Consider the following 55,631-nt stretch of genomic DNA (forward strand, 5'->3'; position numbering starts at 1 on the left):
GATCTCGACCACGTACTCGTTGCCCGACTGGTAGGCCAGCGATTCGAATGCGCCATTGGTGTTCAGCACCAACTGCGCGCCGCCCGCGTAGGGCTTGGCATCGATGCGCTGTACCGGCGTGGCGAAATCGGTGACGTTGAGCGGGTGCTGCAACTCAGGCGGCAGCATGGCGTTACCGACGTCGACCACGACGCTGTTGCCCTGGGTACGCAGGTCAGGACTGGCGCCGTTGCCGTTGAAGGACAGGATCAGCCGCCCCGCACCGCCGTCGCCGCGTTTGAAGTCGATCTTCGACACCGTGAGCTTGGCCGGCGCCGCCGCGGGTGCGGCGGGCGTGACAGCAGGCGCGGCGGCCGGCGCCGCGCTGGCGACGACCGCATTCCCGAGCAGTGCCGCCAACCCCAACGCGCATAGCCGCATCGTCGCATGACGCCGGATGGGGCGCAGGCTCAGGGCTTTGGAAAAAGTCATCGTGCTATCCCCATAATCAATCATTGATCGTCCAGCGCGACGGAGGCGGGACGTTCCAACCAGCCGCCGGCGCCATCCGGCACCAGTTCAATCAAATCGATGCGATCCTCGTGCACCCCGGTCACGCGGCCATCGCTCTGCCCCATGTACACGCCCGGACGCACGCGGTAGGTCACCTTGTCCGGCGCCATCACCAGCGCGACCTGGCCCGCGCCGCTACCCAGCGTGCCGACCATGTTGAGGCTGTCCAGCGGGAACTGCTCCAGCGGTTCCTTGCGGCGGTTCGGATCCGGGCGCAGACCGCTGCTGCCATCGGGATTGGCCCAGGCATCGCTGAACGGATCGCGCAGGCCCTGCGCCGCATATTCGAAGGTCTCGAACTGCTGCATCACCGGCAACGGCTCCAGCGGCTGCGCCGGTCGCGCACGCACTTCCTTCACCCAGTTCTCCAGGTTCGGCGCATCGCCCGGCGTGCTGGTGATGGTGCGGCCGCACGCGCCAAGCACCAGCGCCAACGCGCCCGCAACGAGCATCCTGACCATCCGCTGCTGCCGGCTCATGCGCCACCGCCTTGCTTGCCCGCCTTCTTGGCGGCCTGCTCCTGCTCTTCCATTTCCTTGTCGTCCAGGTAGCGATAGGTCTTGACCGTACCGGACAGTTCCAGCTCGCCGCGCGCGGTGATGCCGTTGCTCTTGTCGCGCGGTTTCAGGTTGATGTCGTGCATGGTCAGGATCACCACCCGTGGCAGCGACGCCACGCCGCTGACGAAGGCGCCGAACTGGTGGTAGCTGCCGACCATGCGCAAGGCGATCGGCTTCTCCGCGTAGAACTCCTTCGGCGACTCCGGACCCGGCTGGAACAACTCGTTGGTCAGGCCGCTGGACAGCGCGGTCTGCGAGATGTCGATGATCAGGTCGGGCATCTCGGTCTTGCTCGGCAGCTGTCGCAGCATCTGCTGCAGCACCTGCTCCATCTGCACCAGTTGCTGCTTGAGCGGCTGCAGGTTGACCGCACGGCTCTGCTCCTTCTCGAAGGAGGCGCGCAACTCGGTTTCCTTCTGTTCCAACGCCTGCAGCTCGTCGCTCTTGCTGCTGATCAGCAGGAACCAGGACAGGATCAGGATGAACAGCGTCACCAGCACGCAGAACACGATCTTGGCCTGCTGCGGCCAGTTGCCGATGTTGTTGAAATCCAGCTCTTTGATGTTGAATTTCTTGCTCATGACGCCGGTCCCTGTTGCGCTGGCTTGGCGGCGGGTGCCGGCGGAGTGGCCGGGGCCGGGGCGGCAGCGCTGCCGGGGGCAGGTACGGCCGCAGGTGCTGCGCCTGGTGCCTGCGCAGGCATCGACGTGCCAGGCGTGCCGCCCGCGGGGGCTGCGCCAGGGGTTGCGGGCGTGGCGGCACCGCCCGGCGCCGTGCCGGCGGCCGCCGGATCGGTGCTCTCGCCCGGCACCGGCAGCTTGACCCGCAGCGTGAACACGTACGGCAGCGCCTTGGTGTCGAGGATCGGGCCCTTGGCTTCCTTCTCCTGGGCCTTGGCCTCGATCACCGTCAGCTCCGGATTGGTCATCCAGCCCGAGCCTTCGAGGTTGCGCATGTAGGTACTGACTCGCGCGTTGGACTGCGAGCGACCTTCCAGGGTCAGCATGTCGCCTTCCTGCTTCACCGAGGTCAGCACCACCCCGTCGGGGATGGTCCGCACCAGCGAGTCGAACAGATGCACCATCTGCGAGCGCTTGGCCTGCAGTTCCTCGATGACCTGCTTGCGCGCCAGCAGCCGCCGCTTCTTCTCGTCGAGGGTGTCGATTTCCTTGTTCTGCGCCTGGACCTTCTCGATCTCGGTCTGCAGATACGCGTTGCGCTCGTTCTGGCCGCTGATCTGCAGGTCGTAGTAGAACCAGATCAGCCCGGCCAGCAGCACCCCGGCGAATGCGGCCAGGCCCAGCATCGAGTAGAACTCGCGTTCGCGCTGCTTGCGCCGTTCCGCCCGCCAGGGCAGCAGATTGATCTTCGCCATCAGTCGAAGCTCCTCAGCGCCAGGCCGGTGGCGATCATCAGCGCCGGCGCATCCTGGGCCAGCGCGTGCGCCTGGACCTTCGGCCCCAGGGTCATCTGCGCCAACGGATTGGCGACCACCGTGGCGACGCCGAGTTGCTCCTCCACCATCTCCGGCAACCCGGCCAGGGCGGCGCAGCCGCCGGCCAGGACGATGTGATCGACCCGGTTGAATTCGCTGCCGGCGTAGAAGAACTGCAGCAGGCGGCTGATCTGCTGCACCGTGGCTTCCTTGAACGGTTCCAGCACCTCGACCTCGTAGCTCTCCGGCAGCCCGCCCTGGCGCTTGGCCATGCCGGCTTCCTCGTAGGTGAGCCCGTAGCGGCGCATCACTTCGTCGGTCAGCTGCTTGCCGCCGAACACCTGCTCGCGGCTGTACAGGCTACGCCCGCCGCGCAGGACGTTGAGGGTGGTCATGGTGGCGCCGATGTCGACCAGGGCGACGATGCCGTCGGCGGCCACCGGCAATTCGCTGGCCACCAGCGCGAAGGCGTTCTCGACCGCGAAGGCCTCCACGTCCATCACCTTGGCCACCAGGCCGCCGAGTTCAAGGGCCGACTGGCGCAGTTCCACGTTCTCCGAGCGCGAGGCGGCCAGCAGCACCTGCACCATCTCGGGGTTGTTGGGGATGACGCCCAGCACCTCGAAATCCAGGTTCACTTCGTCGATCGGGTACGGGATGTAGTTCACCGCCTCCAGCTCGACCTGGGCTTCCAGTTCGCTCTCGTCCAGCTCGGCCGGCATCGGGATCACCTTGGTGATCACCGCCGAACCGGCCACGGCGGCCGCGGCATGCTTGGCGCGGGTGCCGGAACGGGTCACGGCGCGGCGGATCGCCTCGCCCACCGCCTCGACCTCGACGATGTTCTTTTCGACCACGGCATTGGGCGGCAAGGGTTCGACGGCGTAATGCTCGACACGGAACCGGTTGCCGTTACGCGAAAGCTGCAGCAGCTTGACCGCAGTCGAGCTGATGTCGATGCCGATCAGCGGTTGCTGACTCTTTGGGATAAGCCCCACGGATTTTCCCCTGCCGGCGGGCACTTGGACGCCAATGTTGCGCCAGCGCATTAATAACAAATTTTTTGCAATTGGCAACCGCCCGGTTGCATGCCGCGATCCGTGTCACGGCACGACCTGCGGCAGCAAACCCGTCGCATCCCCGGAACCGGCCCCAGCCGTTCCCCGGCGTACTCTATACTCTGCGCCCAAGAAATCTGCAATCGGAATCTCTCGCGATGCCCCGTTTTCGTCGTTGGCTGCGCTGGGCGCTGGTCATGTTGGTCCTCCTTGGCCTGGTCGGCGCCGCCGTGGCAGGCGGGCTCTACTACGTCGTCTCCTCCAAGCTCCCGGACGTGCAGACCCTGCGCAAGGTCGAACTGCAGGAGCCCATGTACGTCTACTCCAGCGACGGCAAGCTGATGGCGCTGTTCGGCGAGACCCGGCGCTACCCCATCACCATGAAGGACGTGCCGGAGCGACTCAAGCAAGCCTTCCTGGCCACCGAGGACGCTCGCTTCTACGAGCACGGCGGGGTCGACTACAAGGGCATCGCCCGCGCGGTGTGGCTGCTGGCCACCACCAACGACAAGCGCGTGCCGGGCGGCTCCACCATCACCCAGCAGGTCGCCCGCCAGTTCTTCCTGAGCTCGGAATACAGCTACACCCGCAAGCTGGCGGAGATCCTGCTGGCGCGCAAGATCGAGGCCGAGCTGACCAAGGACCAGATCTTCGAGCTGTACCTCAACAAGAGTTTCTTCGGCAACCGCGCCTACGGCATCGCCGCCGCCGCCGAGTACTACTACGGCAAGAAGCTCAACGAGCTGAGCCTGGACGAGATGGCCTCGCTGGCCGGCATCCCCAAGTTCCCCTCCAGCGGCAACCCGATCAGCAACCCGGAGCGCGCCAAGCAGCGCCGCGACAACTATGTGCTCAGCCGCATGGCCGCCCTGAGCTTCATCACCCCGGCCGAGGCCGAGGCGGCCAAGGCGGTGCCGATGCACGCCGCGCCGCACGAGCGCCCGGTCGAGGTCGAGGCCCCGTACGTCGCCGAACTGGTGCGCCAGGAGATGATCGCGCGCTTCGGCGGCGACGTGCTGGACAAGGGCTACCACGTCTACACCAGCATCGATTCGACCCTGCAGACCGCCGCCAACCATGCGGTGCGCCAGGGCCTGGTCGTCTATGACCGCCGCCACGGCTGGCATGGCGTCGAGAAGCATTTCGACCTGCCCGCCAGCGCCGATGCGGCCGCACTGGCCAGCCACCTGAGCGGCGTCTACGCGCAGGGCGGGATGCTGCCGAGCATCGTCGCCAGCACCGGCAGCGACGGCAGCGCCACCGTGGTGCTCGCCAACAAGACCGAGCTGGTGCTGCCGGTGGCCGCCAGCCGCTGGACCGGGCGCAGCCCGGCCACCCTGCTCAAGCGCGGCGACCTGGTGCGCATCCAGGCCGGCGACAAGCCGGGCGAATGGGAGATCACCCAGATCCCGCGCGGCCAGGCCGCGCTTGTGTCGCTGGACGCCCACAACGGCGCGCTGCGCGCCATGGTCGGCGGCTTCAGCTATGCCGGCAACAAGTTCAACCGCGCCACCCAGGCGCGCCGCCAGCCCGGCTCCAGCTTCAAGCCGTTCCTGTACGCGGCCTCGTTCGATAAGGGCTTCAACCCGGCCTCGATCGTGCTCGACGCGCCGGTGGTGTTCCGCGACCGCCGCGGCAAGACCTGGTCGCCGCAGAACGACGGCGGCGGCTTCCGCGGCCCGATGCGCCTGCGCGAGGCGCTGGTGCAGTCGCGCAACCTGGTCTCGGTGCGCCTGCTGGACGCCATCGGCGTGGACTTCGCGCGCAAGTACATCAGCCAGTTCGGCTTCCAGGAAGCCGAACTGCCGCCGAACCTGTCGATGTCGCTGGGTACCGCCTCGCTGACTCCGCTGTCGGTGGCGCGCGGTTACACCGTGTTCGCCAACGGCGGTTCGCTGGTCAACACCTGGATCATCGACAAGGTCACCGACCGCGACGGCAATGTCCTGTTCCAGGAGCACCCGCTGACTGCCTGCCGCAGCTGCGGCAGCGTCGGCGGCAACGCGGCGCCGGTCAGCCAGGTGGTCGACGGCTTCAACTTCGGCGCGGCCACGCCGCCGGCGGCGGCCAAGCCGGCCGCGACCACCGCGCCAGCCGCGGACGAAAAGGCCCCGGCCACCGATCCCGAGGCCAAGGTGGCGCCGCGTGCCATCGACGAGCGCACCGCCTATCAATTGGTGTCGATGATGCGCGACGTGGTCCAGCGCGGCACCGGCGCCGCGGCCAAGGTGCTCGGCCGCGAGGACGTGGGCGGCAAGACCGGTTCCACCAACGACCATCGCGACGCCTGGTTCTCCGGCTTCGGCGGCCCCTACGTGACCACGGTGTGGGTCGGCCGCGACGACTACCGCTCGCTCGGCTACCGCGAGTACGGCGGCAAGGCCGCGCTGCCGATCTGGATCGACTACATGCGGGTCGCGCTGAAGGACCAGCCGATCGCCCGCAACGATCCGCCGGGCGGCATGGTCCAGGTCAGCCTCAACGGCGCCACGGAATGGGTCAAGACCGAGGACATGGACCGCATCCAGCAGTTCGACGAAAGCCTGCAGGACCAGAAGACCGACGACGCCGCGTTCGACATCTTCTGATCACTCCGCTTCCCCCGCCCCCGGCGCTCGCCGGGGGCACGTCCGCCGGGCGCGCCTCGCCCGGCGGACACTGGCTCACGCGACACCGCCGCTACACCTGAATTTCGCAAGGCTGCGGTACAGTCGGGGCAGGCTTTGAGGGGAGGCGCACCATGCACCACGCTCGGCAACATGCCCGGACCCGCACGCACGAACGCCGTCGCCGACTGGCGCACGAAGCCGCCCGGCTGATGGCTGAAGGCGGCATCCGCGATTTCCACCAGGCCAAGCTCAAGGCCGCCGAGCGGCTCGGCATCCATGACGACGCCTCGCTGCCGCGCAACAGCGAGATCGAGGACGCGCTGCGCGAGTACCAGCGGCTGTTCGCCGGTCCGGACCATGCCGGCGAACTGCGAAGGCGGCGCGAGGCGGCGCTGCGCGCGATGGACTTCCTGCATGCGTTCGCGCCACGCCTGGCCGGACCGGTGCACGACGGCACCGCCGATGCCAACAGCCCGGTGCAGCTGCACCTGCACAGCGACGACGCCGAGGCGGTGGCGCGCTTCCTCGAAGAACACCGGATCCCGGCCGAGCTGCGCAGCCGCCGCCTGCGCCTGGACCGCGAGCGCAGCGAGGACTTCCCGGTGTGGCTGTTCGCCGCCGAGGAACTGACCTTCGACCTGACCGTACTGCCCTACGACGCGCTGCGCCAGGCGCCGCTGTCGCAGGTGGACGAGAAGCCGATGCGGCGCGCCTCGATGCCGCAACTGCGGCAACTGCTGACCGAGCAGGACATCGCCGCCTACCAGGACGGCTGAGCGCACCACCATTCCGCGTCGTGGATGCGACGGGCGCCGCACGATCGCGCGGGCGCCCGTATTCCGGCTCGCCGCGCACGCGACGAGGCACCTGCCACTTCCCTTCCCCGCTTCACCCGCCACAAACGAAAAACGCCCCGCGAGGCGGGGCGTTCCGGACAGCCTTGCGGCGATCGATCAGCGCTTGTCGGCGTTGGTGTAGTCGCGCTTGTCGTAGCCGGTGTAGATCTGGCGCGGACGGCCGATCTTCATTTCCGGGTCGACCTGCTGCTCCAGCCAGTGCGAGACCCAGCCGGCGGTACGGGCGATGGCGAACATCACGGTGAACATCTCCACCGGAATGTTCAGCGCCTTGTAGATGATGCCCGAGTAGAAGTCGACGTTCGGGTACAGCTTGCGCTGCACGAAGTAGTCGTCCTTCAACGCGGCCTCTTCCAGCTTCAGCGCAACTTCCAGCAGCGGGTCGTTGACGCCCAGCTCGCCCAGCACCTTGTGGGTCATCTCGCGGATGATCTTCGCGCGCGGGTCGAAGTTCTTGTACACGCGGTGGCCGAAGCCCATCAGGCGGAAGCTCGAGTTCTTGTCCTTGGCCTTGGCCACGGCGCTCTCGACGTTGTCGGCGGTGCCGATCTCTTCCAGCATCTTCAGCACGGCTTCGTTGGCGCCGCCGTGCGCCGGGCCCCACAGCGCGGTGATGCCCGCGGCGACCGAGGCGTACGGGTTGGCGCCGGTGGAACCGACCAGACGCACGGTCGAGGTCGAGGCGTTCTGCTCGTGGTCGGCGTGCAGGATGAACAGCAGGTCCAGGGCCTTGGCCACGACCGGGTTCATCTCCAGCTGCTCGCTCGGCACCTCGAACATCATGTGCAGGAAGCGCTCGACGTAGCCGAGGTTGTTGCGCGGATAGCGGATCGGCCAGCCGATCGAGTAGCGATAGGCAGCGGCGGCGATCGTCGGCACCTTGGCGATCAGGCGGATGGCGGCCAGGCGGCGCTGCTCCGGATCGTTGAGGTCGAGGGTGTCGTGGTAGAACGCCGACAGCGAGGCCACGGTACCGGCCATCATCGCCATCGGGTGCGCGTCGTGGCGGAAGCCGCCGAGGAAGTTCTTCAGCGACTCGTGCATCATCGTGTGATGCGTCACTTCGTGGTCGAACTTTTTGAATTCGTCGGCGGTGGGCAGCTCGCCGTTCATCAGCAGGTAGGCCACTTCGAGGAAGTTGGACTTCTCGGCCAGTTGCTCGATCGGGTAGCCGCGGTACAGCAGCACGCCGTTGTCGCCGTCGATGTAGGTGATCGCCGACTTGCAGCTGGCGGTCGCGGTGAAGCCCGAGTCGTAGGTGAAGAGACCGGTCTCCTTGGTCAACTTGGAAATGTCGACGCAATCGTTGCCCAGGGTGGGCTTGAGTACCGGAAGAACGACCGACGTGTCGCCGGCGTTCAACGTGACCTGATCAAGATCGGACACAGTGTGCGCTCCTCGATGGAAGGCGCCTGTCCGATTACGTTGCGAACAGACGCGTGAAGGAAGTCCACGGCAATCGCCACGGATCGCGCCATTATCGCACAGCAGCATTTGCGCCGTCGCTCACCGCTCATGCCGCACGATGGCGGCAGGAAAGCGACACAGCGTTGCATCCTCGCCGCACTTTCACGGAAGGATGACACCGGCGCATCACGCCGGGAGGAGATCGCAGATAGCAAAACGGCCGCGCAAGCGGCCGTTGCTTTACATCCGTTCGACGGTTCCGATCAGCGCGCGTAGCGCTTCTGGAACTTGTCGATGCGGCCGCTGGTGTCGATGACCTTGTGCTTGCCCGTATAGAACGGATGCGAAGCCGAGGAAATTTCGACCTTGATCAGCGGATACTCTTCGCCGTCCTCCCACTTGACCGTCTCTTTCGAGGACATGGTCGAACGGGTCAGGATCTTGAAATCGGAGGTGACATCGTGGAACACGACGTCGCGGTACTGGGGATGGATGTCGGCCTTCATGGGCTCGCACCGTAGGTGGCTGCTGGACAAGAGGGAAACTATAACAGCCCTCCTGCCCTGCACGCAACGTTTACGTGATGGCACGTGAGGTGACGGCTCACGAGGCCGCCGCCCTACCAATGGGTCCCGCCCGGACTCGGGCGGGACCGGCAGGCTTAGCCGGCACCGACCGCCGTGCGGGCCAGATCCAGGAACCGTGCATGGTCGTAGCGGATAAGCATGGTCGCGTTGTCCGGCAGGCCCAACTGGCGGTTCCAGTCGACCAGGGTGGCGCCGCGGGTGTGCACCCCGGACAGCTCGATCTGCATCGGGCGCGACTGCACCTCCTGCGCACCGTCGGGCTGCAGCGCCCAGGCCATCGCCAGCGCGTCGGCGGCATACCAGTGCTCGCCACGCGCGTCTTCCGACCACAGCCGGGTCTTGCGCGAGATCAGCTCGTAGAAGCGCGCCTTCGGCGCATCCACCGCCAACCACTGCTCGACCTCGCGGTGCGGCAGGCCGTGCGCCACGGTCGCCTCCCAATCGGCGACCTCGATGTGCGGGAACGCCTTGAACACGATGTGCGCCGCCTCCGGATCGAAGGCGATGTTGAATTCCGCGGCCGGGGTGATGTTGCCGTGGCAGGTGATCGCCCCGCCCATCACCAGGAAGCGGCCGACGCGCTGCGGCAGGGTCGGATCCAGCTTCAGCGCCAGCGCGATGTTGGTCAGCGGCCCCAGCGCGACCAGCAGCAGGCGCCCGGCGTACTGGTGCGACAGGCGCAGGATCGCCAGCGCGGCATGCTCGGCCTCGGCGCCGCGTGCGGCCGGCGGCAGGTCGACGTCGCCGAAGCCGTCCTGGCCGTGCACGTGCCCAGCGTCCACCGACGGATGCAGCAGCGGATCGGCGCAGCCGGCGAACACCGGCACATCCTCGCGCCCGGCCACTTCGCACAGCTTCAGCGCATTGCGCACGGTGTGGCGCAGCCCGACGTTGCCGGCGGCGATGGTCAGCCCGACCACCTCATGGCGCGGATCGGCGAACGCCATCAGCAGCGCCAGCGCATCGTCCACGCCGGGGTCGGTATCGATCAACAGGGGAATCTTGTCGCTCATGCGTCGCTTCGCTCGTCCATTCGGTCGCCGAGTCTGGCACTGCTGGACAGGCATGGGAAGGAGCGGGGATTGGGGAGTCGGGATGACCAGCCATTCGGCTGTTGAAAGCGGGGATTCGCAAAAGCGGCATCGCCACGTCTTCGTTCGAAGGGGCGGCTTTAGCCGCGATCGGGTCTCCTGGTAACGCCCGGTGGCGGCCGAAGCCGCTTCCTACAACAGCAGGCGGACGGCCGCTTCTAACGAATCCCCAATCCCGAATGCCGAATCCCGGCCGTTCAGGCCCCAGCGAACCGCACCGCCCCACCGACCCAGCGCGCGACGATGCGGTCGGCCAGCACCGGCGCCTCCTCCAGCAGCCGGTCGGCCAGGGCATGCACGCGCGGCAGCAGGCCGGCGTCGCGGGCCAGGTCGGCCACGCGGAACGCGGCCAGGCCGGTCTGGCGGGTGCCGAGCAGTTCGCCCGGGCCGCGCAGTTCCAGATCCTTCTCGGCGATGACGAAGCCGTCGTTGGTCTGGCGCATGGTTTCCAGGCGCTGCCGCGCCATCGCCGACAGCGGCGCCTGGTACATCAGCACGCAGCTCGACGCCGCCGCGCCGCGCCCGACCCGGCCGCGCAACTGATGCAGCTGCGCCAGGCCCAGGCGTTCGGCGTTCTCGATGATCATCAGCGAGGCATTGGGCACGTCCACGCCGACCTCGATGACGGTGGTGGCGACCAGCAGGTCGATCTCGCCCTGCTTGAACGCGCGCATCGCCGCCTGCTTCTCCGCCGGCTTCATGCGCCCGTGCACCAGGCCCACGCGCAGCTCCGGCAATTGTGCCGACAGCGCCTCGAAAGTGGCCTGCGCGGCACTGGCCTCGAGCCGGTTGCCGGCGCCGGCCTGCGCGGACTTCTCGCTGTCCTCGGCCTCTTCGATCAGGGTGCAGACCCAGTAGGCCTGGCGGCCTTCGGCGCAAGCCACGCGGATGCGCTGCACCAGCTCGGGGCGGCGCTCGGCATTGAGCACGATGGTCTGCACCGGGGTGCGCCCCGGCGGCAGTTCGTCGATGGAGGAGACGTCCAGATCGGCATACGCGGCCATTGCCAGCGTGCGCGGGATCGGCGTGGCAGTCATCACCAGCTGGTGCGGCACGCCCGCGCCGGAGGCGCCCTTGTCGCGCAGCGCCAGGCGCTGGTGCACGCCGAAGCGGTGCTGCTCGTCGACGATGGCCAGGGCCAGGTCGTGGAAGCGCACCGCCTCCTGCATCAGCGCATGCGTGCCGACCACCACCTGCGCCTCGCCCGAAGCGATCTGCGCCAGGGTCGCGCTGCGCGCCTTGCCGGTGACCTTGCCGGCCAGCCAGGCCACGCGCACACCCAGCGGCTCCAGCCAACCGCGCAGGTTGGCCAGATGCTGCTCGGCGAGCAGTTCGGTCGGCGCCGCCAACGCCGCCTGCTTGCGCTTGTCCACCGCCAGCATCGCCGCCAGCGCGGCGACCACGGTCTTGCCGCTGCCGACGTCGCCCTGCACCAGCCGCAGCATCGGCGCCGGCCGCTCCAGGTCGGCGCGGATCTGCGCGAACACACGCTGCTGTGCACCGGTCAGTCGGAACGGCAGCGACTGCTGCAGGCGCTTGGCCAGCAGCCCGCGGCCGCGCAGCGACGGTGCCGGCTGGCATTGCATGGCGATGCGCTGGCGACGCAGGCTCAGGTGATGCGCGAGCAGTTCCTCCAGCGCCAGGCGCTGCTGCGCCGGATGCAGACCAGCGGCGAGCGCAGCCAGATCGGCCTGCGGCGGCGGCCGGTGCGCGACCAGCAGCGCGCTGCGCAGCGACGGCAGGCCGAGTTCGGCCAGCAGCGAGGCCGGCAGCAATTCCAGCGCGGCTTCTTCCGGCAACCGGTCCAGCGCCTGGCCGATCAACCGGCGCACGGTCGCCGGGCCGACGCCCTCCACCGCCGGGTACACCGGATCCAGGCGATCGCCCAGCGCCGCGTCGTCGTCCTCGCCGAGGATCTGATAGCTGGGATGCACGAATTCCAGCCCATGTTGGCCCGGCTTGGGCGTGCCGAAGGCGCGCAAGCGCGCGCCCACCGCGAACTGCGCCGCCTGCGCGGCACGGAACTGGAAGAAACGCAGCACCAGGGTGCCGCGCGAATCGTCGGCCACCGCCACGCGCAGCATCGGCCGGTAGCGGAAGCCGCGGTCCACCGCCTGCACCCGCCCTTCGATTTGCGCGGGCACACCCGGCTGCAGCGCCGCCACGGTGGTCAGGCGGGTGCGATCCTCATAGCGCAGCGGCAGGTGCAGCCACAGGTCCTGCAGCGTGGACAGGCCGCGCGCGGCGAATTTCTCCGCCAGCTTGGGACCGACGCCGGGCAGCGTGGTCAGCGGCACCTCGCCTGCCGCCGACAAGGCCGGCGCCGGAACCTGCACGCGCGGCACGGCTGGGAATCAGTCCAGCACCATCACCGCATCCACTTCGAAGCCCGCACCCTTGGGCAGCGCCGAGACTTCGATGGTGGAGCGCGCGGGGAACGGCGCCTGGAAGTAGTCCTGCATCACCGCGTTGACCTGCGCGAACTGCGCCAGATCGGTGAGGTACAGTCCCAGGCGCACGATGCGGTCCAGCGAGCCGCCGGCCGCCTCGGCCACCGCCTGCAGGTTGTCGAAGGCGCGGCGCGCCTGCGCGGCGATGTCGCCGGCGACGATCTCGCCGGTGGCCGGATCCAGCGGGATCTGCCCGGAGAAGTACACGGTGTTGCCGGCACGCACAGCCTGCGAATACGGGCCGATCGCGGCCGGTGCACGGTCGGTATGGATGATCTGGCGGGACATGGCGACTCCGTTGGAAGAATGTCCGCCTAGTTTAGCTGGCGCGCGCGGTTGGGGATTGGGGATTGGGGATTGGGGAATCGGGAACAGCGTGCCCGCCGGGGATGCCGGCCATGCGCTTCGCCCGCTTTTCGTAGGAGCGGCTTCAGCCGCGACGCTTTATCGACAAGGCGTCGCGGCTGAAGCCGCTCCTACGACGCCAGGACCAGGCCCGCTTCGAATCCCCAATCCCGACTCCCCAATCCCGGCACCACCTACTGCCGCCGCACGCTCTGCACCGCATGCAGACGCCGCAGCCGGCGCATCACCTCGGCCAGGTGGTTGCGGTCGCGCACTTGGATGTTGAAGCGCAGCACCGCGGCGTTGAAGTCGCGGTCCAGGTAGTCGACGCGCTCGATGTTGGACTGGCTCTGCGCGATCGCCGCGGCCAGCTGCGCCAGCACGCCGGTGCGGTTCTCGACCTCCACCACCAGCGCGGTGTCGTAGTCGCCGATGACGCTGCTGTCCCAGCCGATCGGCACCCAGCGCTCGGGCGACTTGCGCAGTTCGGCCAGGTTCGGGCAGTCCAGCCGATGCACCACGATGCCCTTGCCGGCGGTGTGGTAGCCCATGATCTCGTCGCCGGGAATCGGCTGGCAGCAGTTGGCGAAGCTGACCACACCGCGCTCGGTGCCGTTGATCAGGATCTTTTCCTGCGAATGCTTAGAGTGGCCGCCGCCACGCAGTTCGGCATAGGCCATCAGCGCCTGCGCGGCCTGGTTCGGCATCCAGTTGCCCAGCGCCACGTCGGCCAGCAACGCTTCCAGACGCGGGTAGCGGTGCTCGCTGAGGAACGAATCCAGGCGTCCCTTGGGCAGCCGCTCCAGCGAGCTGTCCATCGCTTCCAGCGCGCGGTCGAGCATACGGTGGCCGAGCTGCACCGCGTCCTCGTGCTCGAGTTGCTTGAGCTGATGGCGGATCGCGGTGCGCGCCTTGCTGCTGACCACGAATTCCAGCCATTGCGGCTTGGGCGTGGCCGAGCGCGCGGTGATCACTTCCACGGTCTGCCCGCTGACCAGCTTGGTGCGCAGCGGCACCAGCTTCTTGTCCACGCGCGAGGCCACCGCGCGGTTGCCGACGTCGGTGTGCACCGCGTAGGCGAAGTCCAGCGCGGTGGAGTTGCGCGGCAGCGCCAGGATCTTGCCCTTGGGCGTGAACAGGTAGACCTCGTCCGGGAACAGGTCGACCTTGACGTTGTCCAGGAACTCCAGCGACGAGCCGGCGGCGCGTTGCGATTCGATCAGTTCCACGATCCATGCATGCGCGCGGCTCTGCGCGCTGTTGGGCGAATCGCCGCCGAACTTGTAGGTCCAGTGCGCGGCGACGCCGCGTTCGGCGATCAGGTCCATTTCCTCGGTGCGGATCTGCACTTCGATCGGCGAGCCGTAGGGCCCAAACAGCACCGTATGCAGCGACTGGTAGCCGTTGGCCTTGGGAATGGCGATGAAGTCGCGGAAGCGCGCATCCAGCGGCTTGAAGGTGGCGTGCACCGCGCCCAGCGCGTGGTAGCAGTCAGGCACGCCGCGCACCACCAGGCGGAAGCCGAACACGTCCATCACCTGGTCGAAGGATTTGTTCTCGTCGCGCATCTTGTTGTAGATGCTCCACGGCGTCTTGATCCGGCTCACCAGGCGGTGTTCCAGCCCCTCCTTGGCCAGACGCTGCGACAACTGCACCTCCACCTGCGCCATCGACTCGCGGCGCACCACCGGCTGGCTGCGGATGTGCTTTTCGATGATCGCGTGGCGCCACGGATGCAGCGCGCGGAAGCCGAGGTTCTGCAGTTCGGACTTCATCAGGCTCATGCCCAGGCGCTGAGCGATCGGCGCGTAGATCTCCAGGGTTTCGCGGGCGATGCGGCTGCGCGCCTCGGCGCTCTGCGCGCCCAGGGTGCGCATGTTGTGCAGTCGGTCGGCGAGCTTGATCATGATCACGCGCAGGTCGCGCGACATCGCCAGCAGCATCTTGCGGAAGCTCTCGGCGGCCGCTTCCTGGCGGTCGCGGAACTTGAGCTTGTCCAGCTTAGTGACGCCATCGACCAGTTCGGCCACCGCCTCGCCGAACTCGGCGGCCAGCTCGGCGCGGGTCAGCGGGGTGTCTTCGATGGTGTCGTGCAGGATCGCCGCGATCAGCGCCTCCACGTCCAGGCCCAGCTCGGCCAGCACGCCGGCCACTGCCACCGGATGGGTGATGTAGGGCTCGCCGGACTTGCGGGTCTGCCCCGCGTGCGCGGCCGCACCGACCTCCCAGGCGCGGCGCAGCAGCGGGATCTGCTCGGCGGGCAGATAGCTGGCACTGCGTTCGAGCTGCAGGACGTAATCGGGGACCGCCTCGTCGGCCGACGAAGGCGCGGCGTGGGCGACCTGGGCAGAAGGGCCTGGGTTCATGCGGAAAGACTATGCCAGCGGCGCGTGGACGGCAAACCCGCAAAACGAAACAGCCCGCGGATGCGGGCTGTTCGTGGGACGATCGCGACGCGGAGACGCGATCAGTCGTCGTTCTTGGACATGTCCTCGTCGGCGACGACTTCGGCCGCGGCCCATTCCAGCGCCTCGCGCTCGGCGCGCTCGCGCTCGGCCTTCTCGACCTCGTCGATCAGCGCGTTGTCGATCTTGCGCGCGGCGATCTCGCGCAGCGCCAGCACGGTCGGCTTGTCGGCCGATTCGCTGTTGTCGAGGGTGGCCTGCACGCCGTTGGCGAGCTGGCGGGCGCGCTTGGACGCCATCATGACCAGTTCGAAACGGTTGTTAACGACTTCCAGGCAATCTTCTACGGTGATGCGGGCCATGCGGGCTCCCGGCGGGCCGGTGGCGGCCGCGCGTTCGAATGAGGGAAAGGGCGGGGATTGTAGGGCGACAACCGCCCGAGTTCAACCCCACCCCATCCGGTTCCCTTTGGAATCAGCCAGTTGGCTATTCCTGCAGGAGGGTATCGATCAGCCCGGCATGGCGTAGCTGCTGCTGCGGCCGGCGCAGGCGGCTGGCCACGAAGATCGCGCACATCTCGTCCACCGCGGTATCGAAGTGCTCGTTGACGATCACGTAATCGAAGTCGGCGTAGTGCGACATCTCCTCGCGCGCGGCGGCCAGCCGCTGCGCGATCACCGCCTCGCTGTCCTGGCCGCGCTTGCGCATGCGCTGCTCCAGGGCCTCGCGCGAGGGCGGCAGGATGAACACGCTGACCGCGTCCGGCACCTTGGCCCGCACCTGGCGCGCGCCCTGCCAGTCGATCTCCAGCAGCACGTCGTGGCCGGCGGCCAGTTGCGGCTCCACCGACTGCCGCGCAGTGCCCTTCCAGTCGCCGTGGACCCGGGCGTACTCGAAGAAGTCGCCGGCATCGATCATCCGCTGGAACTCGTCGGCGGAGACGAAATGGTAGTGCTCGGCATGGCGTTCGCCCGGGCGCGGCGCGCGCGAAGTGAACGAGATCGACAGCGCGATCTGCGGGTCGCGCGCCAGGGTGGCGTTGACGATGCTGCTCTTGCCGGCGCCGGACGGGGCCGCCACGATGTAGAGAGTGCCGCGCATAGGATCAGGGATTCGGGAGTGAGAGTCGGGATTCGCGAACGGAGCCGCGGGCCAACACCCACGGGGTCGATATGCTACCCGGTATTGGACGTGACCGGCCCGGCGCGCCAATCCCCAATCTCGAATCCCGCCATCCCGGCTATTCGAGGTTCTGCACCTGCTCGCGGATCTGATCGATCAGCACCTTCAGTTCCACCGCGGCGTTGGAGGTGCGGCTGTCCACCGACTTCGAGCCCAGGGTGTTGGCCTCGCGGTTGAACTCCTGCAGCAGGAAATCCAGGCGCCGGCCCGCCGGTTCCGGCTGGCGCAGCACCCGGCGCAGTTCCTTGATGTGGCTGCCGAGCCGGTCCAGTTCCTCGTCCACGTCGAGCTTCTGCAGCCACAGCACCAGCTCCTGCTCGGCGCGGCCGGGATCGACCGGATGCGGCAAGTCGGCCAGGCGTGCCGCCAGCTTGGCGCGCTGGCCGTCGCGGATGGCCGGGATCAGCGTGCGCACCTCGCCGGCGATGCGTTCCACCGCGTCGACCCGCTCGACGATGGCCGCGGCCAGCTTGCCGCCCTCGCGCTCGCGCGCGGCGACGAACTCGGCCAGCACCTCGTCCAGCAGTTCCAGCGCCTGCGCCTGCAGCGCCGCCGGATCGACCGTCTGCCCCTGCAGCACCCCGGGCAACTGCAGCAGATCGACGAACTGCACCTGCATCTGCCCAAAGCGCGCACCCAGCCGCTGCGCGAGCACGCCCAACTGTTCGACCAGGGCCTCGTTCACTGCCAGCGTCTGCGCCGCATCCGGCGCGCGCAGGCGCAACATCAGGTCGAGCTTGCCGCGACTGATGCGCGCGGCCACGCGTTCGCGCAGCTGCGGCTCCAGCGCGCGCAGTTCTTCCGGCAGGCGCACGCCCACTTCCAGGAAACGGTGGTTGACCGAGCGCAGTTCGCATCCCAGCGTGCCCCAGGGAGTGATGCGCTCGGCGCCGGCGTAGGCGGTCATGCTGCGGATCATGCGGTGTTCCGGTGCGGACAGGGGGCGAATGTTAACCTAGGGCTCTCTCACGCCTCACCGACGCGGTCACATGCCGCGCACGGCCCCGCCCTTCCCGGAACCCCTGCATGTCCTTCTCCCGTCCCAGCGGCCGCACGGCCGATCAGTTGCGCCCGGTCCGCATCGAACGCGCCTTCACCCGCCACGCCGAAGGTTCGGTCCTGGTCAGCTTCGGCGACACCCGCGTGCTGTGCAACGCCAGCGTCGAGAACCGCGTGCCGGGCTTCCTGCGCGGCAAGGGCGAAGGCTGGGTGACCGCCGAATACGGCATGCTGCCGCGCGCCACCCATTCGCGCTCCGATCGCGAAGCCGCGCGCGGCAAGCAGGGCGGACGCACGCTGGAGATCCAGCGTCTGATCGGCCGCGCGCTGCGCGCCTGCGTGGATCGCAACGCGCTGGGCGAGCGCACCATCACCCTGGACTGCGACGTGCTGCAGGCCGACGGCGGCACCCGCACCGCCGCCATCACCGGCGCCTATGTGGCGCTGGTGGATGCGGTGAACTGGCTGCAGAAGCGCGGCGACCTGAAGAAACCGGTGGTGCTGGGCGCGGTCGCGGCAGTCTCGGTCGGGGTCTACCGCGGCGTGCCGGTGCTGGACCTGGACTACGCCGAAGACAGCGACTGCGATACCGACATGAACGTGGTGATGAACGACGGCGGCGGCTTCATCGAGGTGCAGGGCACCGCCGAAGGCCATGCCTTCCGCCGCGACGAACTGGACGCGCTGCTCGGCCTGGCCGAGCGCGGCATCGGCGAGCTGCTGGCGGCGCAGCGCGCAGCCCTGGCGCAATGAACCGGCGCCTGGCCCTGGTTACCCTGGTGGTGGCCGACTACGACGAGGCCATCGCCTGGTACACCGGCAAGCTGGGATTCCAGTTGCTGGAAGACGTGGACCAGGGCCACAAGCGCTGGGTCGTGGTCGGGCCTGGCGATGCGCACGGCGCGGCGCTGCTGCTGGCGCGCGCCGGCAACGACGCCCAGCGCAGCCGCATCGGCGACCAGACCGGCGGCCGCGTCGGCTTCTTCCTACACACCGACGACTTCCAGCGCGACCATGCGGCGATGCTCGCCGCCGGCGTGGAGTTCCTGGAAGCCCCGCGTCACGAACCTTACGCCACGGTCGCGGTGTTCCGCGATCTGTACGGCAACACTTGGGATCTGCTGGAGCCCACCGCATGAAACTGGTCCTGGCCAGCAGCAACGCCGGCAAGCTCGAAGAACTGCACGCCCTGCTCGACGACGTCGGGGTCGAACTGATCGCGCAATCCACCCTCGGCGTCAGCGATGCCGACGAAACCGGCCTGACCTTCGTCGAGAACGCGCTGCTCAAGGCACGCCACGCCGCCCGCGTCACCGGCCTTCCGGCGCTGGCCGACGACTCCGGCATCTGCGTGGACGCGCTGCACGGCGCGCCGGGGTTGTACTCGGCGCGCTACGCCGGCGAACACGGCAATGCGCAGGCCAACATCGACAAGCTGCTGGACGCGCTGCGCGATGTGCCCGACGCACAGCGTGGCGCGCACTTCTACTGCGTGCTGGTGCTGTTGCGGCATGCCGAGGATCCGCAACCGCTGCTGGTGGAAGGCCGCTGGCGCGGCCGCATCGCGCATGCGCGTGCCGGCAGCGGCGGGCATGGCTACGATCCGGTGTTCCTGGATCCGGAACATGGCCAGACCGCGGCCGAGATGCCGCTGGCGCTGAAGAACCGCATCAGTCATCGCGCCCTCGCCCTGCAGCAGCTCAAGCAGCGCCTGGCCGACCTGCTGGCGGCGCAGCCCGCCGGGTGAACGCGCCGCGCGCGGGCGCCGGGCCAGTCCAGGCACCACGGCGCGCGCAGACTGCCTTGCGCCGCTGCGCCAAGCCCTGAGCCATCCAGCGCCCGCACCGCCCGCATCTCCGTTTCCCAGATCCCCGCTCGCCATGCCGCACACCCACGACCATTGCCAGCACCCGCCCGGCACCGCCTGCCCGGACCCATCCGCGCACGCCGACAGCCCGGCGCTGGTGCCGCCCCCGCTGTCGCTCTACGTGCACCTGCCCTGGTGCGTGCGCAAATGCCCGTATTGCGATTTCAACTCGCATGCGGCCAAGGGCGCGCTGCCGTTCGATGCCTACGTGGATGCGCTGATCCGCGACCTGGACCAGGACCTGCCGCTGGTCTGGGGCCGGGTGGTCAACAGCGTGTTCTTCGGCGGCGGCACGCCCAGCCTGTTCCCGCCCGAGGCGATCGACCGCTTCCTGCAGGCGGCCAGCGCCCGGCTGCGCTTCGCGCCGGGCCTGGAGATCACCCTGGAGACCAACCCCGGCACTGCCGAGCACGGCCGCTTCGACCGCTACCTGGCGGCCGGGGTGAATCGCCTCAGCTTCGGCATCCAGAGCTTCGACGATGCGGCGCTGCAGCGGCTGGGCCGCATCCACGACGGGGCCGAGGCCGAGCGCGCGGTGAAGCTGGCGCAGGACGCCGGCTACGCCAATTTCAACCTGGACCTGATGTACGCGCTGCCGCAGCAGACCCTCGCCGAGGCCGAGCGCGACATCGCACGGGCGCTGGCGCTGCAGCCGACCCACATGAGCCACTACCAACTCACCCTGGAACCGAACACCGTGTTCGCCGCGCGGCCGCCGCAGGACATTCCCGAGGACGACGACGCCTGGGACATGCAGGAGCGCTGCCAGGCACTGCTGGCCGAGGCCGGCTACGCGCAGTACGAGGTCAGCGCCTACGCCCGCGCCGGCTACCGCTGCGCGCACAACCTCAACTACTGGACCTTCGGCGACTATCTCGGCATCGGCGCCGGCGCCCACGGCAAGATCAGCTCCGGCGCCGAGCAGAGCATCCTGCGCCGCTGGAAGCACAAGCACCCGCAGGCGTTCCTGGACGCGGCCGGGACGCCGGCGGCGATCGGCGGCGACGAGTGGATCGCGCCGGAGCGGCGTCCGTTCGAGTACATGCTCAACGCGCTGCGCCTCAACGACGGTTTCGCGCTGCGCGACTTCAGCGCCCGCACTGGCCTGCCGCTGCAGGCGATCGCCCCTGCCCTGGCCACCGCGCAGGCCCGCGACTGGCTGCGGGTGGACGCCGGCCACGCCGTGCCGACCGAGCTGGGGCGGCGTTTCACCAACGACGTGGTCGCCCTGTTTCTGCCCTAGGGCGTGTCATCCATCCCCGAGCATGCCGCGCCGCGATTGCGCGCGCCTGTGGCAAGGAAGAGGGAGGAAGTGGACGTCCGTCCACGCCCGAGCGATGACGCGGCCATGGGCGCGCGCAATCACGGCCCTTCGGGTTGGGCCTGGCAGGCGCACGGGCGGCGCCGCGCGGCTTGACCTGACGGCCAGTCAGGCGCTTCGCCGTGCAACGCCGCCCACGCGCCTGCCAGGCCCAACGCGGCATACTCGGGAATGGGTGACACGCCCTACGACGCGTCCTGGCGAGGCCGCCCGCCTTGGTTGCGGCGACGGATCGTGCTACATACCCCGCAGAAAAGTACAACGGCGATCACAAGATGCCCGTGTCTGCGACCCTGTCGGCCCCGCCGGCGACGCTTGCCAGCGCCGCCCTGCCGGCGCGCGTGCGCGATCTCCTGCTGGGCCTGAACGACCTGCTGTGGCAGTCCCTGGAGGGGCCGTTACAGGCGACCCTGGACGACCTGGAGCAGACCTTGTTCGAGCAGGCCGAGCGCGCCCGCAACGGCCAGGTGCAGCAGGACATCTACCAGGAGGCACAGCGCCTGCGCGCGCAGCGCGCGCGCTTCGCGCCGTTTTATCGGGCGCACCTGGAAGCCGAGCTGGCCGGCATCCGCAGCTCGGCGGCCCTGGCCGCCGCGCCGCGCACGCCCAGGGCCGGCGCCGCCGCGCAGATGCTGACCCTGGTCGCCGACGTGGATATCGACCGCGACATCGTGCTGCACGAGATCGCCCGCCGCGAGGCCACCCGCTGCAATATCCCGCTGCAGTTGCTCGGCCAGCGCTTCGGCGTGCTGGCGGCGCGGCCGGCCTTCGAGATCGAGCAGTTGCCGCCGGGCCCGCATGCGCTGTGCCGGCTGCTGCGCGATGCCGGCCAAGCGCTGGGACTGGGCCTGGACACGCAACTGGCGCTGTACCGCGCTTTCGAACGCCAGGTGCTGTCGCGCTACGGCGAAATCGTGGAACGGGCCAACGGCATGCTCACCCACGCCGGAGTGCTGCCTGGCCTGATCTACCTGCCCTACGTGGCGCGCAGCACCAGCGTGGAGCCGGGCGCGCGCCGCGTCGCGCGCATGCCCGCAGGCGCCGATCCGGCCCCTGCCGCAAGCGGACCCAGGGGTCACGGCCCTGCCCCCGGCCAGGCCATGCCCGGCATGGGCACCGCATCGGCGGCCGCTGCCGCCGAGCTGGCCGCCAGCGGCCCGGATCTGGCCACGCTGCGCCAGTTGCTGACGGCCGCGCGCGCGCATGCCGCACCCGGCGCGCCCGCGGCGATGACCGCCGGGGCCGCCACGCTTCCGCCGTTGCCGGCGAGCGCCGCCGGCACGGCTCCGGTTCCGACCGCCAGCCTGCTGGAGGCCCTGGGCGAACTGCAGGCGCAGCCGCCGGCCCACAGCACCCTTGGCGGGCTGCGTAGCCGCCGCCACCTGCGCGACGTGCAGACCGCCCTGCTGCAGGCGCTGCGCGCCACCCACGGCGCGCAGGCGACGCTGGCCGCGCAGCAGGCCGACACCTTCGACCTGCTCGGCCTGCTGTATGGCGAGATCGAACGCGAGGTGCGTCCCGACGCCCCGGCCGCGGCGCTGCTGGAACGCCTGCAGGTACCGCTGGTGCGCGCCGCGCTGCAGGATCCGGCGTTCTTCGCACGCAGCCAGCACCCGGCGCGGGAGTTGCTCAACGCCGTCGCCGAATCGGGCGCGACCTGGCTGGGCGAAGAGGACAGCGATCCGACGCTGCTGCTCAAGCTCAACCAGGCGGTGGACCGCGTGGTCGAGGAGTACGAAGGCGACTCGGTCGTCTTCGAACAGGCCCACCAGGACATCCAGGCGCAGCAACGCAACCTGGCGCACAAGGCCGAGATCGCCGAACGCCGGCACGTCGAGGCCGCGCGCGGCAAGGAACGGCTGGAGCTGGCCAAGCAGACCGCGGCCGCCACCCTGGACGCGCTGTGCACCGCCCGGCAACCGCCCGGCTTCGTACAGACCCTGCTGCAGCAGGCCTGGTCCGACGTGCTGGTGCTGACCCTGCTGCGCCAGGGCGAGGACTCGGAGACCTGGCGCGAGCGTATCGGCCTGGCCGAGCGCATCGCCGAGGTCACCTGCCGCAGCGATGGCGCCTCCGATGCTGCCCTGGCCGAGCGCGTGGGCCAGGCGCTGCTGCAGGTGGGCTACCACCAGCAGGAAGCCGAGGCCATCGCCCGCCGCCTGTCCACGCCCGGCGGCGCCGACGCCACCACCTCGCGCACCGAACTCAGCATGCGGCTGAAGGCGCACACCCGCCTCGGCGAGCAGGGCGAGGACGGCGAGCGGCCGTCGCTGCCGCCACGCACGGAGGCCGAACAGGCCGCGTATGCGCGGCTGCGTACGCTGGCGTTCGGCACCTGGTTCGAATTCGTCATCAACCAGCAGGGCGACCTGAAGCGACAGCGGCTGTCCTGGTACAGCCCGATCACCGATCGCGCGCTGTTCGTCAACCAGCGTGGACAGAAGGCCGCCGAACACACCCTCGATGGACTGGCGCGCTTGCTGGCGCAGGGCCAGGCCCGCATCGTCAGCGAAGACCGCGCCCGTCTGATCGATCGCGCCTGGCAGGCCGCGGTCCGCGCACTGCGCACCCTGGCCGGCGCCCCCGCGGCCGACGACAACATGGAGAACGCATGAGCGTCGACGCCCGCCGCTCGCCGCGCCGCCAGGTTCCGGAGATGGTGCCGGTGCTGGACCTGATGGAAGACGCCGTGGTCGGCCGCCTCGGCAATGTGTCCGAACACGGCATGCTGTTGCTGGCCTCGGCGCCGCTGCACGAGGACGCGCTGTACCAGTTGCGCTTCGCGATGCCGCACGCCGACCGCGAGGTGCAGATCGACGTCGGCGCGCACCTGTTGTGGAGCGAACCTTCGCACGCACCCGGCCAGGCCTGGGCCGGCTTCCGCTTCCTGACCATTTCCGCTGCGCATCGCGAGCTGCTGCGGCAGTGGATCAACTCGGGCCCCGGCGGCTAACGAGGTCAACCTCGTCGCAGCGGCTCTTGTCGCCTTTTGCGGGATCAGCCGCTGCTACGTCGGCCATGCGCGCCCATTGCGCGATCTGATGCAAGGAAGATCCGACGGAATCGGCAAAGACCGCCACGTCGCCAACGCAGCTTCGCATCGCCGCATGCATGCGCATGCCACGCACGCGTGTCCGCACGTCCGCACCGTTTCCGGCACACTTGGCGCCCCCGTTTCCGCATCGCCGAACGAGCCACCGCCATGCCCCAGCACGACCCAAGCGCCCTGTATGCCGACCACCTGCGCACCCTGACCCGACGCGCCGACGAGGCGCTGGCGCGCGGCGGCTTCGACCACTTGGTCGTCCCCAGCGGCAGCCTGCACTACCAGGTGTTCGACGATCGCGACTATCCGTTCGCGGTGAACCCGCAGTTCAAGGCCTGGCTGCCGCTGACCCGGGTGCCGAACAGCTGGCTGGTGTACACGCCCGGGCGCCGGCCGCAGGTGATCTTCCACCAGCCGCGCGACTACTGGCACGTGGTGCCGGACGCGCCCAGCGGCTGGTGGGTGGAGCACTGCGACATCCACCTGATCCGCACCCCGGACGAGGCGCTGGCGCTACTGCCGGATGCCGCACGCAGCGCGATCCTGGGCGAGCCGCAGAGCGCCCTGGGCGGCTACGTGCCGAACAACCCGGAAGGCGTGTTGCACTACCTGGAGTACCACCGCGCCTACAAGACGCCCTACGAACTGGCGCTGATGCGCCAGGCGCAGCAGTCGGCGGTGCGCGGCCATCGCGCGGCCGAGGCCGCGTTCCGCGACGGCCGCAGCGAGTTCGAGATCCACATGGCCTACTGTGCAGCAGTCGGGCAGGACGCGAACGAACTGCCGTACGGCAACATCGTGGCATTGAACGAGCACGGCGCCGTGCTGCACTACACCGAACTGCAGCGGCAGGCGCCGACGCCGCTGCACAGCTTCCTGATCGACGCCGGCGCCTCCGCGCACGGCTACGCCAGCGACATCACCCGCACCTACGCCGCCGATCCCGGCAGCGAGTTCCAGGCGCTGATCGACGCGGTGGACGCCGCGCAGCAGCGCATGGGGCAGAACGTGCGTGCCGGCGTCGACTATCGGCAATTGCACCTGGATGCGCACCTGGCGCTGATGGGCGTGCTCAAGGATGCCGGCGTGCTCACCGTGTCGCCGGAAGCGGCGGTCGCCACCGGCGTCAGCGCCGCGTTCTTCCCGCATGGCCTGGGCCACCCGATCGGCCTGCAGGTGCACGACGTCGCCGGCTTCGCCGCCAGCGACCGCGGCGGCCGCATCGAACGCCCCGACGGCCACCCCTACCTGCGCATGACCCGCACCCTGGAACCGGGCATGGTGGTGACGATCGAGCCGGGCCTGTACTTCATCGACATGCTGCTGGACGAGCTCAAGCAGGCCGGCCACGGCAACAGCGTCGACTGGGCGCGGGTGGAGCAGTTCAAACCCTACGGTGGCATCCGCATCGAGGACGAGGTGGTGTGCACCGAGGACGCACCCGAGAACCTGACGCGGCCGGTGTTTGCGGCGGCGGCCTGAGCCGCCGCCGCGGGATTGGGGAATCGCGATTGGGGATTTGCCAGTGCGCGCAATGCCGTGCCGCGAGGCGAGGCTGCACCCGCTCTTCTTCAGGATGATCAGCCCGCGCGCCAGCCGCCGCGGTTACCTCATCCCTAATCCCGAATCCCCAATCCCGGCTCCCCAGCCATCAAGGCCTCGATCTCCTCGGCGCTGCGCGCCAGCGCATCGGTGAGCACGCGGTGGCCGTCGTCGGTGATCAACACGTCGTCCTCGGTGCGGATGCCGATGCCGCGCCACTTCGGGTCCACGTCCTTATCGTCCGGCGACACGTACAGGCCGGGTTCGATGGTGAACACCATGCCCGGCTCGAGCAGGCGCGATTCGCCGGCCAGCCGGTAGTCGCCGACGTCGTGCACGTCCAGGCCGAGCCAGTGTCCGGTCTTGTGCCGGTAGAAACGCCGGTAGTCGCCGCTGGCCAGGTTCTGCTCCAGGCTGCCCTTGAGCAGGCCCAGCCGCAGCAGGCCCTCGGTCAGGGTCTGCACTGCGGCCAGGTGCCCGGCCTCGTAGGCCACGCCCGGGCGCGCCTGCGCCAGCGCCGCGGCATGCGCGGCGCCGACCAAATCGTGCAGCGCGCGCTGTTCGGCGCTGAAGCGGCCGTTGGCCGGGAACGTGCGGGTGATGTCGGCGGCATAGCCGCGGTACTCGGCACCGGCGTCGACCAGCACCAGCTCGCCATCGCGCAGGCGTGCGGCATTGGCGCGGTAGTGCAGCACGCAGGCGTTGTGGCCGCTGCCGACGATGCTGCCGTAGGCCGGCCAGGCGTCGCCGGCGCGGAACTCGCGCTCGATCTCGGCCTGCAGTTGGTACTCGTGCACGCCGGGCCGCGCCAGCCGCATCGCCGCGCGATGCCCGGCCACGCTCAGGTCGGCCGCCACCTGCATCAGCGCGATCTCGTCGCGCGACTTGAACAGGCGCTGCTCGTGCAGCAGGTGGCCCAGTTCCAGGAACTCGTGCGGCGGCTGCGCGCCGTGCCGCACCTGCTCGCGCACGCGCTTGACCCAGCCGATCAGCTTCAGGTCGAAATCGACGTCGCGGCCGAAGTGGTAATAGACCCGCGAGCGGCCTTCCAGCAGCCCAGGCAGGATCTCGTCGAGGTCGTCGATCGGATAGGCATCGTCCATGCCGTAGCGCTCGACTGCGCCGTCCTGGCCCGCCCGCGGGCCGTCCCAGGCTTCACGCTCGGGATCGCGTTCGCGGCAGAACAGCAGCGCCTCGCCATGACGGCGCCCGGGCACCAGCACCAGCACCGCATCCGGTTCGGGGAAGCCGCACAGGTACCAGAAGTCCGAATCCTGCCGGTAAGGGTAGTGCGTGTCGTGGCTGCGCACCCGCTCCGGCGCGCTCGGCAACACCAGGATGGCCTGCTCGCCGGCCATGTCCATCAGCTGCCGGCGCCGGCGCGCGTACTCGCCGGAGGAAATCCCGGTGAGCCGCTTCATCAGTTCAGGCGCTGCCGGTGGCGCGGGCCGAGCACGCAGTCGCTGTGCAGCAGCAGCACCGCCACGCGCACGAACTCCTCGATCTCGGCCAACGCGTCCTCGTCCTCGTCGCCGCTGTCGAAATCGTCGGCGCTGGCCTGGGCCAGCCGCGCCACGTCCTGCAGCGCTTCCTGCCCTTCCTCGGACAGCGGCGGCGCGGCCCCTGCGGCCAGGCCGAAGCCGCCGAGGAAGCCGCGGCACCAGTCGAACAGCGCGTCGGCCCGCTCGGGCAACGGCGCGCCGGCATCGGCCAGCACCAGGTCGAAGCCGAAATCGCGGTCGTTCAGTTGCGCAGTCGTGGCCTCGCGCAGGCGATCCAGTGCGTCGCCGGGGCGCGGCGCGGCGATGCTGGCGTCGGCGAGCACGGCCGCCGGCCATGCCGGCAACTCGGCGCCGCCGCCGGCCAGCCAGCCGCACAGGCCGCCGTGCAGTTCGGCCGCCGACGCAGCCAGGCCAAGCGTCCGGCTGGCATCGGCGATCTGGTCGGCAGTGGGAAGTTCAGTCATGGAGCGAAGCCTGTCGGGCGCTGGCCGCCGGCCTGTCGAGGCCCGCAGCGGAATCGGGACTGCGCAGTGTAGCAATCGCGTGTGCGCCGCCGCTTGTGGAGGCTTCCGGCACGCGCCTACACTCCACCACCCGTTCTTTGACAGAAGTCACTTTCCGCCATGCCATTGGAGCACGTTGCTGCAGGAGCTGCGGAAGGGATCGGCCTCGCCCTGGTTGGCGAAACGCTGCTGGCCGCGTGGCCGCTGGCGGCCATCGCCGCGCTGGCGGCGGGCACCCTGCTGGCGCTGTCCGCGCTGCGTTCGCGTCGGCGCCTGCGCGAGCAGTTGCAACGGCATGCGCAGCTGCAGCAGCGCGACCAGCACCTGAAGCTGGCGCTGTGGGCCTCGGGCGAGCACTTCTGGGATTACGACCTGCAACAGCGCACGCTGCGGCTGATGCGCGCAGACGAGGCCACGCCGCACGCGCAGGACATCGGCCTGGTGATCCGCGAGAACGAGCCGCTGCGCATCCATCCCGACGACATGGAACAGGCGCGGCAGGTGCTGCAGGAACACCTGCAGGGCCTGACCGCGATCTACACCGCCGAGTACCGGGTGGACCTGGCCGGCGACGGGGTCTGGCACTGGGCGCGGGTGCGCGGCCGCGTGGTCGACTACGACGCCAGCGGCGCACCGCGCCGGCTCGCCGGCACTGCACGCGACATCACCTCGCACCGCCAGGCCGACCTGGAGCGGCGCATCGCCGCCGAAGTGCTGCGCAGCATGGGCGAGGCGGTCGCCGTGCTCGACGAGGACCGCCGCTTCATCTCGGTCAACCCGGCCTTCACCCGCATCACCGGCTACAGCGAGCGCGAGGTGCTGGGCCAACCGATGGCGCTGATCGACCACGCACCGGAAACGCCGGCGGCGCCGGTGGCCGACCACGGCCGGCACTGGCGCGGCGAGGCCTGGAAGCGGCGCAAGGACGGCCAGGAGATCCTCTGCCACCTGCGCCGCAATACCGTGGTCGACGCGGACGGCCGCCAGAGCTTCCAGGTGGTGGTGCTGGAAGACATCACCGAACAGAAGCGCGCCGAGCAGGAACTGCGCTACCTGGCCAACTACGACACGCTGACCAGCCTGCCCAACCGCGCGCTGCTGTCCGAGCGCCTGGCACGGGCGATCGTGCGGGCGCGGCGCCAGGCCGGTTCGGTCGCGGTGCTGTTCCTGGACCTGGACCGCTTCAAGGACATCAACGACTCGCTCGGCCACGCGGTCGGCGACCGCGTGCTGCGCGCCGTGGCCGAACGCCTGCAGCAGGCGGTGGGGCCGCAGCACACGGTGGCGCGCCTGGCCGGCGACGAATTCACCGTGGTGGTCGAGGACATCGTCAGCCAGGGCGAGGCCGAGGCGGTGGCCGCACGCGTGCTGGCCGCGTTCGAGGCGCCGCTGCGGCTGGACGAACGCCCCGACGTCGCGGTCTCCACCTCCATCGGCATTTCGCTGTTCCCGCAGCACGCGCTGCTGCCGAGCGAACTGCTCAAGCACGCCGACACCGCCATGTACCAGGCCAAGGCTGCCGGGCGCCGCAACGCCCAGGTGTATTCGGCGCGCATGGACGAGGCCACGCGCCACCGCGCCACTCTGGCCAGCACGCTGCGCAAGATCCCGCTGGACCAGGAACTGAAGCTGGTCTACCAGCCGCGCTACTCGCTGCGCACGCAGCGGGTGGTCGGCGTGGAAGCGCTGCTGCGCTGGCACAGCGCCGATTTCGGGCCGATCTCGCCCAGCCAGTTCATCCCGCTGGCCGAGGAGACCGGGCTGATCCTGGAGATCGGCGAATGGGTGCTGCGCCAGGCCTGCAGCGCGCTGCGCGACTGGCGGCGGATGGGGCTGACCGACCTGTGCATGTCGGTGAACGTCTCGGCGATCCAGCTCGAGCGCGGCAACCTGCCGGACCTGATGGCCGAGATCCTCGCCGAGACCGGCGTGCCGGCCGCCAACATCGAACTGGAACTGACCGAGAGCGTGGTGATGTCGCAGGTCGGCAAGAACGCCGAGCTGCTGCGCGCCTGCCGCGCGCTGGGGCTGACCCTGGCGATCGACGACTTCGGCACCGGCTATTCGTCGCTGGCCTACCTGAAGCGCCTGCCGATCAACACCTTGAAGATCGACCAGGAATTCATCGGCGACCTCACCCGCGACCCGGACGACGAGGCCATCACCAGCACCATCATCGCGATGGGCCACTCGCTGGCATTGAAAGTGGTGGCCGAGGGCGTCGAAGACGCCGGGCAGCTGGCGTTCCTGCGCGCGCATGGCTGCGACGAGATCCAGGGCCACCTGGTGGCGCCGGCGCTGGAGCCGGACGCCTGCCTGCGCCTGTTGCAGCAACCGTTGCGGCTGCCTGCCTGAGCGCCGGCCATGGCACCGCCGCGCGGCGTCTTGACCGCCCCTCGGGCGCATGCCTATCGTGAGCGCCATGGACAGCCCTGACACCCTCGCCGAGCTTCGCGCCATTGCCGCGCGCGTGGAAACGCTGGTCGAGCGCTGCCAGCGCCTGTCCGACGAGAACCGCAGCCTGCGCCAGCAGCAGGAACAGCTGATCGGCGAGCGCTCGCAGTTGCTGACCAAGAACGAACAGGCGCGCTCGCGCGTGGAAGCGATGATCGCCCGATTGAAGTCCCTGGAGCAGCACACGTGAGCGAACCGGTCAGCGTCCGCATCCTCGACCGCGAATACACCGTCGGCGTCGAGGCCGAGGAGCGCGACGGCCTGCTCGCCGCCGCGCGCCTGCTCGACGCGAAGATGCGCGAGGTGCGCGGCAGCAACCGCATGGCCGCCGTGGATCGCGTCGCCGTCCTGGCGGCGCTGAACCTGGCGCACGAGTTGCAGCAACTGCGCGACGAACAGGCAAAGCGCGACCGCGAGATGGCGCGCACACTCGCCGATCTCAATCGGCGCCTGGACAGCGTCGTCGATACGACACGCTGATCCGTCATTGGCGTTGCGATCATCAACGTGAATTGCAACGCACCGAAGGACCGACGAACGGACTAGCCAAGCGCGATCACGGCGCTATACTCCACTTGCGTTCTCTGCTGTGAACGACAGCGTGTGCAAACATTCGCCTTGTCCCTTAATGACGACCACGGGGTGGCGACGGAATCGGGAGTGCAGGTCCGCCTCGTAGCGGGAAGCCCGATGATTCTCCAGCCATCCCACTTGAACCCCGGGTTCAAGGTCGTTTCGCACGCATCGTCACGGCGGAGAATGCAATTTTTCCAGGAAGCGGCGCCGCAAGGCGCCGTTTCCTTTTTGCGCGTCCGCCACGTGCGCGTCCACCCGCGTCGTCGCCGACGCAGCGCAGGCGCCACGCGTTCTCGCGCCGGCCGAAACCCGGGATACTGGTGTCCCCACCACGGAGATCCCGGATTGCCGACGCTCGCCCAGATCCTCGAAAGCTTCGACCCCGCCGCGGGATTCGACGTCCCCGCCAGTTGGCGGCAAGGCCGTACCGCCTTCGGCGGCCTGTCCGCGGCGCTGGCGCTGCAGACCGCGCTGCGCACCGCGCCGTCGACGTTGCCGCCGCTGAAGTCGGCGCATATCGGGTTCGTCGGCCCGGCCGATGGCACCCTGCGCTTCGATGCGCAGGTGCTGCGCCAGGGCAAGTCCGCCACTTCGGTGGGCGTCGATTGCCTGGCCGACGGGCAGGTCGCCTTGCGCGCGGCGCTGCTGTTCGCGCAGCCGCGCGCCAGCCGCATCGCCCACGACTTCCTGCCGGCGCGGCCGGCGGTGGTCGGCCCCGACGCGGCGACGCCGATCGCCGACAGCGCGGCGACCCCGGCCTTCGTCGCCAACTTCGACATGCGCCTGGCCGGCGGCGCGCTGCCGCTGTCCGCCGCGGCCGACCCGGAATTGCTGGTCTGGGCGCGCCATCGCGACCCCGGCGGCGTGGACCCGAGCGTGGCCCTGGTCGCGCTGGGCGACTGCCTGCCGCCCGCCGCGATGACCTGCTTCACCGAGCCGGCGCCGGTCAGCTCGATGACCTGGAGCCTGGACTTCCCACAGCCAGCCAGCGCCGGCGACTGGTTCCTGCTGCGTTCGGCCAGCCGTCATGCCGAGGACGGCTACTCGCTACAGGACATGCAGATCTGGGACACGGCCGGGCGGCTGGTGCTGTGGGGCCGGCAGACGGTGGCGCTCTACGCGTGATCGCAGCAGCGGCGGCCGCGCCCAGGACCTGTCCTCCTGGCATGCCGCGCCGCACCGCGATTGCGTATGCCTGCGGCAAGGAAGCGCGAGAATGTGGACGTCCGTCCACGCCCGCGCGATGACGCGGCCGTGGACCCGCGCGACCGCAGCTCTTCGGGTTGGGCCTGGCGGATCCAGCGCGGCGTACTCGGAGATGGAGGCCCCACCCTGGTCAGGGTGTGCGCTGGCGCCGACAATAGCGCCCTCCCTCGCTCCGCCTGCCCGATGACTGCCGACGACCGCGACTCCCTGCGCCAGGATCTGCGCGCCCGCCGCCGCGCGCTCTCGGCGCCCGTACGCCTGGCCGCCGCCGACGCGCTGGCGCAGCGCTTGCTGGACCTGCCGTTCGCGCCGCAGCACGGCCATGTCGGCGGCTATTGGGCAATGGACGGGGAGATCGCGCTGCATCGCTGGCAACTGTCGTTGCCGGACACGGTGCAGTACTGCCTGCCGATGCTCAGCGGCGACACCTTGCGTTTCGCGCCGTGGCGCCCCGGGCAGCCGCTGCGGGCCAATCGCTACGGCATTCCCGAACCCGACGTCGACCCGGCCGCGACCCTGGCGCCGGCACAGATGGCGCTGGTGGTGGCGCCGCTGGTGGGCTTCGATGCCGCCGGCGGGCGCCTGGGCATGGGGGGCGGCTGGTATGATCGCAGCTTCGCTTTCCGCCAGCGGCAGGCACCGCCGCCCTGGCTGGTCGGGGCCGCCTTCGACGCACAGCAGGTCGCGGCCTTGCCGCTCGCGGCCTGGGACGTGGCGCTGGACGCGGTCTGCACCGAATCCCTCACCCTGTCGACCGCGCACGATTCCCCCGCATGACCGCACGCACCCGCTATTGGCTGATGAAGTCCGAACCGGACGCCTTCTCGATCGACGACCTGCAGCGGGTCGGCACCGAACCCTGGAACGGCGTGCGCAACTACCAGGCGCGCAACTTCATGCGCGACGGCATGAAGGTCGGCGACGGCATCCTGTTCTATCACTCCAACTGCAAGGTGCCGGGCATCGTCGGCGTGGCGCGCGTGGCCAGCCAGGCCTATCCCGACGCCACCCAGTTCGACCCATCCTCCGACTACCACGACCCCAAGGCCACCCCGGAACAGCCGCGCTGGTACCTGGTGGACGTGGCGTTCGAGCGCAAGCTGGCGCGCACCATCGCGCTGGACGAGATCAAGCAGCACGCCGACGCGCTGGGCGAGGGCTTCCCGCTGGTCGCCCGCGGCAATCGCCTGTCGGTGTTCCCGGTCAGCGCCGCGCAGTGGAAGCTGCTGCTGTCGCTCGAGTAGACGGGATTCGGGATTGGGGATTCGGGATTCGCCCGGTCCCATCCGCCGACCCGCTTTTCACGAATCTCCAATCCCGAATCCCCACTCCCGAGCTCTCCAAATGTCAGAAGCCAAACGCCTTGCCGCCGAGAAAGCCATCGACTACGTCCAGGACGGGATGATCGTCGGCGTCGGCACCGGCTCCACCGTCGCCTATTTCATCGACGCGCTGGGCCGCATCGGCCACCGCATCAAGGGTGCGGTGTCCAGTTCCGAGCAAAGTACCGCGCGCCTGCGCCAGCACGGCATCGAGGTGCTGGAGCTGAACCACACCGGCAACCTGTCGCTGTACGTGGACGGCGCCGACGAGTGCGATCCGAACAAGTGCCTGATCAAGGGCGGCGGCGCGGCGCTGACCCGCGAGAAGATCATCGCCGAGGCCAGCGAGCGCTTCATCTGCATCGTCGACCCCAGCAAGCAGGTGCAGACCCTGGGCGCGTTCCCGCTGCCGATCGAGGTGATCCCGATGGCGCGCAGCCTGGTCGCCCGCGAGATCCTGGCGCGCACCGGCGGCCAGCCGGTGTGGCGCGACGGCGTGATCACCGACAACGGCAACGTGGTGCTGGACGTGCACCACCTGTCGATCACCGACCCGGTGGCGCTGGAGCGCGAACTGAACCAGATCCCGGGCGTGGTCTGCGTCGGCCTGTTCGCGCGCCGCCCGGCCGACGTGGTGATCGTCGGCGGCGAGCCTCCGCGCGTCCTGTAGGACGCGCGGCGGGATTGGGGATTCGGGAGTCGGGATTAGCAAAGGCAGGGATCTCGGCTTTTACGAATCCCCAATCCCGACTCCCCAATCCCCGCTCTTGACGCCACGCGCACCATGCAACAAGGTGCGCGCTGTCCTCCTCGCCCCGGCCTCGCCATGTCCCTCATTCGCGCTTACTGCGTCCTTCTCCTGCTCGCCCTCAGCGGCTGCGCCAGTGCCGGCGGCGACCATTGGGTGGAACTGGGCGGACACCGCTACGACGTGGAACTGGCGCAGAACGATGCGACCCGCGCGCGCGGGCTGATGTTCCGCGATCAGATGGAAGCCGACCACGGCATGCTGTTCATCCACGACCGCGAGGAACCGCAGGCGTACTGGATGAAGAACACCAAGATCCCGCTGGACATCCTGTACTTCGACAACCAGCGCAAGCTGGTGGCGCAGCAGCGCGACGTGCCGCCGTGCTCGGCCGGCGACGCCTGCCCGCCCTACCCCAGCAACGCGCCGGCGCGCTACGTGCTCGAACTCAACGCCGGCCAGGCCGAGCAGTTGAAGCTGCAGGACGGCACCGAACTGCGCTTCGGCCCCGGGATTCCGCAGGGCCGCTGATCGCCCGACGCGTCGGCCCGGGTCGGGAAAAGGCCCCACGACCACGGCGCTGAACCCGACACCGCTGTCGGGAACCGCCGGACTTGATCGGGCCCGGCTTTGCCGCCAGTCTTGGGCCATGGCCGCCCGATTGACATTGCCGAGCTGGAATACCCTGGCCGCTCTGGACGACGATGCCCTGCCGCTGCTGGCGACCGCCCTGCTGATCGCCCGCGACGAGTATCCGGAGCTGGATGCCGCCCATTACGACACCCTGGCGCAGAGCCACGCCGACCACCTGCGGCACGAGGTGGCGATGATCGAGCAGTGGCCGCTGAAGATGGCGGCGATCAATCGCCACCTGTTCGAAGAACTCGGCTATAGCGGCAACCACGACGAGTATTACGACCCGCGCAACAGCTACATGAACCAGGTGTTCGAGCGGCGCCTGGGCAACCCGATCTCGCTGGCGCTGGTGCAGATGGAAGTGGCGCGGCGCCTGGACATCCCGCTCGACGGCGTGTCCTTCCCCGGGCATTTCCTGGTGCGCTTGCCGGTGGACGACGGGCTGCTGGTGATGGACCCGTTCAACGGTGGTCGCCCGTTGGCGGTGGAGGAGTTGCGCGAGCGCGCGCGGCCGCACATGGGCGGTGAAAGCCCGGACGACCGGGCCCTGCTGCAGATCCTGGACCCGGCGCCGCACCGCGCGATCCTCGCCCGGGTCCTGCGCAACCTGCATGGCCTGTATGCCGAACGCGACGAGTGGGACCGCGCCGCACGCAGCGCCGACCGCGTGCTCAAGCTGATGCCGGACCAACCCGAAGCCCTGCGCGACCGCGGCATGGCCTACCTGCAGATGGACTACGTGCCCGGCGCGCGCCGCGACCTGGGCCGCTACCTGCAACTGAACCCCGAGGCCTCCGACGCGCTGCCGATCCGCGAACGCCTGGTGGAACTGAGCGCCCGCGCGCAGCGGATGCATTGACGGCAGGGAGTGGGGAGTCGGGATTGGGGATTCGCAAGAGCGGCCATCCGCAATGTGCAAGTCGTCCTGAGCATCTTCAGCCTGGAAGCCCTCAAGAGAAAGCAGCGTTGCTCAGCGACGCGTCAGGTCACGCCGCAGCCGCTCTTGCGAATCCCCAATCCCGACTCCCCATTCCCAGCGCTCAATCCATCTCCACCATCTCGAAATCGTCCTTGGTCACGCCGCAATCCGGGCAGGTCCAGGTGTCGGGCACGTCTTCCCAGCGGGTGCCAGGCGCGATGCCTTCTTCGGGCAGGCCGTCGGCCTCGTTGTAGATGAACCCGCAGACGACGCACATCCAGGTGCGATAGGTGGTGGCGGTGGCGTCGCTCATTGGATAATCGCAGGTCACAGTCGGACGGAACGGCATTGTCCCATCGCCGCCGACGCATCGGAAGGCTTGGCCATGAATGCATCCCCGACGCCGCGCGGCGTGTATCTGATCACCCCCGACGAGGCCGATGGCGCGCGCCTGCTGGCGCGGGTGACGCCGCTGCTGGAGCAGGGCGTGACCTGGCTGCAGTACCGCAACAAGCGCGCCGACGCGGCGCAGCGGCGGGAGCAGGCGGCAGCGCTGCAGGCGCTGTGCGCACAGGCCGAGGTACCGCTGATCGTCAACGACGACGTCGCGCTGGCGCAGGCGGTGGGCGCGGCCGGCGTGCACCTCGGCGAGGACGACGGCGACCTGGCCGCCGCGCGTGCCACGCTCGGGTCGCAGGCGCTGATCGGTGCGTCCTGCTACGACGACCTGACGCTGGCCCGCAATGCCGCGGCAGCCGGCGCCAGCTACGTCGCCTTCGGCGCGTTCTTCCCCACCCGCAGCAAGGTCACCACGCGCCGCGCCGCGCCCGACCTGCTGCGCGAAGCGGCGGCACTGGGCCTGCCGCGCGTGGCGATCGGCGGCCTCACTCCGGAAAACGCACGCCCGCTGGTGGCGGCCGGCGCCGACCTGCTGGCGGTGATCAGCGGCGTGTTCGATGCACCCGATCCCCGCGCGGCGCTGGCCGCGTATCGTGCCTGTTTCGACTGAAGCGCCCTTCCTTCTCCCACCGGGAGAAGGTGTGCCCCGCAGGGGCGGATGAGGGTACGGGCGCAGCCTCGCGCTCCCAAACACCGCGCGTCGCTGCGCGCCGGACCCTCACCCCAACTCCTCTCCCGATGGGACAGGGGCTAGCGCCTTCGCTTCGAGCGCCAGGGCGCTCCTGCGGATCGTACGATGCATGCTCTCTCCCGAAGACGAACATCGTTGGCACGCCAACGAACGTGCAGGCGCAACGCCGGATGGCGATCCCCGCGCCCGCGGTGGACACTCCGCCCATCGCATGCCCGATTCCCATCGGCAATCGGGTCATGCGCCCCTGGACGTTCCGATCCTAGGCAGCGGATCACGGCGCGGCGCCGGCCGCGACGGGTAGGTGGCGCATGACCGGGTAGGCGACATGGCGCATGTCGGCGGCAGCCGCGACAATAGACGGCCTCGCTCCGCGCCCGGCCGATCGGCCGGGCCAGCATCGCCAAGGATTCCCGCTCATGAACCATTCCCGCTCGCACGCCCTGTTCACCCAAGCGCAGTCGCTGATTCCCGGCGGCGTCAATTCGCCGGTGCGCGCCTTCAAGTCGGTGGGCGGCGAGCCGTTCTTCGTGCAGCGCGCCGATGGCGCGTACCTGTACGACGTCGACGGCAACCGCTACATCGACTACGTGGGCTCGTGGGGGCCGATGATCGCCGGGCACAACCATCCGGCGGTGCGCGAAGCGGTGCAGCACGCGATCGGCGATGGGCTGTCGTTCGGCGCGCCGTGCCCGGCCGAGGTGACGATGGCGCAGACCATCACCCGGCTGGTGCCGTCCTGCGAGATGGTGCGCATGGTCAACTCCGGCACTGAGGCCACGCTGTCCGCGGTGCGGCTGGCGCGCGGCGCCACCGGGCGCAACCGCATCGTCAAGTTCGAAGGCTGCTACCACGGCCACGGCGACTCGTTCCTGGTCAAGGCCGGCAGCGGCATGCTGACCCTGGGCGTGCCGACCTCGCCGGGCGTGCCGGCGGGCCTGAGCGAACTCACCGCCACCCTGGCGTACAACGATGCCGAGGGCGCCAGCGAACTGTTCGAACGGATCGGCCAGGAGATCGCTGCGGTCATCATCGAGCCCGTCGTCGGCAACGCCAATTGCATTCCGCCGCGTCCGGGCTATCTGCAGCACCTGCGCGACCTGTGCACGCAGCACGGCGCACTGCTGATCTTCGACGAGGTGATGACCGGTTTCCGCGTCGCCCTGGGCGGTGCGCAGGCGCACTACGGGGTGACGCCGGACCTGACCACCTTCGGCAAGATCATCGGTGGCGGCATGCCGGTGGGCGCCTATGGCGGGCGCGCCGAGCTGATGCGGCAGGTGGCGCCGTCCGGGCCGATCTACCAGGCCGGCACGCTCAGCGGCAATCCGGTGGCGATGGCCGCGGGGCTGGCGATGCTGGAGCTGATCCAGGCGCCGGGCTTCCACCAGCGCCTGGACGCGGCCACCGCGCAGCTGTGCGCCGGCCTGGAAGCCGCCGCGGCGGCGGCCGGCGTGGCGGTCACCACCAACCAGGTCGGGGCCATGTTCGGGCTGTTCTTCACCACCGAGAAAGTCGAGACCTATGCGCAGGCCACCGCCTGCGACACCGCCGCGTTCAACCGCTTCTTCCACGCGATGCTCGAGCGCGGCGTGTTCCTGGCGCCATCGGCCTACGAGGCCGGCTTCGTCTCCAGTGCGCACGACCAGGACGTGCTGGAGGCCACCCTGGCCGCGGCGCGCGAGGCGTTCGCGGTGGTCGCCGCCGGCTGAAATGCCGGCGCAGCGGCTATTGCACAACGACAATGCGCTACGCCGATGGCCGGCGCAGCGCCGCTGCGCTGGATCAGCCGAACACGAACTTGCCCTTCATCATCGCCCAGTGCCCCGGGAACGAGCAGAAGAAGGTGTAGTCGCCGCCCTTGCTCAGCTTGGCGGTGGAGAACTTGACCGTGTCCGACTGGCCCGCGCCGATCACCTTGGTGTGGGCGATGATCCGCGGATCGTTCTTGGGCAGGTAGTTGTCGGCCAGGCTGGAACTGGTGCCGGCATTGGCCACCGCCTGGAAATCCGGAGTCTTGGTCAGCACCCAGTTGTGGCCCATCACCGCGGCGGCGAGCTTGCCGCTGTGCTTGAGCGTCACCGCCACCTCGGTGCAATCGGCCGCGACCTTGATCTGGGTCTGGTCGAAGGACATCTGGTCGGTGCCGGTGATGGTCACCGCGCAGGTCTTGGCCCAGGCGGCAGGTGCGAACGCGAGGCCGGCAAGGACGAGCAGCAGGGACGGAAACGTGGTGTTCAAGGTGGATTCCTCGGCAAGAAAAACGACATTGCGCCGCGGCAGGTCGCGCGCGCGGCGGCGTGCCCCGACTGTCCGCCGGCCCGCGATGGATTGTCAACGACAAGCGATGGCGCGTTGCATCATCGGCACGCACCACGGCGCGCGGCGATGACCGCGAGACGCTGCTCGATCTGCGCAAATCCCGCGCCGCGCCGACCGCGCTTGCCGCCACCCACACAGGCACGCCCATGTCCGCCATGATCCGCGCGCAGCCGGCGCTGCTGCTGCTCGATTTCGATGGTGTGCTTGCGAACTACACGCGTGCCGCACGCATTGCCGCGCTGGCCGCGCACTGCCGCTGCGAGGCGGCGCAGGTGCGCGAGGTCCTGTTCGGTTCCGGGCTGGAGACCGCCTACGACGGCGGCGAACTGGACACTGCGGCCTACCTGCAGCGGCTGAGCGAAGGCCTTGGCGCTGCCGTGGACGTGGACGCCTGGATCGCCGCGCGCGTGGCGGCCAGCCGCGCCGATGCCGGCGTGGTCGCGCAGGTGCTGGCGCTGGCCGAACGCCTGGCCATCGGCGTGCTGACCAACAACGGCGCGCTGATGGCGCAGGCGATGCCACAGATCGTGCCGGCGCTGTTCCCGCTGCTGCACGGGCGCGTGCTGTGCAGCGGCAGCCTGGGCGGGCGCAAGCCGGATGCCGCGGTGTACCGACAGGCGCTGGCGCACTTCGGCGTCGCCCCGCGGCAGGCGCTGTTCATCGACGACCTGTTCGTCAACGTGCGCGGCGCCCGCGCGATCGGCATGGCCGCGGAAACCGCCAGCGGCACGCGTGCCCTGCGCCGCGCGCTGGCGCGGCACGGGCTGGGATGAACCGCGGTTTCAGCGTGCGGCGAGGTAGGCGCGCAGCGCGCTGCGCAACCGCGTCAGGCCTTCGCTCAGTTCGGCATCGGTGAGGTTCAAAGACGGCACGAAGCGCAGCACGTCCGGGCCGGCCTGCAGGGTCAGCAGACCATGCGCGGCGGCGTGGTCGAGGATCGTCCCGGCCTGACCGGCGTGCGCCGGCGCCAGCACCGCACCGAGCATCAGGCCGCGTCCGCGAACCTGCGAGAACAGCGCGAATTCGTCGTTGAGCGCCGCCAGGCCCTTGCGCAGCGCTGCCGACTGCCGCGACACGTTGGCGGCGATCGCCGTCGAAGCCAGCTTGCGCAGCGCCACCCGCGCCACCGCCGCGGCCAGCGGGTTGCCGCCGAAGGTGGTGCCGTGCGCGCCGAACTGCATGGTCTCGGCGACCTTGGGCCCGGCCAGCAGCGCGCCGATCGGGAAACCGCCACCCAGCGCCTTGGCCAGGGTCACGATGTCCGGCGTCACCTGATCCTGCCAGTGCGCGAACAGGGTGCCGGTGCGACCCATGCCGCACTGGATCTCGTCCAGCACCAGCAGCGCGCCGTGGTGATCGCACAGCGCCCGCACCTGCGCCAGGAAGCCCGGCGCCGCCGGCATCACCCCGCCCTCGCCCTGCACCGGCTCCAGCATCACCGCGGCCACGTCGCCGCCGGCCATCGCCGTTTCCAGCTGCACGATGTCGTTGAAGTCGACGTAGCGGAAACCGCCGGGCAGCGGCTCGTAGCCTTCCTGGTACTTGGGCTGCGCGGTGGCGGTCACCGCGGCCAGGGTGCGGCCATGGAAGCTGCCGCGGAAGGTGACGATCACCCGCTGCTGCGGCGGACGGCCCTGCGCGGTGGCCCACTTGCGCACCAGCTTGATCGCCGCCTCGTTGGCCTCGCTGCCAGAGTTGCACAGGAACGCCCTCTGCGCGAAGCGCGAGGCCAGCACCAGTTCTTCGACCAGGCGCAGCGGCGGCTCGCTGTAGAACACGTTGCTGGTGTGCCACAGCTTGCCGGCCTGTTCGAGCAGCGCCGCATGCAGATCCGGATCGTTGTGGCCGAGCCCGCACACGGCGATGCCGGCGGACAGATCGATGTAGTCGCGTCCCTCGCTGTCCCACACCCACGCGCCCTGGCCGCGCTCCAGCACCAGCTGGCGCGGACGGTAGATCGGCAGGGCATAGCGTTGACCGAGGGCGATCAGGTCCGCGGCGGAGGAAGCGGTCATCGGGGGAACATCCTGCGGGAGAGCAGTCGATTATAAGACCGTCGGCAGCGCACGGCCGGCGACTGCCGGCCGCCGTCTGGACCGACGGGGCAGCCGGCTGCCGTGCCACACCGCCGCCGCCCGCGCGCGTGCCGCAGCAACCCCACCACGCCGTTGCTCGACATGTGGGAGGGACTTCAGTCGCGACGCTTCAGCGCTACGGCGTCGGGGCTGAAGCCCCTCCCACAAGGGATTCTCCAGCAACCGCGTCGCATCCGATCAGGACGCCGCCTGCCGCGGCGTGCGCGTCCGCGGCTGCAATGCGGCTCGGGTAGCATGGGCGCATGCGCTTTTTCCTCGATTCCCAACTCGCCCCGGCGACCGAGCACGGCTGGCGGCGCCGTTGGTTCGACATCATCTATCGGCACGACACCCGGGCGTCGCGCAACTTCGACCTGTTGCTGGTCGCGGCGATCCTGGCCAGCGTCGCGGTGATCCTGGCCGACAGCGTGCCGGCGCTGCACGCCCGCCACGCGGACACCCTGTACGTGCTGGAGTGGGGCTTCACCGCGCTGTTCACCGCCGAGTACGCGTTGCGCCTGGCCACGGTGAAGCGGCCGCTGCGCTACGCGCTGAGCTTCTGGGGCGTGATCGACCTGTTGTCGACCTTGCCCACCTACATCTCGTTTCTGCTGCCCGGCGCGCAGACGCTGCTGGTGGTGCGCGTGCTGCGGGTACTGCGGCTGTTCCGCATCCTCAAGCTGACCCGCTATGTCGAGGAAAGCAGCCTGCTGGTCGACGCGTTGTGGCGCAGCCGGCGCAAGGTGTTCGTGTTCCTGTTCACGGTGATCACCCTGGTGGTGATCTTCGGCGCATTGATGTACGTGGTCGAAGGCCCAGCGAACGGATTCACCAGCATCCCCACCGCGATGTACTGGGCGGTGGTGACGATGGCCACGGTCGGCTTCGGCGACATCGCCCCGCTCACGCCGCTGGGCCGCGCCATCACCTCGGTGCTGATCCTGATCGGCTACAGCATCATCGCCGTGCCCACCGGGATCTACACCGCCGAACTGGCCAACAGCCTGCGCGATGTCGACCGCAGCCGCGCGCCGGATCAGCGCACCTGCGCGCACTGCGGCCTGCAAGGCCACGACCGCAACGCCGGCTATTGCCGGGGCTGCGGCCAGGCGTTGCCCGATACCGCGCCCTGAGCCATCACCAGACGCCGGTATTCGGCATCGACGCCCACGGTTCGGCCGGCGCCAGCGCTTCGCCCTTCTGCAGCAATTCGATCGAGATCAGGTCGGGGCTGCGCACGAAGGCCATGCGCCCGTCGCGCGGCGGACGGTTGATGGTCACGCCGAGCGACTGCAGGTGCGAACACAGCGCGTAGATGTCGTCGACCTCGAAGGCCAGGTGGCCGAAGTTGCGGGCGCTGCCGTAATCCTCGTCCGAGCCCCAGTTGTAGGTCAGTTCGACCTCGGCCTCAGGGTTCTCCGGGGCGCCGAAGTACACCAGGGTGAACTTGCCGGCTTCGTTCTCGATACGGCGGGTTTCGTGCAGGCCCAGGCCTTCGGTGAAGAACTTGCTGGTCTTCTCCAGGTCGTGGACGCGGATCATGGCGTGCAGATATTTCATCGTGACAGCTCCGTGGTGGGGATCAGGCGCGCACCGTGCCGCGATGGCGCGCGGAAAGGGCGCATAGGGTAGCGCCGGCGGCGTGCAGGCATGGCGACGCCGCGGCGGGACCGGTTCAGCGGAAATAGCAGGCCTTCAACGGCAGCGCCGCCGCGCCCACCGCGCTGGCATCGGCGGTGGCGGCGGCCGGCAGCAGCAGCGGCAACGGCCGCGCCTGGCCGCGCCGCGGCTGGTTGTCGATGCGCACGTGCGGAATCAGCCGCGTCGCCAGTTCGCGCGGCATGCGCCCGCCGAACACCACCGCCTGCGGATCGAAGATCGCCACGATCGCCGACACGATCAGCGACAGGCCCGGCGCGACCCGTGCGATCCAGCGCTCGATCGCCGGCCACGCCGGATCGTAGGCCGCCAGCAGCGCGCGGATGTCGGGCAGCGCGATGCCGTCCTCGGCCAGCAATTGCCGCAGCAGCTCCAGCGTGCCGCGCTCCAGCCCCTGCTGCGGCAGCATGCCGGCGAACTCGCCGGCATTGCCGTGCGCGCCGCGCAGGCAGGCGCCGTCGATCACCACGCCGCCGCCCAGGCCGTAGTTGAAGTGCAGATAGGCGAAATCGCGGTACTGGCGGCCGATGCCGAGCAGGCTCTCGCCCGCCGCCGCCACCGTGCCGTCGTTGTCCACCCACACCGGCAGCCCCAGCGCCTCGGCCAGCCAGTCGCCGATCGACAGCTCGCCCAGCGCGCGCAGCGGCTCGGGCGGGTTCATGTGCACGCCGTCCTCGACGAAGAAGCCGGTCATCGCCACGCCCGCGCCCAGGCGCGGACCGAGCCCGGCACCGGCAGAGGCCGTCAGCGCGGCATCGGCCTCGCGCAGTTGCGCCAGCAGCGCGGCCGGCTCGGTCGAACGCAGCGCATGCTCGGCGGTGGCGCGGATCTGTCCGCTGAAATCCAGCAGCACCAGCGACAGCGCGTCGGTCGCGATCGCATAGCCGACGGTGTGGCCGTAACCGGGATTGAGCGCGATGCCCGCGCCCGGTTTGCCGCGGCCTGCGTGCGCCAGCGAGGCGCCGATCGCGACCAGGCCGCGCTCGGCCAGCGCGTCGACCAGGCGCACCGCCGACTGCACGGTCAGCCCGGTGCTGCGGCTGAGATCGGCGCGGGTGGCGGTGCCGGCCAGGCGCAGGCGATCGAGCATGTGCCGCTCGTTGTCGCTGAGATCGGCATGGACGGCGTGGCGGGACTCGGGAAGACGCGGCAAGGCGACGGCGACAGGAGCGGGCATAGGCGGCGGGGGCGTGAAGACCCCGGCAGCATAGCCGCGCCGCACGCCGTCATTGCGGCGCCAACCGCGATTGGGTGGAACAGAGCGTTTTCGCGGCGCGCCGCCGCGCGCCGCGATCGTCCGATCCATGTCGTCCTTGCCCGAAGCGCGCAGCCGCATCGCGGCCGGTCAGCCGACCACGCCGGGCCTCAGTCCAGGAACAGGTCCGGCAGCAATGGCTGCGCCGGATCCAGTGCATAACCGGACAGATCGTGCACGCCGGCCTCCGCCAGCACCGCATCGTCGATCAGGAACTGGCCATGGAACCCGGCGGCCGGCCGGGTCAGCACGGCGTGCGCGGCGTCGGCCATGATCTCCGGGCGGCGGCCATTGCCGGCCTCGACGCCGGGGATCATGTTCAGCGCCTCGGTGGCGATCAGCGTGCGCGGCCACAGCGCATTCACCGCCACGCCCTGCGGACCGAACTCGCCGGCCAGGCCCAGGGTGACCAAGCTCATGCCCATCTTGGCCAGGGTGTAGCCGGTATGCGGCGCCCACCACTTGGGATCGAGCGACGGCGGCGGCGCCAGGGTCAGGATGTGCGGGTTGGCGCTGCGCAGCAGATGCGGCAGGCAGGCCTGCGCGCACAGGAAACTGCCGCGCGCGTTGACCTGCTGCATCAGGTCGAAGCGCTTCATCGGCGTGTCCAGCGCCCCGCGCAGCCAGATCGCGCTGGCGTTGTTGACCAGGATGTCGACGCCACCGAAGGCCTCCACCGTCGCCGCCACCGCCGCGCGTACCTGTTCCTCTTCGCGAATGTCGCACTTCAGCGCCAGCGCGCGCCCGCCGGCCGCCTCCACCGCCGCCGCGGCGCTGTGGATGGTGCCGGGCAGCTTGGGATTGGGCACCGCCGACTTCGCCGCGATCGCCACGTTGGCACCATCGCGCGCCGCACGCAGCGCGATCGCCAGCCCGATGCCGCGCGAGGCGCCGGTGATTAGGAGGGTTTTGCCTTGTAAGGTCACGGGATTGGGGATTCGGGAATGGGGATTCGCCGAAGCTTAGCGCCTTTGCCGTCTGCGCCAGGACAGCTTCAGACAGCAGCCATCCGCTCTTGCCAATCCCCAATCCCCAATCCCGAATCCCGGCGCTTCAGGGCTTCGGCCCCTGCCCCTCGTTGTCTTCCCACTTGAGCAGGCGCCGGGTCACGAAGCGGTACACCGGCTTGCCGCTGGCGAACCACAGTTCGCGCACCCAGGAATGGCGCTTGAGCAGGCGCCGCTCGATCGGGGTGAGCGCGTGCGCGCAGTACATGCGCTTGTGCTTGAGCAGGTGGCGCAGATCCTCGCGGGCCAGCAGGCGCATCCAGCGCGAGCGCGGCGCGCCGCGCACGGCGAGCTGGAAATCGATCAACGCCGGGCTGCCGTCTTCCAGCACCAGCCAGTTCGCTTCCTTGGCCAAATCGTTGTGCGCCACGCCGCGCCGGTGCACCTGCTGCAGCAGGCGCCGGGCGGCGCGGAAATAGGCCAGGTCGCCGCGCGGCGGGCGCTGGTACATCGCCGCGCCGTCCAGGTAGCTGCGATCCAGGAAGGTGCCGTCCCAGCCGCGCAGTTGCGGCGTCGCGGCCATGCCGTCCAAGTGCCGCAAGGCGAGCGCCTCGCGCCGCGCCAGCCACCACGCCGGCAGCCGCAGCCACCACGGCGAGGCGGTGAGATCGCGGCGCACGAAACGCGCCTCGCCCTCGCCCAGCAGCAGGATGCGGCCGAAGCTGTCGGCCTTGAGGATCTGGACGGTGCGGGGAGCGGCGGCGGGCATCCGGCCAGTGTAGAGCGTGCGCTGCCGTTTGCGCGGCGGACCGGTGCCTGCCATGCCATCGTCATGGGTCATCGACCCAGCCGGGTGAGAGAGCACGCTAAGCTTGCGAGCGATCCACGCGGCATCTCCCCCATGAGCTCCAACGACCTGTTCCTGCTGTTCACCGCACTCTTCAGCGTCATCGCCCTGGTCCTGCTGATCGTGGCGCGTCCCAAGCTGCATCCACTGCTGGCGCTGCTGCTGGTGTCACTGGCCACCGGCCTGGTCGTCGGCATGCCGATGGACGCGCTGCTGCACGCCGTCGCCACGGGGGCGGGCAAGACGCTGGGGGCGGTGGGCCTGGTGGTGGCACTGGGTGCGATGCTCGGCAAGCTGCTGGCGCAGGCGGGCGTGACCGACACGCTGGCCAACGCGATCCTGCGCCGCGCCTCGCCACGCGCGCTGCCCTGGGCCATGGCCGGTGTCGCCTTCATCGTCGGCATTCCCATGTTCTTCGAGGTCGGTCTGGTGATCCTGCTGCCGCTGATCTTCGGCGTGGCCCGCAAGCTGCAAGCGCAGCGCCAGGTCAGCGGCTCGGCCTATGCCTACGTGGGCGTCCCGGTCATCGCCGCCCTCGCCGCCATGCACGGCATGGTGCCGCCGCACCCTGGCCCGCTCACCGCCATCGCCACGCTGGGGACCAGCGTGGGCGCCACCATGCTCTACGGCTTCATCGCGGCCATTCCGGCCATCGTCCTGGCCGGACCGCTGTACGGCCGCTACATCGCGCGACATATCCAGGCCGAGCCGGACGCGGCGCTGCTGGCACAGTACGCGTCGGCCGACGCCGCGGACGGTGACGCATCCGCACAACGCACGCCGCCTGCCTTCGGCCTGGGCGTGCTGGCGGCGCTGGCGCCGGCCCTGCTGATGCTGTGCCACGCCGTGGCCGAGATGCTGTTGCGCAAGGATTCGGCAGTACTGCATGCCACGGCCTTCGTCGGCCACCCCATCGTCGCGATGCTGCTGGGCGTGCTGTTCGCGCAGGTCGCGTTGCGGCCGGGTGCGCCGGCCGCACTGCGCAAGACCTTGGGCGACAGCGTCAAGCCCGTCGCCGGCGTGCTGCTGATCATCGCCGGCGGCGGCGCCTTTCAGCAGGTGCTCACCGATGCCCATGTGGGCGATGCGATCGTGCACATGAGCCAGCAATTGGCGGTGTCGCCGCTGCTGCTGGGCTGGCTGATCTCGATGCTGCTGTCGGTGTCCACCGGCTCGGCGACGGTCGGCGTGGTGGGCGCCGCGGGATTGCTGGCGCCGCTCGGCAGCGCCGAACCCACGCTCAATCTGCCGTTGCTGGCGCTGTCCATCGGCTGCGGCTCGCTGTTCTTCAACTACGCCAACCATGCCGGCTTCTGGCTGGTGAAGGAATCCTTCGGCATGAGCATGGGCGAGGCGACCAAGACGATCTCGGTGGTGCAATCCATCGTGGCGCTGGTGGGGCTGGGGATGGTGCTGCTGCTGAACCTGCTGCCGCCGCTGGCATGAGCCGTTGCGACGGCCGTGCGGCGTCGCCCTCGCCTTGCGACGGGCTGCCGCAGCGCGGCGGACCTGGAGGATCCGAACGGTGCGGGCCGCCGCGGCGGGCGTTGCCGCGGCGTGGACAGACCGTCATCGCCTGCCCTCTATAATCGCCCGATGAATGCCTCATGGACCGATGCCACGCTGGAGTGGATCGCAGCACACCCCATCCTGGCCGGCGCGGTCATCTTCGCCATTGCGTTCTGCGATGCGGTCATCATCCTCGGCACCCTGGTGCCGGCGCTGCCGCTGCTGTTCGCGATCGGCGTGCTGATCGGCCTGGGCCAGATCTCCGGCCCGTATGCGGTGGTCAGCGCCGCGCTCGGCGCGCTGATCGGCGATGCGCTCAGTTACTGGGTCGGTTACCGCTGGGGCGACCGGTTGCGCACCTACTGGCCGTTCCGGCGCTATCCGCAGCTGCTCGACCGCGGCGAGGCGATGTTCCGCCGCAATGCCTTCAAGAGCATCCTGGTGGCGCGCTACGTCGGCGCCATCCGTCCGTTCGTGCCGGCGGTGGCGGGCATGATGAAGATGCCGCTGCGACGCTATCTGCTGCCCAGCAGCGTGGCCGCGGTGACCTGGTCGCTGCTGTTCCTGGGACCGGGCTGGCTGCTGGGCCAGGCCTACGACGCAGTGGCCGCGGTCGCCGGGCGCCTGTTCCTGGTGCTGGGCCTGCTGGCGCTGGCGCTGGGCCTGGTGTGGGCGATCGTGCTGTACGGCTACCGCTGGTCGGCCGGGCACATGGACGCGCTGCTGGCGCGGGCGCTGGACTGGTCGCGCCGGCACCCGGTGCTGGGCCGCTATTCGATCGCGGTGTTCGACCCGCAGCGGCGCGAGTCGGTGCCGCTGGCGATGCTGGCGGTGATGCTGCTGGCGCTGGGCTGGGGCTGGTTCGCGCTGCTGATGGTGGTGGTGGCGCACGGCGAGCCGCTGCGCCTGGACCTGGCGGTGCACGACCTGATGCTGGCCCTGCGCAACCCGCTGGCCGACTACCCGATGACCGCGCTGGCCTCGCTCGGCAACTGGCAGGTGCTGGTGCCGCCGACCGCGCTGGGCCTGCTCTACCTGGCCTGGCGCCGGCGCTGGATGGCCGCGGCGCACTGGCTGGCGGCGCTGGCGTTCGGCCTGGCCCTGACCAAGCTGCTCGGCGCCACCGTGCACGTGGTGCGCCCGCCGGCGGCCAGCAGCGGCTTCGGCTTCCCCTCGGTGGCGGTGACCATGGCCACCATCAGCTTCGGCTTCTTCGCGGTGCTGATCGCGCGCGAGCTGCCGGGGCGCTCGCGGGTGTGGCCGTACCTGCTGTCGGGCGCGGTGGTGACCCTGATCGGCTTCGCCCGCCTGTACCTGGGCGCGCACTGGCTCAGCGACGTGGTCGGCGGCATGCTGTTCGGCATCTTCTGGCTGCTGGTGCTGGGCATCGCCTACCGCCGCCGCTTCAACCGCGGGTTCTGGATGAAGCCGCTGGCCTGGCTGTTCTACGGCGGCTTCGCGATCGCCGCGCTGTGGTACGCGCCGCGCCAGCTGGAACGCAAGCTGGCCAAGTTCGAACCGCCGCCGCCGCAGGTGACGCAGCTGGCGGACGCGGCCTGGTGGCAGCACGACTGGCGGATGCTGCCGTCGCGGCGTAACGAGTTCGACGACGACCAGCGCTGGCCGCTGGACATCCAGGTCGCCGGGCCGCTGGCGCCGCTGCAGCGCCAGCTCGAAGCGGCCGGCTGGCGCGTGCAGCCGCAGGCCGGCTGGCAGCAGGCGCTGCAGTTGCTCGACTACAAAGCCACGCCCGCGCAGGTGCCGGTGCTGCCGGCGACGCTGGACACGCGGGTGGAATCGCTGCTGATGCTGCGCCCTGGCCCGAATCCGGACGAGCTGTACGCGCTGCGCCTGTGGCCGGCGCCGGCGCGCCTGCAGCCGGGCAACGTGCCGCTGTGGCTGGGCAGCGCGCAGAGCCTGCGCTACGAACGCCACTTCAACCTGATCGGGTTGTGGCGGCCGCTGCGCGGCGCCGATCCCGCGCTCACCGCGGTGACCGAGGCGCTGCACGCGCTGCCCACGCGCAGGGACATGCACCGCCGCAGCGAGATCCCGGTGCTGCTGGTGCGCAGCGATGGCGAGGCGCCGCCGTCGCCCTGAGCGGCAGCGGTACGCCTCAGCCTCGAACCGGTCGGCGCCGCGCCGGTGCAGCGCTGCCCTGCGGACGCCGACGCGCGACGATGGCGGCTATTTCACCTCGACCCGGATCGAACGCGAGTCGGTGGCACGATCCTCCCAATGCCGCGAGTAGATGAGATTGATCGTGCCGCTGCCGTGATCGGTGGCCTTGAAGGTGTAGGTGACATTGCTGGGGCAGCCCATGCGGCCCGTGGCGCAGGCCGTGCCGGGTGCATGCTCGATGTCGAGCAGCGCCAGCGACGCGGGCAGGCTGCGCAAGGCCCAGGCGCTGCCGGTCGACCCATTCTCGGAGAGGGTCACCGCGAACAGTTGCCCGCGCTGCAGGGCGAACGGCTTCATCGATGGCGTCAGGCAGGTCTTCGGCGGCACCTGATCGGCATTGCCGGTGACCAGGGCGATGGAGCCGCGCGGACAGTCGGGCTGGCTGGCGGTGGGATTGGAGGCCGGCTCGACGGCGATGGCCGGCAAGCTCAGACAGCCGCCGGCGGACAGCAACAACAGCAAGAAGGAACGCCTCATACGAAGTCCTCGATCATGCGTGGATAGGACGTCAGGCCGCCGTGGCGGGATGCCGTTGCCGGCAGCCGAGCGCGGCCGCCGATCGCCGCCAAGCGTCGCCTGCGCCTGCTAGCGGCGCGCTGAACGCCGAATGCGAAGAGTGCGTGGGACGCCTGGGTGTAGCCGATCGAGGGCAGCGCGTGGCAATCGTGGCTGATGGCTACGCCGATGCCGCCGCCGTGCTCTACGCGCAGACCAGGACGGCGATGCCGCCCTCGCCGCCTCGCTCAGGGAATCCAGGCCAGCAACTGATCCAGCCGCGCGTGCGGGTCGTCTTCCTGCAGCAGCGACAGGCGTTGGCGTTCGTCCAGCGGCAGCAGTTCGGCCATGCGCCAGCCGACCCAGGCGGCCTGGTCGAGTTGCCGCGGACCGGCCAGCGGGTACACCGCGGCGGCCTGGTCGAGGATGCTGTCGAGCACGGTCGCCAACAGCGCGTGCTGCGGACGCAGTTCGTCGTCGCCATCGGCCTCGCGCCATTCCACGTCGCCGACGACGAGGCCGTTGTCGCGGACCCGGCTGCGCAGCACGTGGAAGCGCCGCGCGCCGCGCAGGCTCAGCACCAGCACGCCATCGGCGCCGACGTCGAAATCGACGATGCGCGCCTCGGTGCCGAACGCCGCCGGCACCGCCGCGGCGCCGGTCTCGCTGCCGTCCAGGATCAGGCAGACGCCGAAGCCGCTGTCGGTACGCCCGCATTCGCGGACCAGGTCCAGATAACGGCGCTCGAACACCCGCAGCTTGATCGAAGCGCCGGGCAGCAGCACCGCGTGCAGCGGGAACAGCGGCAGCGGGGTCCGCTGCGCGCTCATGCGCCGGCTCCGCCGTGCGCGGCGAGACTCATTGCAGCGCCGCCAGGAAGCGCCGCGGTGCGCCGTCGAAACCGCCGTTGGACATGAACACCACATGGTCGCCGGCGCGCGCCTGCGCCTGCAGCGCCGCCAGCAAGGCGTCCACGTCGGCCGCCGCACAGGCGTCGCCGCGCACCGCGGCGATCACCTTGCCGGCATCCCAGGCCAGCTCCGGCCGCTGCAAGAACACCACCGCGTCGGCGGCGTCCAGCGATGGCGCCAGCGCCTGGGCATGCGCGCCCAGCCGCATCGAATTGCTGCGCGGCTCCATCGCCACCACGATGCGCGCCGCGCCGACCTTGGCGCGCAGGCCTTCGAGCGTGGTGCGGATGGCGGTGGGATGATGGGCGAAGTCGTCGTACACGGTGATGCCCTGCGCCTGGCCGAGCACCTCCAGGCGCCGCTTGACGCTGCGGAAGCGCGCCAGCGCCGGCATCACCTGCGCCGGCGCCACGCCCACCGCGTGCGCCGCGGCGAGGGCGGCCAGCGCGTTCATCACGTTGTGGCGGCCGAGCAGCGGCCACTCCACCTCGCCCAGTTCGCGGCCCTGCTGCAGCACCGCGAAGCGGCTGCCGTCGGCGGCGAGCAGGCGCGCGCTCCACTCGAAGGCCGGATCGAAGCCGAAGCGCTCGACCGGGGTCCAGCAGCCCATCGCCAGCACCTCGCGCAGATGCGCATCCTCGCCGTTGACGATCAGCCGGCCGCGGCGCGGCACGGTCCGCACCAGATGGTGGAACTGGCGCTGGATCGCGGCGACGTCGGGGAAGATGTCGGCGTGGTCGTACTCGAGGTTGTTGAGGATCGCCACCAGCGGCCGGTAGTGCACGAACTTGCTGCGCTTGTCGAAGAACGCGGTGTCGTACTCGTCGGCCTCGACCACAAACAGCGGCCGGTCCGTCAGGGCCGGCTCCTGATGTCCTTCTCCCCCCGGGAGAAGGTGGCGCGAAGCGCCGGATGAGGGTTCTGCAGCCCTAGCCCTCTGCCCCAGCCGCGCGGAGACGCCGAAGTCCTCGGCCACGCCGCCGATCAGGAAGCCCGGTTCGCGCCCGGCCGCCTGCAGCAACCAGGTCAGAATGCTGGTGGTGGTTGTCTTGCCGTGGGTGCCGGCCACCGCCAGGGTGTCGCGCCCCGGCAGCACCTGCTCGCTCAGCCACTGCGCGCCGGAGGTGTAGGCGCGCCCGGCATCGAGCACCGCCTCCACCGCGGCATTGCCGCGCGACAGCGCGTTGCCGACGATCACCTGGTCGCAGTCCGCGGCGATGTGCTCGGGCAGGTAGCCTTGCTTCAGCGCGATGCCCAGGTGTTCCAGCTGCGTGGACATCGGCGGGTAGATCGCCTGGTCGCTGCCCTCGACCGTATGGCCGAGTTCGCGCGCCAGCGCGGCGACACCGCCCATGAACGTACCGGCGATGCCGAGAATATGGATCTTGCTCATGGTCCGATTGTCGCCGATCCCCCGACGCACGCAAACCGGCGGCGCAGCCGGCCCCTGGCCGTGGGAGGCGCTGCATTGGGCGGCGCGGAGTTGGCTCGCCGCTGCGCAGTCAAGTAGGGAATCCCCCACATCGGCTGGGGAAAGTTCCCGATAGGCAAGTCGGGAGCGGACGCTGAAAATGAACGGGCCAGCCTCGACACCCTGTGGTTCTACTCCCCAAGAGACCATCCCCAAGGGAGCTCATGTCGTGGGGCCCTGAGCAAGCCCGTTCGCTGGCACCTTCTTCCGGATCCCCGCCCCGCACCGTGTGTGGCGTGGATGTTGCGCGCCGTGCCTGTCGCTTTGCTGCGCAAGGCGTGCGCCGCACGTCAGTGGATCGGGCAATGCCCTGCACCGTCTGCACGGCCGGCGCCCGCTGCGGGCGCCGGCGTGCCAGGTGGCCTCAGCGGCCGATCGCCGCCAGGATGCGGGCGAGCACGTCGTCCTGCGAGCCGACGCCGTCCACCCGCGCCAGCGTGCCGCGCTTGTCGTAGAAGCCGATCACCGGCGCGGTCGAATCGGTGTAGACCTGCAGGCGCTTGCGCACCGACTCGGGGTTGTCGTCCTCGCGGCCTTCGGCCTTGGCGCGACCGGCGATGCGCTCGACCAGCAGCTCGTTGGCCACGTCCAGTTGCACCACCGCGTCCAGTGGCTGGCCGAGCTTGGCCAACAGTTCGTCCAGCGCGCCGGCCTGGGCCAGGTTGCGCGGGTAGCCGTCGAGGATGAAACCGTTGCGCACGTCGTCGCGGCCGAGGCGCGATTCGAGCATGCCCAGCAGGATGTCGTCGGAGACCAGATCGCCGCGCGCCATCACTTCCTTGGCCTGCACGCCCAGCGGAGTGCCGGCGGCGACTTCGGCGCGCAGCAGATCGCCGGTGGAGATGTGTGGAATCTGCAGCTTGTCCTTCAGGCGGGCCGCCTGCGTGCCCTTGCCCGATCCGGGCGGTCCCAACAGCACCAATCGCATCAACCTGACTCCTCGAGGAAAGTACCGTGCGCGGCCGGCGGCGTTAGACTCGGGGGCCACGCCTGCGCTGCGCCGCAAGATCCCCAGCTTACCGCATCCAGGCAATGTCCCGGCAATGTCCCCACCCCAGGAGCGAGTCCCGACCATGGCCCAAGGCACCCTGCTGTACGCCCAGTCCGGCGGCGTCACCGCCGTCATCAACGCCAGCGCCGCCGCCGTCATCGGCGAAGCGCGGGCGCGCAAGGTCAAGGTGCTGGCCGCGCGCAACGGCATCCTCGGCGCGCTGCGCGAGGACCTGATCGACACCTCCAAGGAATCGGCGGCGGCGATCGCCGCACTGGCCCACACCCCCGGCGGCGCGTTCGGCTCGTGCCGCTACAAGCTCAAGTCGCTGGAGGCCGACCGCGCCAAGTACGAGCGCCTGCTGCAGGTGCTGCAGGCGCACGACGTGCGCTACTTCCTCTACAACGGCGGCAACGATTCGGCCGACACCGCGTGGAAGGTCTCGCAGCTGGCGCAGGCGTTCGGTTATCCGCTGCACTGCATCGGCGTGCCCAAGACCATCGACAACGACCTGGCGGTCACCGACACCTGCCCGGGCTTCGGCTCGGCCGCCAAGTACACCGCGGTGTCGGTGCGCGAGGCGGCGCTGGACGTGGCGGCGATGGCCGAGACCTCGACCAAGGTATTTGTCTACGAAGCCATGGGCCGCCATGCCGGCTGGCTGGCCGCCGCCGCCGGACTGGCCGCGCAGTCGCCGGACGACGCGCCGCAGATCATCCTGTTCCCCGAACGCGCCTACGACGAAGCCGCCTTCCTGGCGCAGGTGCGCAAGGTGGTGGACAAGGTCGGCTGGTGCGTGGTGGTGGCCAGCGAAGGCATCCAGACCGCCGACGGGCGCTTCGTCGCCGATGCCGGCGGCGGCACCGACGCCTTCGGCCACAGCCAGCTCGGCGGCGTGGCCGCGTACCTGGCCGGCAAGGTCAAGGCCGAACTCGGCTACAAGGTGCACTGGACCCTGCCCGACTACCTGCAACGTTCAGCCCGCCACATCGCCTCGCGTACCGACTGGGAGCAGGCGCAGGCGGTCGGCAAGGCCGCGGTGCAGTTCGCGCTGAAGGGCATGAACGCGGTGATGCCGGCGATCGTACGCAGCAGCGACGCGCCGTACCGCTGGAAGATCGAGGCCGCGCCGCTGGCCAAGGTCGCCAACCACGAAAAGAAGATGCCCGCCGGTTTCCTGCGCAAGGACGGCTTCGGCATCACCGAGAAGGCGCGCCGCTACCTGCAGCCGCTGATCCGCGGCGAAGCGCCGCTGCCGTACGGCAGCGATGGCCTGCCCAAGTACGTGGCGCTGAAGAACGTGGCGGTGAAGAAGAAGCTGCCGGCCTGGGAGGGGTGACCCGGCCTGCGCACGCCGGCCATTGCGGCGCAGCGGCGCAAGCCGAGGCGCGCGTGGTGCATGGAGGATGGCGCCACCGCCAGCGAACCCGTTGACGAACGCCGCGGCTTCGCTTCATCGCGTTTGCCGTCCCCGCCATGCCGTTCTGGGCGCCCGTGCCGCGCGTCCTGGCGACTGCCTGGCGCCGGTTAACGCGGATGCAGCGGGTCCATTCCCATCGTGGCGTCAGCTCTAGCGCGCGTCGCGTTCCTGGATGGCATAGCGAACCGGCACCGACGGCAGCATCAACGCAGGGGCGGCGGTGCCCGGCGCGACCAGCGCCTGGTCCACCGCGATCGCGTCGTCGCCCTCGCGCTCGACGAAGGCCTGGACCAGGCGCGTGCCGGCCGTCGGCAACAACGCCTGCGGGATCGGACTCGGCCTGCGGCCCATGCCCTCCAACCATTGCGGACGCCCGGCGACGAGCGTCGTGCGCGGGTGCACCACCTGCAGATCGACCGAACCCGCGAGCAGGCCTACCGTCAGCGGCTTGCCGTGCCGCATCAGCACCACGGATCGGCCATGGGTCTTGGGCTCGGCGATGGCATACAGGTCGGCATCGGGCCGATTCATCGGGATCGGCGACAAGCCCGCCTGGTCGATGGTCAACGGGTCGATTCCCGTGGCGCGCTTGAGCCGCTGCGCCATCATCTCGACCTTTCCGCCCTCGGCCGCGATCGGCCGTTCCGCGACATGGTGTTCGCCGGCATAGATCAGGATCTTGCCGCCGGCGGGAGCTTGCTCGAGCGCGCGCCGGACCAGATTGTCGGCCTGGTCCTGTTCCCGCTGCGCCTGCGCCTGGCCGGGATCGTCGGCATACTCCGTGCGCGTGGTTTCGTACGACACCGGGCGGTAGCCCAGCGCAAGCGACTGGCGCAGGAAATCGGCGAAGACCGGATCGTGCAGGTAATAGCCGCTCGGCTGCCGCACATAGCCGTCTTTCGAGAGCGCCGCCATCTTCTCGCGCGACACGGCATCGTCGGCATCGCGCTTCAACGCCTCCACCGCCAGCGTCGTGTAGCCGAGCGGACGCAAGGCGCGCGCGACCTCCAGCGCGAACGCGCGGCCGCGCGGATCGAGATGGTTCTCGTCGAGGATCACGATGCTGGTCCGGCGCGCGCGGCGGACGATCTCCGCAAGCGCGGAAACGCCGTGCGCGCCACGCAGGTCGGCGAGTTGTTCCTTGGGCACGTGGAAGTCCGCCGTCTTGGCCGGATTGAACGTCGGCATGCCGGTCATGCACGACATCACCTGCGCCCATTGGTCGAACACGTCCGCATCCTTGATGTCGGTCGCCGATGCGACACCAAGATGCGCCAGC

General features: G+C 69.8%; 53 protein-coding genes and 1 other RNA gene (2 of these 54 cut by a window edge). 26 read left to right on the forward strand and 28 right to left on the reverse strand.

All coding sequences use genetic code 11. The features are described 5' to 3' along the window. The 5 genes in view from GGR66_RS02295 to GGR66_RS02315 are tightly spaced (at most 20 nt apart) and all read right to left on the reverse strand, a layout consistent with a single transcriptional unit that may run on beyond the window. Positions 1-471, reverse strand: partial view of a type IV pilus secretin PilQ family protein gene (locus GGR66_RS02295; RefSeq protein ID WP_184447072.1) — the 5' portion only. It extends 1,449 nt beyond the left edge of the window; only the first 471 of its 1,920 coding nucleotides appear in the window; the start codon lies at positions 469-471; its stop codon lies off the left edge, out of view. 20 nt (positions 472-491) lie between these two features. After that, a complete protein-coding gene (locus GGR66_RS02300) occupies positions 492-1,031 on the reverse strand; it encodes a pilus assembly protein PilP (protein ID WP_160965391.1) in 540 nt (179 codons plus the stop codon). Continuing rightward, positions 1,028-1,693: a type 4a pilus biogenesis protein PilO gene (locus GGR66_RS02305; RefSeq protein WP_160965390.1), complete on the reverse strand. Its 666-nt coding sequence runs from the start codon at positions 1,691-1,693 to the stop codon at positions 1,028-1,030. Before GGR66_RS02305 ends, GGR66_RS02300 begins: the two co-directional genes overlap by 4 nt. Beyond that, positions 1,690-2,487 (reverse strand): PilN domain-containing protein, encoded by a 798-nt coding sequence (locus GGR66_RS02310; RefSeq protein WP_160965389.1) that lies wholly within the window; start codon positions 2,485-2,487, stop codon positions 1,690-1,692. The genes GGR66_RS02305 and GGR66_RS02310 overlap by 4 nt, the downstream gene beginning before the upstream one ends. After that, positions 2,487-3,545 (reverse strand): pilus assembly protein PilM, encoded by a 1,059-nt coding sequence (locus tag GGR66_RS02315; protein WP_017908825.1) that lies wholly within the window; start codon positions 3,543-3,545, stop codon positions 2,487-2,489. The genes GGR66_RS02310 and GGR66_RS02315 overlap by 1 nt, the downstream gene beginning before the upstream one ends. Positions 3,546-3,763: 218 nt before the next feature. Here GGR66_RS02315 and GGR66_RS02320 point away from each other — a divergent pair, with 218 nt between their 5' ends. After that, positions 3,764-6,193, forward strand: a complete 2,430-nt coding sequence (locus GGR66_RS02320) for a penicillin-binding protein 1A (protein WP_184447073.1) — start codon at positions 3,764-3,766, stop codon at positions 6,191-6,193. 152 nt (positions 6,194-6,345) lie between these two features. Then, positions 6,346-6,990 (forward strand): hypothetical protein, encoded by a 645-nt coding sequence (locus GGR66_RS02325; RefSeq protein ID WP_160965387.1) that lies wholly within the window; start codon positions 6,346-6,348, stop codon positions 6,988-6,990. A 177-nt stretch (positions 6,991-7,167) separates the two neighbouring features. Here the strand turns inward: GGR66_RS02325 and GGR66_RS02330 are convergent, their stop codons facing one another. The 9 genes from GGR66_RS02330 to GGR66_RS02370 form a co-directional block, all read right to left on the reverse strand. Next, on the reverse strand, positions 7,168-8,457 hold the full coding sequence (locus tag GGR66_RS02330) for a citrate synthase (RefSeq protein ID WP_160965386.1): 1,290 nt from the start codon (positions 8,455-8,457) through the stop codon (positions 7,168-7,170). 284 nt (positions 8,458-8,741) lie between these two features. Then, positions 8,742-8,984, reverse strand: a complete 243-nt coding sequence (locus GGR66_RS02335) for a type B 50S ribosomal protein L31 (RefSeq protein WP_010341537.1) — start codon at positions 8,982-8,984, stop codon at positions 8,742-8,744. A gap of 155 nt (positions 8,985-9,139) precedes the next feature. Then, on the reverse strand, positions 9,140-10,078 hold the full coding sequence (locus GGR66_RS02340; RefSeq protein ID WP_160965384.1) for a nucleoside hydrolase: 939 nt from the start codon (positions 10,076-10,078) through the stop codon (positions 9,140-9,142). Positions 10,079-10,353: 275 nt separating this feature from the next. Continuing rightward, positions 10,354-12,501 carry an ATP-dependent DNA helicase RecG gene (gene recG / locus GGR66_RS02345; RefSeq protein ID WP_167088022.1) on the reverse strand — a complete coding sequence of 716 codons (2,148 nt, stop codon included), beginning with the start codon at positions 12,499-12,501 and terminating at the stop codon, positions 10,354-10,356. A gap of 9 nt (positions 12,502-12,510) precedes the next feature. Next, a complete protein-coding gene (locus GGR66_RS02350) occupies positions 12,511-12,894 on the reverse strand; it encodes a RidA family protein (RefSeq protein WP_010341827.1) in 384 nt (127 codons plus the stop codon). 251 nt (positions 12,895-13,145) lie between these two features. Further along, positions 13,146-15,317, reverse strand: coding sequence for a bifunctional (p)ppGpp synthetase/guanosine-3',5'-bis(diphosphate) 3'-pyrophosphohydrolase (locus GGR66_RS02355; RefSeq protein WP_160965378.1), 2,172 nt, complete (start codon positions 15,315-15,317; stop codon positions 13,146-13,148). 101 nt (positions 15,318-15,418) lie between these two features. Next, a complete protein-coding gene (rpoZ, locus tag GGR66_RS02360) occupies positions 15,419-15,718 on the reverse strand; it encodes a DNA-directed RNA polymerase subunit omega (RefSeq protein WP_160965376.1) in 300 nt (99 codons plus the stop codon). A gap of 124 nt (positions 15,719-15,842) precedes the next feature. Next, positions 15,843-16,457, reverse strand: coding sequence for a guanylate kinase (gmk, locus tag GGR66_RS02365; RefSeq protein WP_184447074.1), 615 nt, complete (start codon positions 16,455-16,457; stop codon positions 15,843-15,845). 139 nt (positions 16,458-16,596) lie between these two features. Then, positions 16,597-17,457 carry a YicC/YloC family endoribonuclease gene (locus GGR66_RS02370; protein ID WP_184447075.1) on the reverse strand — a complete coding sequence of 287 codons (861 nt, stop codon included), beginning with the start codon at positions 17,455-17,457 and terminating at the stop codon, positions 16,597-16,599. A gap of 107 nt (positions 17,458-17,564) precedes the next feature. Here GGR66_RS02370 and rph point away from each other — a divergent pair, with 107 nt between their 5' ends. The 7 genes from rph (at position 17,565) to pepQ (ending at position 25,253) form a co-directional block, all read left to right on the forward strand. Further along, a complete protein-coding gene (gene rph, locus GGR66_RS02375) occupies positions 17,565-18,290 on the forward strand; it encodes a ribonuclease PH (RefSeq protein ID WP_184447076.1) in 726 nt (241 codons plus the stop codon). Beyond that, entirely contained in the window at positions 18,287-18,676 is a 390-nt protein-coding gene (locus GGR66_RS02380) for a VOC family protein (RefSeq protein ID WP_184447077.1), read from the forward strand. Before rph ends, GGR66_RS02380 begins: the two co-directional genes overlap by 4 nt. Beyond that, positions 18,673-19,284, forward strand: a complete 612-nt coding sequence (gene rdgB, locus GGR66_RS02385) for an RdgB/HAM1 family non-canonical purine NTP pyrophosphatase (protein ID WP_184447078.1) — start codon at positions 18,673-18,675, stop codon at positions 19,282-19,284. Before GGR66_RS02380 ends, rdgB begins: the two co-directional genes overlap by 4 nt. Positions 19,285-19,417: 133 nt before the next feature. Beyond that, positions 19,418-20,647: a radical SAM family heme chaperone HemW gene (gene hemW, locus GGR66_RS02390; RefSeq protein ID WP_184447079.1), complete on the forward strand. Its 1,230-nt coding sequence runs from the start codon at positions 19,418-19,420 to the stop codon at positions 20,645-20,647. A 353-nt stretch (positions 20,648-21,000) separates the two neighbouring features. Continuing rightward, entirely contained in the window at positions 21,001-23,340 is a 2,340-nt protein-coding gene (locus GGR66_RS02395; RefSeq protein ID WP_184447080.1) for a DUF1631 domain-containing protein, read from the forward strand. Next, entirely contained in the window at positions 23,337-23,678 is a 342-nt protein-coding gene (locus tag GGR66_RS02400) for a PilZ domain-containing protein (RefSeq protein WP_184447081.1), read from the forward strand. The genes GGR66_RS02395 and GGR66_RS02400 overlap by 4 nt, the downstream gene beginning before the upstream one ends. Before the next feature lie 249 nt (positions 23,679-23,927). After that, positions 23,928-25,253, forward strand: coding sequence for a Xaa-Pro dipeptidase (gene pepQ / locus GGR66_RS02405; RefSeq protein WP_184447082.1), 1,326 nt, complete (start codon positions 23,928-23,930; stop codon positions 25,251-25,253). 134 nt (positions 25,254-25,387) lie between these two features. Here pepQ and GGR66_RS02410 read toward each other — a convergent pair whose 3' ends face one another. Together GGR66_RS02410 and GGR66_RS02415 are read right to left on the reverse strand one after the other, a co-directional pair. Continuing rightward, positions 25,388-26,734: an aminopeptidase P N-terminal domain-containing protein gene (locus GGR66_RS02410; protein ID WP_184447083.1), complete on the reverse strand. Its 1,347-nt coding sequence runs from the start codon at positions 26,732-26,734 to the stop codon at positions 25,388-25,390. Beyond that, a complete protein-coding gene (locus tag GGR66_RS02415) occupies positions 26,734-27,279 on the reverse strand; it encodes a YecA family protein (protein ID WP_160965354.1) in 546 nt (181 codons plus the stop codon). The genes GGR66_RS02410 and GGR66_RS02415 overlap by 1 nt, the downstream gene beginning before the upstream one ends. Positions 27,280-27,438: 159 nt before the next feature. On the opposite strand from GGR66_RS02415, the gene GGR66_RS02420 reads away from it, so the two are divergent. The 10 genes from GGR66_RS02420 (at position 27,439) to GGR66_RS02465 (ending at position 35,119) form a co-directional block, all read left to right on the forward strand. Beyond that, complete coding sequence (locus tag GGR66_RS02420; protein ID WP_255421553.1) at positions 27,439-29,673, forward strand: GGDEF and EAL domain-containing protein; 2,235 nt, start codon at positions 27,439-27,441, stop codon at positions 29,671-29,673. Positions 29,674-29,740: 67 nt separating this feature from the next. Further along, positions 29,741-29,962, forward strand: coding sequence for a TIGR02449 family protein (locus GGR66_RS02425; RefSeq protein ID WP_160965350.1), 222 nt, complete (start codon positions 29,741-29,743; stop codon positions 29,960-29,962). Further along, positions 29,959-30,252 carry a cell division protein ZapA gene (locus tag GGR66_RS02430; RefSeq protein WP_048491763.1) on the forward strand — a complete coding sequence of 98 codons (294 nt, stop codon included), beginning with the start codon at positions 29,959-29,961 and terminating at the stop codon, positions 30,250-30,252. Before GGR66_RS02425 ends, GGR66_RS02430 begins: the two co-directional genes overlap by 4 nt. Before the next feature lie 98 nt (positions 30,253-30,350). Further along, positions 30,351-30,535, forward strand: a non-coding RNA gene (ssrS, locus tag GGR66_RS02435) — 6S RNA. 158 nt (positions 30,536-30,693) lie between these two features. Beyond that, positions 30,694-31,473, forward strand: a complete 780-nt coding sequence (locus GGR66_RS02440) for a thioesterase family protein (protein WP_167088030.1) — start codon at positions 30,694-30,696, stop codon at positions 31,471-31,473. Positions 31,474-31,737: 264 nt separating this feature from the next. Then, complete coding sequence (locus GGR66_RS02445) at positions 31,738-32,331, forward strand: 5-formyltetrahydrofolate cyclo-ligase (RefSeq protein ID WP_184447084.1); 594 nt, start codon at positions 31,738-31,740, stop codon at positions 32,329-32,331. Further along, positions 32,328-32,798, forward strand: coding sequence for an EVE domain-containing protein (locus GGR66_RS02450; RefSeq protein WP_017915860.1), 471 nt, complete (start codon positions 32,328-32,330; stop codon positions 32,796-32,798). The genes GGR66_RS02445 and GGR66_RS02450 overlap by 4 nt, the downstream gene beginning before the upstream one ends. Before the next feature lie 100 nt (positions 32,799-32,898). Further along, a complete protein-coding gene (rpiA, locus tag GGR66_RS02455) occupies positions 32,899-33,546 on the forward strand; it encodes a ribose-5-phosphate isomerase RpiA (protein WP_048491766.1) in 648 nt (215 codons plus the stop codon). A 156-nt stretch (positions 33,547-33,702) separates the two neighbouring features. Beyond that, the gene (locus tag GGR66_RS02460; RefSeq protein WP_184447085.1) at positions 33,703-34,155 is read left to right on the forward strand and encodes a DUF192 domain-containing protein; all 453 of its coding nucleotides are present in this window, start codon (positions 33,703-33,705) and stop codon (positions 34,153-34,155) included. 118 nt (positions 34,156-34,273) lie between these two features. Continuing rightward, positions 34,274-35,119, forward strand: coding sequence for a SirB1 family protein (locus GGR66_RS02465; protein ID WP_160965340.1), 846 nt, complete (start codon positions 34,274-34,276; stop codon positions 35,117-35,119). 181 nt (positions 35,120-35,300) lie between these two features. On the opposite strand, the gene GGR66_RS02470 is transcribed toward GGR66_RS02465, so the two are convergent. Further along, complete coding sequence (locus GGR66_RS02470; RefSeq protein WP_160965338.1) at positions 35,301-35,492, reverse strand: rubredoxin; 192 nt, start codon at positions 35,490-35,492, stop codon at positions 35,301-35,303. Positions 35,493-35,564: 72 nt separating this feature from the next. Here GGR66_RS02470 and thiE point away from each other — a divergent pair, with 72 nt between their 5' ends. Together thiE and hemL are read left to right on the forward strand one after the other, a co-directional pair. Beyond that, complete coding sequence (thiE, locus tag GGR66_RS02475; protein WP_184447086.1) at positions 35,565-36,188, forward strand: thiamine phosphate synthase; 624 nt, start codon at positions 35,565-35,567, stop codon at positions 36,186-36,188. 500 nt (positions 36,189-36,688) lie between these two features. Next, positions 36,689-37,981, forward strand: a complete 1,293-nt coding sequence (hemL, locus tag GGR66_RS02480; RefSeq protein ID WP_184447087.1) for a glutamate-1-semialdehyde 2,1-aminomutase — start codon at positions 36,689-36,691, stop codon at positions 37,979-37,981. A 73-nt stretch (positions 37,982-38,054) separates the two neighbouring features. Here the strand turns inward: hemL and azu are convergent, their stop codons facing one another. Then, the gene (azu, locus tag GGR66_RS02485) at positions 38,055-38,510 is read right to left on the reverse strand and encodes an azurin (RefSeq protein ID WP_255421554.1); all 456 of its coding nucleotides are present in this window, start codon (positions 38,508-38,510) and stop codon (positions 38,055-38,057) included. 236 nt (positions 38,511-38,746) lie between these two features. Between azu and GGR66_RS02490 the strand changes: the two genes are divergently transcribed. After that, on the forward strand, positions 38,747-39,364 hold the full coding sequence (locus GGR66_RS02490; protein WP_160965462.1) for an HAD-IA family hydrolase: 618 nt from the start codon (positions 38,747-38,749) through the stop codon (positions 39,362-39,364). A 9-nt stretch (positions 39,365-39,373) separates the two neighbouring features. Here the strand turns inward: GGR66_RS02490 and GGR66_RS02495 are convergent, their stop codons facing one another. Further along, the gene (locus tag GGR66_RS02495) at positions 39,374-40,606 is read right to left on the reverse strand and encodes an acetylornithine transaminase (RefSeq protein WP_160965330.1); all 1,233 of its coding nucleotides are present in this window, start codon (positions 40,604-40,606) and stop codon (positions 39,374-39,376) included. A gap of 323 nt (positions 40,607-40,929) precedes the next feature. Here GGR66_RS02495 and GGR66_RS02500 point away from each other — a divergent pair, with 323 nt between their 5' ends. After that, complete coding sequence (locus tag GGR66_RS02500) at positions 40,930-41,799, forward strand: ion transporter (RefSeq protein WP_184447088.1); 870 nt, start codon at positions 40,930-40,932, stop codon at positions 41,797-41,799. Positions 41,800-41,803: 4 nt separating this feature from the next. Here GGR66_RS02500 and GGR66_RS02505 read toward each other — a convergent pair whose 3' ends face one another. The 4 genes from GGR66_RS02505 to GGR66_RS02520 all read right to left on the reverse strand — a co-directional run bounded on the left by GGR66_RS02505 (position 41,804) and on the right by GGR66_RS02520 (position 45,296). Then, on the reverse strand, positions 41,804-42,226 hold the full coding sequence (locus GGR66_RS02505; RefSeq protein ID WP_184447089.1) for a VOC family protein: 423 nt from the start codon (positions 42,224-42,226) through the stop codon (positions 41,804-41,806). 115 nt (positions 42,227-42,341) lie between these two features. Further along, positions 42,342-43,502, reverse strand: a complete 1,161-nt coding sequence (locus GGR66_RS02510; protein WP_184447090.1) for an ROK family transcriptional regulator — start codon at positions 43,500-43,502, stop codon at positions 42,342-42,344. 188 nt (positions 43,503-43,690) lie between these two features. Beyond that, the gene (locus tag GGR66_RS02515) at positions 43,691-44,506 is read right to left on the reverse strand and encodes an NAD(P)-dependent oxidoreductase (protein ID WP_184447091.1); all 816 of its coding nucleotides are present in this window, start codon (positions 44,504-44,506) and stop codon (positions 43,691-43,693) included. Positions 44,507-44,633: 127 nt separating this feature from the next. Beyond that, positions 44,634-45,296, reverse strand: coding sequence for a serine/threonine-protein kinase (locus tag GGR66_RS02520; RefSeq protein ID WP_184447449.1), 663 nt, complete (start codon positions 45,294-45,296; stop codon positions 44,634-44,636). A 132-nt stretch (positions 45,297-45,428) separates the two neighbouring features. On the opposite strand from GGR66_RS02520, the gene GGR66_RS02525 reads away from it, so the two are divergent. Together GGR66_RS02525 and GGR66_RS02530 are read left to right on the forward strand one after the other, a co-directional pair. Continuing rightward, on the forward strand, positions 45,429-46,820 hold the full coding sequence (locus GGR66_RS02525; protein ID WP_184447092.1) for a gluconate:H+ symporter: 1,392 nt from the start codon (positions 45,429-45,431) through the stop codon (positions 46,818-46,820). Positions 46,821-46,970: 150 nt separating this feature from the next. Beyond that, positions 46,971-48,983: a bifunctional DedA family/phosphatase PAP2 family protein gene (locus GGR66_RS02530; RefSeq protein ID WP_184447093.1), complete on the forward strand. Its 2,013-nt coding sequence runs from the start codon at positions 46,971-46,973 to the stop codon at positions 48,981-48,983. 87 nt (positions 48,984-49,070) lie between these two features. On the opposite strand, the gene GGR66_RS02535 is transcribed toward GGR66_RS02530, so the two are convergent. The 4 genes from GGR66_RS02535 to GGR66_RS02550 all read right to left on the reverse strand — a co-directional run bounded on the left by GGR66_RS02535 (position 49,071) and on the right by GGR66_RS02550 (position 52,869). Next, positions 49,071-49,541 carry a protease inhibitor I42 family protein gene (locus GGR66_RS02535; protein ID WP_160965323.1) on the reverse strand — a complete coding sequence of 157 codons (471 nt, stop codon included), beginning with the start codon at positions 49,539-49,541 and terminating at the stop codon, positions 49,071-49,073. A gap of 266 nt (positions 49,542-49,807) precedes the next feature. Continuing rightward, positions 49,808-50,389 (reverse strand): LON peptidase substrate-binding domain-containing protein, encoded by a 582-nt coding sequence (locus GGR66_RS02540; protein ID WP_160965322.1) that lies wholly within the window; start codon positions 50,387-50,389, stop codon positions 49,808-49,810. A gap of 28 nt (positions 50,390-50,417) precedes the next feature. Next, positions 50,418-51,863 (reverse strand): UDP-N-acetylmuramate:L-alanyl-gamma-D-glutamyl-meso-diaminopimelate ligase, encoded by a 1,446-nt coding sequence (gene mpl / locus GGR66_RS02545; RefSeq protein WP_184447094.1) that lies wholly within the window; start codon positions 51,861-51,863, stop codon positions 50,418-50,420. A 442-nt stretch (positions 51,864-52,305) separates the two neighbouring features. Next, on the reverse strand, positions 52,306-52,869 hold the full coding sequence (locus GGR66_RS02550; protein ID WP_160965320.1) for an adenylate kinase: 564 nt from the start codon (positions 52,867-52,869) through the stop codon (positions 52,306-52,308). A gap of 145 nt (positions 52,870-53,014) precedes the next feature. Here GGR66_RS02550 and GGR66_RS02555 point away from each other — a divergent pair, with 145 nt between their 5' ends. Then, complete coding sequence (locus GGR66_RS02555; RefSeq protein ID WP_160965318.1) at positions 53,015-54,271, forward strand: 6-phosphofructokinase; 1,257 nt, start codon at positions 53,015-53,017, stop codon at positions 54,269-54,271. 231 nt (positions 54,272-54,502) lie between these two features. Here GGR66_RS02555 and GGR66_RS02560 read toward each other — a convergent pair whose 3' ends face one another. Beyond that, a protein-coding gene (locus tag GGR66_RS02560; protein WP_184447095.1) for a hypothetical protein crosses the window boundary here: on the reverse strand, positions 54,503-55,631 show its 3' portion. The gene runs 191 nt beyond the window's last position; only the last 1,129 of its 1,320 coding nucleotides appear in the window; its start codon lies off the right edge, out of view; its stop codon occupies positions 54,503-54,505.

The sequence above is a fragment of the Xanthomonas sp. 3498 genome (genome assembly GCF_014199795.1).
In the GTDB taxonomy this organism is placed as follows: Bacteria; Pseudomonadota; Gammaproteobacteria; order Xanthomonadales; family Xanthomonadaceae; genus Xanthomonas_A; species Xanthomonas_A rydalmerensis.

What these genes read in the sequence shown, in the direction of transcription:
- GGR66_RS02300 (WP_160965391.1), bottom strand. Translation starts at nt 1,031, where the DNA reads ATGAGCCGGCAGCAGCGGATGGTCAGGATGCTCGTTGCGGGCGCGTTG.
- GGR66_RS02305 (WP_160965390.1), bottom strand. Translation starts at nt 1,693, where the DNA reads ATGAGCAAGAAATTCAACATCAAAGAGCTGGATTTCAACAACATCGGC.
- GGR66_RS02310 (WP_160965389.1), bottom strand. Translation starts at nt 2,487, where the DNA reads ATGGCGAAGATCAATCTGCTGCCCTGGCGGGCGGAACGGCGCAAGCAG.
- GGR66_RS02320 (WP_184447073.1), top strand. Translation starts at nt 3,764, where the DNA reads ATGCCCCGTTTTCGTCGTTGGCTGCGCTGGGCGCTGGTCATGTTGGTC.
- GGR66_RS02325 (WP_160965387.1), top strand. Translation starts at nt 6,346, where the DNA reads ATGCACCACGCTCGGCAACATGCCCGGACCCGCACGCACGAACGCCGT.
- GGR66_RS02335 (WP_010341537.1), bottom strand. Translation starts at nt 8,984, where the DNA reads ATGAAGGCCGACATCCATCCCCAGTACCGCGACGTCGTGTTCCACGAT.
- GGR66_RS02340 (WP_160965384.1), bottom strand. Translation starts at nt 10,078, where the DNA reads ATGAGCGACAAGATTCCCCTGTTGATCGATACCGACCCCGGCGTGGAC.
- GGR66_RS02350 (WP_010341827.1), bottom strand. Translation starts at nt 12,894, where the DNA reads ATGTCCCGCCAGATCATCCATACCGACCGTGCACCGGCCGCGATCGGC.
- GGR66_RS02355 (WP_160965378.1), bottom strand. Translation starts at nt 15,317, where the DNA reads ATGAACCCAGGCCCTTCTGCCCAGGTCGCCCACGCCGCGCCTTCGTCG.
- rpoZ (WP_160965376.1), bottom strand. Translation starts at nt 15,718, where the DNA reads ATGGCCCGCATCACCGTAGAAGATTGCCTGGAAGTCGTTAACAACCGT.
- gmk (WP_184447074.1), bottom strand. Translation starts at nt 16,457, where the DNA reads ATGCGCGGCACTCTCTACATCGTGGCGGCCCCGTCCGGCGCCGGCAAG.
- GGR66_RS02370 (WP_184447075.1), bottom strand. Translation starts at nt 17,457, where the DNA reads ATGATCCGCAGCATGACCGCCTACGCCGGCGCCGAGCGCATCACTCCC.
- rph (WP_184447076.1), top strand. Translation starts at nt 17,565, where the DNA reads ATGTCCTTCTCCCGTCCCAGCGGCCGCACGGCCGATCAGTTGCGCCCG.
- GGR66_RS02380 (WP_184447077.1), top strand. Translation starts at nt 18,287, where the DNA reads ATGAACCGGCGCCTGGCCCTGGTTACCCTGGTGGTGGCCGACTACGAC.
- rdgB (WP_184447078.1), top strand. Translation starts at nt 18,673, where the DNA reads ATGAAACTGGTCCTGGCCAGCAGCAACGCCGGCAAGCTCGAAGAACTG.
- hemW (WP_184447079.1), top strand. Translation starts at nt 19,418, where the DNA reads ATGCCGCACACCCACGACCATTGCCAGCACCCGCCCGGCACCGCCTGC.
- GGR66_RS02395 (WP_184447080.1), top strand. Translation starts at nt 21,001, where the DNA reads ATGCCCGTGTCTGCGACCCTGTCGGCCCCGCCGGCGACGCTTGCCAGC.
- GGR66_RS02400 (WP_184447081.1), top strand. Translation starts at nt 23,337, where the DNA reads ATGAGCGTCGACGCCCGCCGCTCGCCGCGCCGCCAGGTTCCGGAGATG.
- pepQ (WP_184447082.1), top strand. Translation starts at nt 23,928, where the DNA reads ATGCCCCAGCACGACCCAAGCGCCCTGTATGCCGACCACCTGCGCACC.
- GGR66_RS02410 (WP_184447083.1), bottom strand. Translation starts at nt 26,734, where the DNA reads ATGAAGCGGCTCACCGGGATTTCCTCCGGCGAGTACGCGCGCCGGCGC.
- GGR66_RS02415 (WP_160965354.1), bottom strand. Translation starts at nt 27,279, where the DNA reads ATGACTGAACTTCCCACTGCCGACCAGATCGCCGATGCCAGCCGGACG.
- GGR66_RS02420 (WP_255421553.1), top strand. Translation starts at nt 27,439, where the DNA reads ATGCCATTGGAGCACGTTGCTGCAGGAGCTGCGGAAGGGATCGGCCTC.
- GGR66_RS02425 (WP_160965350.1), top strand. Translation starts at nt 29,741, where the DNA reads ATGGACAGCCCTGACACCCTCGCCGAGCTTCGCGCCATTGCCGCGCGC.
- GGR66_RS02445 (WP_184447084.1), top strand. Translation starts at nt 31,738, where the DNA reads ATGACTGCCGACGACCGCGACTCCCTGCGCCAGGATCTGCGCGCCCGC.
- GGR66_RS02450 (WP_017915860.1), top strand. Translation starts at nt 32,328, where the DNA reads ATGACCGCACGCACCCGCTATTGGCTGATGAAGTCCGAACCGGACGCC.
- rpiA (WP_048491766.1), top strand. Translation starts at nt 32,899, where the DNA reads ATGTCAGAAGCCAAACGCCTTGCCGCCGAGAAAGCCATCGACTACGTC.
- GGR66_RS02460 (WP_184447085.1), top strand. Translation starts at nt 33,703, where the DNA reads ATGTCCCTCATTCGCGCTTACTGCGTCCTTCTCCTGCTCGCCCTCAGC.
- GGR66_RS02465 (WP_160965340.1), top strand. Translation starts at nt 34,274, where the DNA reads ATGGCCGCCCGATTGACATTGCCGAGCTGGAATACCCTGGCCGCTCTG.
- GGR66_RS02470 (WP_160965338.1), bottom strand. Translation starts at nt 35,492, where the DNA reads ATGAGCGACGCCACCGCCACCACCTATCGCACCTGGATGTGCGTCGTC.
- thiE (WP_184447086.1), top strand. Translation starts at nt 35,565, where the DNA reads ATGAATGCATCCCCGACGCCGCGCGGCGTGTATCTGATCACCCCCGAC.
- hemL (WP_184447087.1), top strand. Translation starts at nt 36,689, where the DNA reads ATGAACCATTCCCGCTCGCACGCCCTGTTCACCCAAGCGCAGTCGCTG.
- GGR66_RS02490 (WP_160965462.1), top strand. Translation starts at nt 38,747, where the DNA reads ATGATCCGCGCGCAGCCGGCGCTGCTGCTGCTCGATTTCGATGGTGTG.
- GGR66_RS02495 (WP_160965330.1), bottom strand. Translation starts at nt 40,606, where the DNA reads ATGACCGCTTCCTCCGCCGCGGACCTGATCGCCCTCGGTCAACGCTAT.
- GGR66_RS02500 (WP_184447088.1), top strand. Translation starts at nt 40,930, where the DNA reads ATGCGCTTTTTCCTCGATTCCCAACTCGCCCCGGCGACCGAGCACGGC.
- GGR66_RS02505 (WP_184447089.1), bottom strand. Translation starts at nt 42,226, where the DNA reads ATGAAATATCTGCACGCCATGATCCGCGTCCACGACCTGGAGAAGACC.
- GGR66_RS02510 (WP_184447090.1), bottom strand. Translation starts at nt 43,502, where the DNA reads ATGCCCGCTCCTGTCGCCGTCGCCTTGCCGCGTCTTCCCGAGTCCCGC.
- GGR66_RS02520 (WP_184447449.1), bottom strand. Translation starts at nt 45,296, where the DNA reads ATGCCCGCCGCCGCTCCCCGCACCGTCCAGATCCTCAAGGCCGACAGC.
- GGR66_RS02525 (WP_184447092.1), top strand. Translation starts at nt 45,429, where the DNA reads ATGAGCTCCAACGACCTGTTCCTGCTGTTCACCGCACTCTTCAGCGTC.
- GGR66_RS02530 (WP_184447093.1), top strand. Translation starts at nt 46,971, where the DNA reads ATGAATGCCTCATGGACCGATGCCACGCTGGAGTGGATCGCAGCACAC.
- GGR66_RS02535 (WP_160965323.1), bottom strand. Translation starts at nt 49,541, where the DNA reads ATGAGGCGTTCCTTCTTGCTGTTGTTGCTGTCCGCCGGCGGCTGTCTG.
- GGR66_RS02540 (WP_160965322.1), bottom strand. Translation starts at nt 50,389, where the DNA reads ATGAGCGCGCAGCGGACCCCGCTGCCGCTGTTCCCGCTGCACGCGGTG.
- mpl (WP_184447094.1), bottom strand. Translation starts at nt 51,863, where the DNA reads ATGAGCAAGATCCATATTCTCGGCATCGCCGGTACGTTCATGGGCGGT.
- GGR66_RS02550 (WP_160965320.1), bottom strand. Translation starts at nt 52,869, where the DNA reads ATGCGATTGGTGCTGTTGGGACCGCCCGGATCGGGCAAGGGCACGCAG.
- GGR66_RS02555 (WP_160965318.1), top strand. Translation starts at nt 53,015, where the DNA reads ATGGCCCAAGGCACCCTGCTGTACGCCCAGTCCGGCGGCGTCACCGCC.